Raw genomic sequence first — 55,481 nt, forward strand, 5'->3', positions numbered from 1 at the left:
TTTGGATGACCTGCCGTTCCTCTTCCGACAGGTGCGAATACACTTGACCCAAGGTGCAACATCCTTTCACTGGTTATCTAGACAATCTCCAATCTAAAGGGTGTTGCACTTTCATTTAGACAGCGGGGGATGATTCGGATACGACTATGCGTCCCCGCAATCCGGTCAGGGGAGCGTAAGCAGGCCGGTGAACGTGAGCAGCATGCCGATGCAGCCGAGAAGAAGACTGAACCCTATGAGGAGGATGGTCAGATAGTAGAGCAGATCCCAGATGAATGTTTCGACCCGTCCTCGCGTGCGTCGGCTGGCGGCCGCGTAGTCGGCGAACGGGACGGCCAGCCGCTGGCAGATCCACGCGCACAGGAAGCCCGCGACCATAAGCTGCAGATGTCCGGTCAACGGCGAAGCATCCCCCGGATGAGCAGTCCCAATCCCAGTACCGGCAGGCCGATCAGAAGAACCGGCCATAGGATCAAGAGCGTCTGATGATCGTGTGTTCGCATGATCCGGAAGACCTCCTTTCAGTAAGGCGTCCTCCGGCTATGCGACGGTCAGTTCGCCCAATACCATGTCCAGAGTGGTTTCCGCCTCCGGAATCCGCTCCTCCACGGACTCCGTTCGCCCGTCATCCAACAGCCGTCGCAGCCACTGATCCCATGCGCGACGCCGACGATGCTCCTCGAAGCTCACATGCTTGCCCATGTCAGATCGCATGCGTCAGGAGAACAGGCGACCCATCACCCGGTCGATCTCATCCTCCATGCCCTGGAACGGCGCATACTCCCAGCGGGTCGCGTAATCCTCCCTCGTCTTCAGCAGGCTGCTCCCGTCGCCCCCATGCCGGCTCATCCACGTTTCGGCGCAGCGGGCGAGGATTTCCGTGGGCGCCATCCAATGATCCGCGTTCCCGCTCATCTGGGACTGGTCGACCGTCGCCTGATACCGGTCGATGATCGGTTTGAACTCCGGGTCGAGGCTCAGATCCCGCTCGCCAAGCGTGTGATCCAGATGGTGGAAGTATTCGTGCGTGAAGCTGTCCGGATGACGCGGGTCGACCGCAATGTTCAACGCATGCGGATGATACGTGCCGTACGCGTGATGACGGCCCGTATACCGGAATCGGAGCGTCGCCTCCTCTTTCTGCGAGGGGAGCAGATTCCGGTACTTTCCCCACTCTTGGGACAGGTCGGCGAATCGGGCGAGATCCACGTCGTCGTCGACTTCGATCCGGGTGAAATCCTCGGCGAACGTGCTCCGCCGTCCCGCCTCCACATGCTTCGGATCGGGGTTCCTCTTGTCCTGCCAGACGGTCGCGGACTTGGAATGTTCAAGCCGATGCTTCCACATGCGGTTCGCCATCACATTGCGTTCCGTGCCGAAAATATCATCCGCCGCCGCCCGGAATTCGCCGGCTTCGGGGAGCACGTCCAGCCACCGCCTGTAATGGGTGATCTGCCGGGTGAGCATGACCTTCGAATAGTTCGCCCCATCCAATCCGTCAAGACGCCGGAGCGCGTCATTCGCCCACGTGATCGCATCCTCCCGACTGTCCGGACAGTCGGGAAGATCCAGATGGAGGTCGTCGCAGGCGGCGCGGAACATGTTCCATCCCAACGGTCGGAAGACCGCCGACAGCGTGGAGTCACCCTTGAGAATCCGCTCCCCAAGGGTCTTATGATCCTTCCCGTCGCCCATCCGGTCGAGGATCACGTTTGCGGCCATGAGATCGCCCAGCGTGGTGGTGTCGGCTCCCAGACCGGTGTCTCGGAACAGGTAGCCGACCCGGTTCAGGGAGGCTTTCGGCGCGCCAAGAGAGACGAAGATGACGCGTTTCCCGTCGTCGGCCGCCCATGCCCTGAACTCGCAGCCGTTCTTCTCCGTGAGATACCGCAAATGCCGGTCCGCCTCCGGTCTGCCGCCCACGTAGGGCGTCGCGTCCGGCCAGACGGCTTTCACGTTCCGGTCGGCGAGGGATTCCAGATCCGTTTGTCGGCTGAGACCCTTGTACAGGTAGCGGGCAAGCTTGCGGCGAATATCCTCCGCATCATCCGTCTCATCCAAGGTCGGGGCCTTCAGCGTGCGATCCGGGTCCAATGGGAGCCGATCCTCCAACAGGGTGCTCATTCGACGGGATTCGTCGAACAATGGCATGCGGATATCCGCGTCCGTCGTCGCGTCGGCCTTCCCGTCATAATTGCCGGCGACCCTGGCGGGCAGTCCCTTCGGTTTGTGGCTCATGCCGTTCACATCGATGACCATGATCCGTCTCCTTCATCGTGTTCGAATGGTGGCGACTACAGATTGTCGCCGTGAATCGGGGGGATTCCCGCGCCCCAACGCCAAATATCCGCGGGATCGGGACCCGTATCCAGACCCCTGATACTGGAACGGATACCGAACCCGTTCGCATGAGCCAACTGGATGGCCGTCTCCCGCAATCCGCGCGCGCGAACCGCATGACGGATGATGACGCTCCTGCCGACCGGGGGAGGAGTGGGGCGAAAATCCGGTACGCCGATCGGACGTACTGATTCGAACGCGTGGGATAATCCCCGCCTGTTCGCCTCCGGTTCGAACACGTCATCCGGAATATCGTTCATGAAGTCCACGTAGGATCGCATGTCATCGCAGAGGGCGTCACGGAGCATCATGTAACAGCGGGTCTTCGACCGGCCGCGGAGCAGCCGTCTCTCCAGATCCCGAAAACCCCTGGTACGTCGGAATGATTCGCCCCTGTCGGGATTCCAGCCGTTCCTCTGCTCCTCCGACAGCATGGAGGCGAACGCGATGGGCGGAACATCATGTTCGGGAATGCCGGAGAAGATCGGATCCGGGCATGATGCAAGCCTAGGATGAAGCATGCCGTCGATGGTGGGCTCCTCGACCCGGCCGAAACGTTCCACCGCCCCGTATGTCATGTCAAAAATGCCGCGAATTCCCGGATCAAGCCGCTCCTTCAGGGTTTCAAGCATCCACTCCTCATCCTCGAAGGATACGAATTGATTCGCGCGCACCTCCCTCTGATCATGGGAGGTGATCATGGGGGAGGCGATATCCGCATCCGTATGCGCGGGATTGAGACTCCCGTCATACCGTCCGGCTCCCGCCTGCCCCCTGCCCTTGTGGCTCATGCCGTTGATGTCGACGACCATGATCGATCTCCCTGCCATCCCATTGAAAATGCTTTCCGTGACCGCTATGCGTGTTCCACGAGTTCGCAGGGTCGATGGCCGGTCGCATGATAGACGCGATCCGACCATGCGGGATGCCTGTCATGCCGGATCGCATCCATGACCTGCATCGCGTAGGATTCCCCCGGATCCTCGGCCAGTGCTCGCCCCGCCTTACTGCGGGCCGCTTCCGGGTCGCCTTCCAGCCAGTGAAGCATGCCCTGCAATCCCAATGCGGTCGGGGAGGGGCATGCGGCGAGCATGAGCATCGCCGTATGGAAGCGTGGCCGGTCTGGCGTCCACGTCGGATCATTCCACGCGCGTCCGATCCGCGCCCACGCGCCGGCCGCATCCATGCCGCGCATCCATTCGGACTTGCGGAAGCGTCCCGCTTCGGGCGTGAGTATGGTGGCCAGCAGCCCATCCGTGAACGAGGATGAGAGGAGACGCTCATCCAGACGATCCGAGAGCCTTTCATCCATCGGAATGCCCGTGTCCAGTGCGGTCATCCAATTCTCGGACAGATGAGCCGTTGATCGTCCCATAAGGAAACCCCCATTCCTTTTTCCATGTCATGGCCTGTCGTCCGATGGCATGCGTCGCATGGGACATGCAAGAGGAATGGGGGGGCGGGTTCGCTTCCGATTCGGAAGGGGCTGAACGGTGGGTCAGGCGTGGCGGCGGATGATTCCGGCCGTAGCGCCGATCACGCCGAGCAGCGTGGTGAGTCCGGCGATGACGCCCACGGTCGCGCCCGTGGATGCGAGATCCTGCGTGTCGGTGGAATCCTTGGTGTTCGTATCGGTCTTCGCGTCGGTCTTGGACTCGCAGGCAATGCCGTCATCGTCGCCGTCCAGCTTCTCGGAGTAGCCGGCTTCGCCGCGCTTCATGTCCGTGTAGCCTGCGGCCTTGGCGGCGTCGCAGTCGACGAATTCGACGGTCTTGTCCGCATCCGGCTTCGAGACATCATCCTTGCCGGTGTTGTCATTGCCGGTCGTCGCACCGCCGTTATTGTTGTCGGTCGGGGCGGCGTATCTGTCGAACGTGACCGTGCCCGCGCCCTCGACGCGGATCACATCGGTGGTCTTGACGGTCATGTGATCGACGGTCTTCCCATCCTTTCCGACGAACGTGATCTTCCCATCCTTGGCAACGGTGGCGGTGTACAGCACGTCCGTGTCGGCGATCACGCCCTTCGCGTCCATCCTGGAGCCGATGACGACCTTGCCTTCCGGCTTCTTCGCATCCGCGGCCTTCCAGGAGGCGGTCCAGTCGCCGGCGGGCATGTTCAGATCCTTGACGGTCTTGGACGCGGCTCCGGTGACTGTGAGCGTGACCTGCGTGGTCTGCTCCGGCTTCGTGTTGTTGTCGCCCGGCTTGTTCGTATCCGTGACGGAATCCTTCACCTGCTCCAAGTGGAGGACGCCGAGATCAGTGTCGCCGACCATGGTGATGAACGCGCCGGCCGGCAGGGTGATGGTCTTCTCCGTAATCGGCTTGGAACCATCCGCCGGCTTCCACCAGTCGGTTTCGACCTGGAACGACTCATACTTGGCCGTGTTGGACGGTCCGAACACGCCCTGCTTGTCGACCGTGGAGCCGGTGTACCAGCCGCCGTTCGCGGCTCCCAGCTGCTTCTTCGACTGGTCGGCGGTGTACGTGATCTTATAGGTGCCGGGTTTGACGCCGACATACTGGGTCTGCACCGTGTACGGGTTGTTCTTGCGATCCGTCGGGTTCATGGCGGTCGGAACATCCTTGTCGCTGTTGACGGCGACGATGCCCAGTGAACCGCCGAGCTTGGCGCCGGCCTGCGGGGGGACCTTGGACAGGTCGAAATCATACTTGACCGTGGTCTGGTTGTCGTTCTTGTCCGGCGTGGTCGGAGTGGTGGCGTCCTTGACCGGGGTGAGGGTGAAGTCGCCGAGCGCGTCACCGTCGGCCTTCGGGACGACGAGCACGTCGCCCGCCGTGAAGGTGATGTCCTGGGTCTTGCCGTCATCCAGCGTGCCTTGGACGGTCTTCGTGGAATCGTAGGAGATGACGCCATCCTTGTCGGCGGTCGCATTCTTGAGAATCGAATAATTGCCCTGCCTGGCCTGGGTCTTCGCGTCCGACACCTTGTAGGACAGCGTGTACCTGCCGGCCGTGAATCCGGTGAGACCGCCCGGCACGGTGTTCTTGTCCGGCTTCGGAACCGTATGGGTGGCGTCGGTCGCATACCAGCCGGACGTGGCCTCCAGACCCTTCTGGCTGATGACGATCGGCTTCACGGCAGTGTCGGTCTTGTCGGCGGTCGCGGATGCGATGGTCTGCGGGGCGAGATCATCCGCCATGGCGATCGCGGGCATGGTGAGCATCATGGGGCAGCCGAGAGTGGCGGCCAGGGCGATGGCGATGATGCGACGGGACTTCGAGTGTTCGGTGTGCAAAACCGGGTTCCTTCCTTCCAATGGCTCCCCGAACATGACCTCACGGGGATCGACGCGCATCTATGCGGCGTGGAGACGCATGCGGAATCATATGGTATATCTCTGCTGCAATCGGGGACGCTTCCGCACGGCATCGAAACCCAGCCCCGCACAGGCCCGACTATTGGAGCTACTCCCATTGGAATCGAAGGACATCACCGGCGATGAGAACCGGAAGCTCCACATCCTCGCCCGCAAGGGTCTCGCCATGCGCGACGAACACGGCACATGGATCAGCCTGGCCGACCCGGACGCATAGCCGCCGGAACATACAGGCAACCGGGAGACAGGGAGACGATCATGGCATGGATCGAACAGGCAACCATCTGGTACAACACGCAAAGCGTGTTCATCCAAGGTGCGATCACGCTGATCATCGGCATACTCGCCGCCATCATCATCTTCAAAATCGCGCTCGCCGTATTGAAGACCGTCATCCGCGCCGTCATCGCCGCGATCCTCGCATTCCTGCTGACGACCATCCCCGGCAACATGCTCCTCGCCCACGCGTACGACACGATCGACCGGACGATCGACAGCAGTATCAACATGTAGCAGGAGGTGACGCATGCCGTTCGCATGGACAAGAAGACCATCATCCCGAAGGCATGCGAAGACTGCCCGTACCGTGACCTGCATGAGCCGACCGCCCGTTTCGGCCCCGCATCACTGATTCATGAATCCCCGTGCGCATCCTGTCCGATGGTCCCCGCCTCATGGCGGCGGCGAATGCTCGAAAAGGAATGAGACCGTCTCCTCCTTGCCGTCTTGTCGCGGACGCATGGGCGTGCCGCCCAAAGACGACAAGGAGACGAACAATGAGCGGCATCACCATCACACGAGAACACGTCACCCCGCAGATCGCGGCGGAAATGCTCACGCACAACACGAACAACAGGAACATCCGCCCCACACGAATCGACGTGTATGTGACGGACATGCTCAACGGCGACTGGCAGGACAACGGCGACCCGATCCGCTTCGACAGGAACGGCCGACTGCTTGACGGTCAGCATCGCCTCACCGCACTCGTCAAAGCCGGCGTCTCCCTTGACATGTGGGTCGCGCGCGGATTGGAACCGGATTCGCAGAGAACCATGGATATCGGAGCCAATCGATCCTTCGCGGATTATCTGAAATTCCGAGGGGAAAGCAACGTGAGGAATCTGGCCTGTCTGGCAACCGGTGATGCGAAATGGAACATTCTGCAGCCTTCGGCGGCATTTAGTTCCGGGTGGAAGACCGTATTGTCTCGCAATCAGATCATCGACTGGTTCGATCGGCATGCGGATGTGATCCGCGAAACCGCATTGAGAACGAAATCGTTTGTCTTCCGAACCGGATATCTCATGCCATACAGCGCCATCGGAACACTGTATCTGAACATGTCCCGCATCGATTCCGATGACACGGACGATTTCTTCGACCGTCTCATTACGGGTAGTGGCCTGGAGGAGGGACATCCGATCCTCACGCTGAAGAACACGCTGATCAAGGCGAAGGCGCAGAGCGGCAACGGTCTGAACACGACCAGCCGTTACAAGGCGGCGATCACGATCAAGGCGTGGAACAAGTACCGTCGCGGCGAATCCTGCCAGACCCTCTACTGGCATCCGAGCGGATCGAAGCCCGAAGCGTTCCCCACCCCGATCTGACCCGTAACAATCCGGTTCACACGGCGGCCCGTTCCCGTTCGATCATGCGCGCATACGAGTCGAACAGGAACGGCCGCCGCATCGGTCGGGTGAGGGTCGGCTAGACTGCGGGGGAGGCGGACTCCAATGCGAGCGTGGCCCGATACTCCTCGGCATCCGGTTCGACCTTGAATTCAACGACGGCGACATTACGCTCACGGAGCCTGTCCAGCACCTCCTGCGGGGTGACACGGAAGAACTCCTTGCGCGCATTGACCTTGTTGACGCGTCTCGCCTCGAAATCATGATGCAGGGCGGTCTCCAAACCCACGGCATCCTCGGAGAAGAACAGGGCATGAACGTCGAACTGGAAGGGAACGCTCGCACTGGACAGCTCCCTGATACGATCCAGCGGATCAAGACGGCGGGTCATGCCGATCTTGACGACGCCCTCCCCGAACGCGCCGATGTCGGAAATAACGTACACGTATCCGGCGCGCGTGTTCGCCGCACGATAATCCGCATCCTCGATGGATCTGTCGATCGTCTCCAGCTTCGTCTCCAGTTCCGCGGCCTTCACCTCGTCGCCGCTGGACTTCATCGTGGCGAGGACTGTCGCGTAATGCTCACGCTCCTTGCGCAGCTTCGCGGCCTGCGCCTCCAATTCCTTCTGGGCCTTCGCCTGTTCGCGCAGCTCGTCGCGGCGGGCCTTCTCTGCCTCCTTCTCCGCCTTCAGGGCCTGCATGTACTTGGCGGTCAGGGTCAGCTCCTCCTCGCGGAGCTTCCTGTAGTCCGCGTCAATGCTTAGGGAGATCATCCGGCCGAAGCGTTCGATCCTGTCGGCGCAGCGACGGAGCCGTTTGATGGAGGTCTCCAGATTCCCGGCCCTGACACCCTTGACGCAGTTCTCCGCCTCCGCGTTGTACAGTCCCAGAGCCATGTCCTTCATGTCCTTGATGAAGCGGCTTCCTTGGGCCGTGGAACCGTTGAACGTGAAGCCCGTGTTCACCGCCAGCACCGCCCTCTGATTGCGGATCATCCGCTTCTGGGATTCACGGTTCCTCGCCAGCTCATCACCCAGGGACACCGAATTCATGGCGGGATTGTCGTAATCATAGAAGCCCGCATCCTGCAATTCGTCGGAGCGATGCAGGTCGAGAATCCGCTTCCCGAGTTCCGCGATCTGGTTCTCCAAATCCAACCGCTCGTTCCGCAGCCGGTTCCTCTCCGTTTCGGCGGATTGCCGGTTACGGTCGATTTCCGAAGTCAGCCGCTCCAGTTCACGCCGTCTGGAATCGACATCCTTCAAGCCGGATTCGGCGACCAGTGCTTCCAGTCGATTGTTCTCGGAGAGCAGTTGACTGATCAGCTTCCTGCGGCCGAACAGGGGGATGCGGGTATTGGAGGTCGTTGATGTTGTGGCCGAGTGCCGTCCCATGTCAGCCCTCCTTCCCGATCAGACGCGCGTAGGATGCGAACAGCAATGCCAGACGCGCATCATCGTCATCCTTCAGCCACCTGTCCGCGCCGAACGCGACATCCGCAACCCTGTCCAACGTCTCATGCGCATGGCGCAGATCGGCGGGCATGAACCTCGGATCGTAAAGATCGGCCAGGGTCGAGTCCGGATACTTGGCGCGCACATCGAGAATGGTCCCGCCGGCGGCGATGAGCTTCGCCTTCACGTCGTCGTCCAGCTTCGGAAGCGGCAGGTTGTTCCAGACGACGGTGTTGCTGAACCGGCATCCGGCATCTCCCAGATAGCCGCCGACGGTTTTCTGCCATGTCATGAACATGCGGGACTCGATGACGGCGAACTGGAGGCCGTCGGGGTCGAGGACGCTGAAGCAGGCGTTGGTCACGATGTCGGTGGCTGGCCTCCAGTCGCAGGTCATATACTCGCGTCCCACGGTGAAGTGGCGGGGGATGGCGAGGTAGTCGGTAGTCGGCTGCTGGATGTATTCGAACAGCCAGGGGGTCTTCGCGGCCTCGCGGGTTTCCTTCTTGATACTGGCCTCACGGAATCGACGGCATCGATCCAGACGTTCGGAGATGAGCGGACTGCGTCGCATTTCACCCGGTTCGGCATCCGCGAGCCAGAGACACCAGCGCTTCCGTCCGCGGATAAGCTCCTTCGCACCTACGAGAGGACGCAGATACTTCGCCGCCGTCGAATCCTTCCTGAAGGTATCGATGTCCTTCTCGGTAATGATGAGAGCTCCATCGTCCTTGGCGTAGCTGCCCACCCTAGGTGTGGTCAGGGTGGGGGAGAGCGGTGCGAAGCGCGCCTTGACGAACACGTCCACCCCGTCGGCGAGGTATGCGTTGATGTGGTCGACTGGGCGCGCGTCGTTCCCGTCGTAAAGCAGATGGCTTCCGTTGCCGCGGGTCATTCCGGCGACGATGACGGCCACGGCGGCGCCGTGATTCGACTGACTCTCCCAGGGGAATTGATGGCGGGCGAAGCGGATGGACCAGCCCTTGTCGCGCAGCGGCTCGAATAGTGCGGGGACGGGACGCCCCTGACAGATGCTGCTGGTGGAGACGAAAGCGAACTCGCCGTCCGGATTCGTCAGGTAGTCGCCGGCCTTCATCCACCACGCCGCGCAGTAATCCATATATCCGTCGTAGGTGGGGCCGATTGCGGCCTTCAGTTCGGCGGTCTGCTCATGCGAGCGGCCGTCGTGCCCCAGGAACGGCGGGTTGCCGATCACGTAATCGCAATCCGATCCGGACAGTACGGTGTTCCAGTCGACGCGGAGCGCGTTTCCCTGCAGGATCGTCCCCTCATCCGACAGGGGGAGCCGGTCGACCGGCAGGCCGATGATCGACTCAGTTTCGGATGCCATCTGCTGTTCCGCGATCCACAGTGCGGTGCGGGCCACGCAGACCGCGAAGTCGTTGATCTCGATTCCGTGGAACTGCTTCAGGGAGACGAGGATCGGCTCGAGACCGGGCAACGCGATCTGCCCGCCGTACCGGGCCTTCAACGCGGTGTTCTCCAGGCGACGAAGGCTGAGATACGTTTCCGTGAGAAAATTCCCGCTCCCCGCAGCGGGGTCAAGGAAGTTCAGGCTGGCGAGCCGCTGCCGGTACGCGTCCAGCCGGTTCATGCGCGCACGATGCCCGAGCTTCCCATCCTTGAGAATCCCATCCAGCTCCTCCTGCAGCATGTCGAGGAACAGGGGGTCGATGACGCGGTGGATGTTCTCCACGCTCGTGTAATGCATGCCGCCGCGTCGGCGTTCGTCGTGACTGAGCGTCTCCTCCATGAGACTGCCGAACACGACCGGGCTGATATCCGACCAGTCGAAATCCAGACACTCCAACAGCAGCCGGTATGCGGCATCGTCGAACAGCGGGATCTCCACCCGGTTCGAGAACAGGCCCCCATCCACGTACGGGAACGCCTTCAGCTCGTCCGTGAGATACGGGTCCCGATCCGCGACCGGCGTCTCCAATACGTCCAGCAGGTCGAGGAGCGCGGCGCGGAGATGCTGCGCGTCACGGGCCTTCACGTAGTCGGTGAACGGATGATCCATGGCGCCGAGCACATGCGCATCCTGCGCGTACATGAGGAACACGAGCCGCACCGTCAGCACGGCGAGATCATGATGCGATTGTTCCCCATGATCCTTATATAAAGACCAGAGCGCATCGTGGAGTCGGGCGACGAGACGGCTCGCCTCCACGCTCAACGATCTGCGCGACCGGATTCCGCCCCCATGCAGCAGGGAGACAAGCCTGTCCGCATGGGCCGCATATTCCGCGAGCATGATCGTCTCCGGCCCGCCCTTGCACAGCGGATCCGAATCCGTGTCCCAGACGAGCAGCCGGTCGAACATGCACACGCCCAGCCAACGCGGCCTTGACAGGAGCGGAATCGCGTTCGCGTAGTCCAACGCCTGACGGATCGGCGTCTTCAGTACGCCCTGACGCGGCTCCGGCTTCAACGGGTCCACGCCCAAAGACTTCTGCTCGACCAATAGGCTCGCTTCGGGAATCCACACGTCCGCATACCCGTTCGACGCGACACGGGTCTCGAACCGGATCATGCCGGTCGGATCCGTCGCGCCGACCGCGGTCAACAGATCGATCCAGTAGCGTTGCGTGTCCTGCCGCTCATCCCCGTGCCCCGCCCATTTGCGGGCGAACGAGTCCAGTCGGAGGGCGATGTTCTTTAGCGAGGTCGAATCCGTCATGCGGATACGTATGCGCCGAACCGCAGGGCGCGGATGAACGCCGACCGGTCAGGAGGGGAACATCCCGAGGGAATCCGGATCCCCTCATCCCGACCTGTGTTCTCCGTCAGTTTCTTTGGATGAGAATCCGCGTGAACTGGATGCTCCCGTCGACGACCGCATGCCCGTAATCGTAACGGGACGCTCCATCCTTCAGCTTGCCCACCAGCCTCCACCCATGGGAGGGAAGATCATGGTCGAGGATCGTCATGGGCACGCCTATCAGCCCATCGTAATCATTCGGCAGCAGCGACAGGGACGGCACGTCGATCGCGTCAACCCCGTCATACCTGCGATACCCGTCCGGATCATACGGGACCCCTTTGGGGAACTTCACCAGTTCCGGCCGGTCGGGATGGAGCGTGGTGATCCAGCGGATGCCGGGCACGCGAATCCTTTTCACCCCATCCACGACCATGCACCCATCCGTCTCCAAACCGTAATCGTCCGGCACGTTGAACCATTCCGCACCGGAATGGATACGCGTGCCGATCCGAAGCCGATCCTCCACGACCAGGGGAAACACCTGCGAATAGGCGAGCATGTTCAAATGTCCAAGACAGAGCAGATCGCATCCGGCGCGCAGAACCGTCGTGAGATAGTTACGGAACAGGCTGAACGGCGGATTGCCGACCACCAGATCCGTCTCCTCCAACAGTCGGAACGCCTCCGGGGTGTCGAACGAACCGGACCCGGACAACACCGTCCGATCGAAGCATCGCGCGATCGGATTCCAATCCCAGCGTATCCCACGCTCATCCGGGTGGAACAGATCCGGCTCATGGTATTCAAGCCCGATCAGCGAGGCCAGACCATACTCCTCGTACCGGTCGGAAAGGAATCGCATGAAAGCGGACGAGGGCCCGTCGTTCGACACGCATGCCACATGCCTTCCGTGGAATGATCCCCGATAGTCGGGGAGGGTCCTTTCCACGGTTTCGGGCAGCGTGTAGAACTCGTCCGCACGCGCCCGATTCGCCTTCTTCAACCATCTGTTGTCACGGTGAGCCATGCGGGAGCGTATGCGTCAACGCGATGCATACGCTCCCGTATGGCATGGGCAAAGCCCTTCTCGGCCTCCGGACCCGTATCCTACTTGTTCGCGAACTCGTCCGGATGAATGCCGAACCGATGGCAGGCGCGCGAATGCGAAGCCGGGATGCGGCCGGTCATGGCGTCATGCATGAGCATGTCCTGCACGAAGAACCATCCCTTCACGCTCTTCAACCGGATGATGATGTCGTCCGGCGCGTTCGGATGGAGGAACGCGCGGCAGCAGACCAACGCCGAATCCGGACGGGCCTCCACCACGCGGATGATCAGATCCGATGACAGTCGCGGGTTCGCCATGAGCGCGGCGAGAATGCTCTTCGACCGGGACCGCTCCGGAAACGACTCCAGCAGTCGCATGTTTGTGCGCGGACTGGCGGCGAGGGCGCAGCGCAGCATGTCACGCTGATCCGCCGGCACCCGTTTCGTGTCGAACGCCAACGATTCGAGATCCGCGTACACGTCATCCGGGGTTCGCGGATTACGAATCAGTTCCGCGGCAAGACCGATGCCTTTCCTCTCGTACAGGCCGTGCAGCATGTCCGACGTCACATGCGGGTTGAGGGCGAGCTTGCGATCCAGGATCGCATGATCATACAGGTAGCCGATCAGTGTTCGATCGGCGGTCTCCTCGATCATGCGGATGCGCGCATGCATGGCGCACACGTATGCGGCATCGACAGGCGTGCCGGCCTTCCCCGCATCCATCCACGCCAGGTAGTCATCCGTGACCCGCATCAACGGCTCGCCCTCCGAATCCACAATCCAATGATCACGATCGAAGCGCAGCATGTTGCCGGCGAACATGACGGTCTTCCCATCCTCCGCATCATACAGGCGGATCAGACGCCCATCCTTCGTACGCCAATATCCGCTTCCGATCACATGCTCCATGACAGACTCCAATCCCTCGACGGACATTCCTCGACGGGAGTCTCATGCGTCCGCCGCAAAAGAGGGAGTACGACCTGTTTCAGACGAACAGGGGATGCGCCTCCACGCGACCATCCACGAACGTCAGCAGTATGTCCACGGGCATGCCATCCAAACGGATCATCTCCGCATGACCCGAATCCAGCACACGATCCACCATTTCGCAGACAAGAGGCAGACCCGGATGCGCGTCAACCAGCTCCCGCCAGTCCGCACGGCCGAAACGACGGGCGGCGCAATCCTCCCAATCACGCCGATCCTCCACGCCATGCCGTTCGTTCGCCAACGCGACATCGAACAGGAGATCACCCGCCCAGGAGACCATGTCGATCAGATCATCCGCGATCAAAGCCTGCAGCAGACCGGGATGAACCCCGCCGTCAACCGGCTCGCACACGCGACCGATCCTCTCCCATACGGTCGGAAGCAGCATGCGAGTGAGAAACGATTTCAGATCATCCACAGAAACAGGATCATCCCAGTCCGGCTCCCTCATCCGGGCCGGCATCAAACCCGGCTCCGACACGCGATCATGGAACTCGAACCCCGACTCCATTCTCACCGAGCATCACCCCTTCCGAACAGGCGGATCGCCCTCCCGCGGATCAGATCATCCGACGGAAGCGGATCATCGAAGCCGACCATCACCGCATCCACGCGCAGCCAGTCATCACCATCAAGCCGGTACAGGGTGAGCGTCCCATACCGTCGCGCATACTCACGACGCAGCGTATCCGCGACCAGACGAGCATCCCCGCCCACCGCGGAAACCAGACGGGGACGCGCGCCGATGACGATCGTCTGCCAGTCCATCCGATCCGTGCCGCCCACCAGAATCGCGGCCGCCGCATCATACCCGCGATCACGCAGCGTATCCATGATGCTCGAACCGGGATCACGTTCGAACCCATCCGCATTCCACGACAACGGTCTCGCATGCGAACCGCATCCGTCGTTCACGACGATCAGATCCTCCGATGTCGCGCCGTCAAGAAACGGCAGCGGGTCCGGATGCGACGCATTCCACTCCAGCACGACCCTCTCACGGTCGTTCAATCCGATGGTTCTCAACCCGACATGCTCCCTCCACGATAAAGGAATCAGACGAGGAGAACATGCGTCCGCGTATCATAGGAAGGTATGGGACAGGACCTGAAACCCGACGGCGACAAGACAAGCATCACCATCCGGCTCGACCCGGACACGCTCCGGCATGCGCTCGCCTACGCGCGCGAAACCGGTCTCACTTTGGACGGGATCATCGAACGCCGACTCCAGACACTCCGCATTCCGCGAACGGAGCAACAGGGCATACCCGATGGGCTCATCCAGGCCGGCACGCATACGATCATCCTCCCCGACCCGGATCGGCCGAAGCATATGATCCATCTCCGTCTCGACCCCCGTATGCTTCCCGTCAGGGAGTCGGAGGGCAACAGGATGATCGCCATCCTCATCGCCGGCTCCTGCCATTACATCGCGCACATGGATGAGATCCCCGTCAGCGACATCCGACGTTTCGCGGAACTCCTCCACCCGGTCGGCCGAAACCTCATCAAGCATCTCGGTTATGTCGAAGGATTCCGGATCATCGGCTACCCGAACAGCAAAAGCAAAACCATTCGCATCGAACCCGGATTCGACGACACATATCAGAGCACGCTAAGACGGGTATTGGAAGCGGGTCAGAATTCGGGGCCGTCATCCGTGAACGAGTGAACCCAGCCCAGCCGTTCCACATGATCCCACACCACATCCGGGATCACGACCACCCGGCCATCCGCTCCGACCACGCTGTCACGACGCCACATGCATGCGCGCGCGCAGTCCGCCAACGCCAGTCCGATGCCCGGCCCCGTCACCCCGTCGATCAGATCCGGCGTCGCCCACAAACCCGACCAGCCGAGAAGCGGATCAGCGGACGGCAGCCACTGCACGTCATGACGCCAATCCTTCGGAAACGACTGCAAGAGGGCGAGCGACCATGCGCGCGCATCCAGGCGCGCCACATGCGCCGCCGACGCCAATATCATTGCGGCCGCACCCGCATGCTTCTCATCCAATCGTCCGGTCAGACTCCGCGCATACATGACACCGCTCCCGTACGGCATCCCACTCATGTTCAGAAGACGGTATCCGCCGTCATGAAGCCACCGCCAGTCATCGCCGGACGGGGTCACATGGTCGATCGCATCGGGAAGGAATGAGCATGGCGGACGCCATGCGAGCCATGACAGTTCGTTCGCCCGAGCATACTCCCGGGCGGAAGCCTCGTGGATGCGCAATGCCATCGACGCGACGTGCAGCCACTTCGACTCGCCGGCCGTGACCGTCAGCCCATCCCATTCGACGTTCAGCATGAACACTCCCGTCTTCCTGAACATATCCGACTGTCATCCACGTATGCGTCCGGAAGCGGATCGTACGGCGGGAAACCGGGATTTTCGACGGAACACCCCCGGTTCCCCGTACTTCGCAAGGAAAAACGCCTCCCACCTTTGATATCGGATCGATGTTTTCTGATTGAATTGGATTATCGGCGTGTTCCTAGTGGATTCGTTCTTTGGATGTGATTGTTGGATCGGGTTGTGGATGTGAGTGCATTCGTGTTATGCGGGGATTCGATGTCTATATTTGTTTTTTCGCATTGGCTTATTGACCGGTTTTCCCTTCCTCTGTTCTTGTCTCGTATGGGTTCGTTTTTCTTCCCTTCCCCTCTCTTTCTCCTTTCCTGTTTTCGTCTTCCCGTTTTTTCGTTTTCCGTTTTTCCTGTCTGTCCGTTTTCGTGCGAAGGGTTTTGCGGGGGATGGTTTTTCGCGTCGCATGGTCCGGTTCTGATTGCGCCGGTGCGTGCATCCCCGTTGCCGTCGCCTTTCGCGCCGGCCGTTGTCGGGGTCAGAGGATTCGTCTGGTCGCGTCGCGGATGATCACGCCGGTGCCTTTGTAGAGTCCCACTGTGAGGTCGAGGAGTCCTTTGAGGAGCGTGCCCTTGCGAAGGGTCCGTCCCGTCAGTCCGGCCGTCGAGGCTTGTCGCATGGGCGTGGGCTGGTCAAGTGTCCTCCCCATCGGACTGGTGGGCTGTTCCTTTTGCTTCGGCTCGCTGTTCCTTCGACCGGTTCGGGTGATGTGCCATTGCCGGTCCTCGCCGAGATCGAGTCTCATGCCGTCGTCGATCATATGGGCGAGCCGCGGGTCGGTGATGGTGGCGGTGCGATGACGGTTTCTTTCATCCGTGTCGTTGAGGCCGACGTGGAGCCGGTCTCCGGAGCGTTCCAGGCGGGTGAGGGTGAACGTGTGGCCGATGTGGATGAGCGGTGTGGCCGTGTCAAGGATGCGTTGCGTGTCGATGGGCTGGTCCCAGATTGGTTTCGTGTCGATGCGCGGATCCGTTTCCCGGACTTTTCCGTGTGCGGGCGTGGGGTGGAAGGGGAGTGTCGGGTTCGCGGACCATGGATCGTCGTCTTGTCTCGTGTTCGTGGTCGTATCGTCGGTGTGGGGCCGGTATGGTTTCGCGTGCGTGTGGATCCATTTCGGGTCGTCGGCATGCCGTTCGAGCTGTCGGATGGTATTGTCGTCCGCGTTGAGTCTGATGAGGAGCCGGTCGAGTGAGTCGGGGTCGTCCTTGTAGGCCTGGCTGATGACCGTCCGGGGGATATGCTGGTCTCCGAGTCTTACGGTGGGCGTGTCGGATGTGATGGTCTGCCGGTCTGCGAGTCGCCGGAGGATGGGTAGCGCCTGTTCGGGATCGGGATCATCGTGGAGGATGAGCTGATCATACCGGTCGCGCAGCCACGTGTCGTCGTCCGTATGCCGGTTGAGGTCGTCCTGTTCCCAGGGTTCGAGGCTGGCGTGGAGGATGGCGAGCATCGTCTCATGGTCGGGGTGTCCGCCCGTGTCGGGTGGGGTGAGGTCCGTGTCGGTCCTGTTGTCGTGTTCGTGGTCGTATTGTCCGCCGTCTGGGCGTCCGGCGGGCCTGTGGCTTCGATTGTTCGCATCCCTCATGCGGTGCGTCTATGCGTTTTGGGGGAGGGGGATGTTCGCGTCGGGGATGCGGGTGGCGACCTGTCGCCAGGGATCATAGTCGTGGATGATGCTGGCGGGGATCAGTCGGAGTCGGCGGAGTCCGTGCCGGTCGTGCAGGTGGATGATGTTCGTCCGGTTTTCGTCGCGGTAGAGTCCGTTCGCCATGTTCGCGGGCGTGGCCTCGGGGAGGGCTTCGTGGATGAGCCAGGTGCGTGGCCCGTCGATCAGATACGTGTGTCCATCCTTGTTGCGGAGCATGATCATGTCGGGTGCGGGGATGAGCGTGATCTGATCGTTGATGCGTCGACGCCGGTATTGGCGGATCATCGTCCCGCCTCCATAAGCGTCCGGACGGTCGTGTCGATGATCCGCTGTCGGAGTATCCGGTCGCCGGCGGTGTCCTGTCGGATTTCGAGCATGATGGCGTCGAAGCGTGGGTCGGGTGGCAGGTTGGGTGTGATGCTCCCCTTGTACGCGGTGTTGACGCCGACGGTGAGACTCGCATCGTGGAGTCGCTTGTGGAGGAGGATGGCGAGTCGGCGGCTTGGTTCGTCGTTGTTGACGCCGAGGATGATCTGGGGGCGCGGCTCATCCCTGTGTCGTTCGAATGGGAGCGGGGTCTTGGGGTAGGTGTGCAGGTCGATGATGGTGGCCCGATCGTGGATGTCGAGCATCATGCGAATCGTATTGGTGAAGGTCGCATGCCATGGCCGGTAGAGCCGGTTGAGGCGTTGCCCGCGTTCGCGCCCGTCCGGTTCGCGTCCGGGCTGGTAGAGGGGCCGGCCGTTCATGTCGTGCGTGTAGATGACGCCCATGCCGACCCGGTTCATTTCCTCACGGTCGTCGGGGTAGCGTTCCACGTCCACCCAGATACGGCTCATATGGTTGAGCATCATGCTCGCATCCAGTCGGTCCGCAAGCTCGCTTCCGATCGTGTCCGCATGCATGTCCCGGATGTTCCGGTACAAATGGTCGACGGCGGTCGGATCAGCGAACCTGTCCGGGGTGATCGTGTCGGGGAGCTGCTGGCCGGCGTGGGGGACGTGGATGAGGATCGGCTGTCCGCCGATCGTGAGGTCGAACATGTGCATGGTTGTCTGTATGCGTCCGTCTTCTAGTCTGCGTGGATGGGAACCGGCCAATACCGATTGCCGTCGGCGAGCAGCATCATCCGGTCACCGATCGGGGTTCCGTTCGAATCTGTGCTCATCGTGTCGCAGAAGAACAGCCCGCGATCATGGGTGACGGTGGGGACCGGAGTGTGTCCAACGGCCTGGATCAGGATCGAATCATGATCCGCCGTGAGTTCGCTTCGATCCGTCCACAGGGGTGAGGGTGTGGGGCTGTCGCCTCCGCGGGCCGCGCCGACCTGCCGGTAGAGCGTGGCGAGACCCGGGACGGTCATCCATTCGTTCAATCGCATTGCGATCATCATCGGATCGGTGACGTCGGGCATGTTCGTCTCCAGCCATGTGCGGGTGAGTCCCGCATGCGTGGCGATCATGCGCCCATCCGTCCAGGCGATGCGGAACGGGATCGCGGAGAGCAGTTCGTGGACGCGTCGCTTCGCGCCCGGCCTGTAACCGGGGAAGCCGATACTCTCCTTCAACAGCCGGAACGTGTCGTTCATGCCGAGCAGGTAGGGGATGTCATGATTGCCGATCAAAGGGATGATCTCCCGCGGCTCACGCCGGTACCAGTCGATGAAGCATTCGACCCAACGGATCTGCTCCCGGTTGGTGAGCGTCCAGTCGTCGCACAGGTCGCCGAGGAGGATGATCCGATCCGCGTGGCATCGGCCGGCGGCCGTGCCGATCAGGGGGAGGAGGTCGGGTTTGGCGTGCAGGTCGCCGACGATCAGGCTTCGGCTCAATGTCGGCTCCCATGGTCTAGCGGATGGTCGGGGTAGGCTCGCGCGTTCGCCGGGTCGAGCAGGGGGAGGAGTTCGTCGAGGCTGACGGGCCTGTGCCATGCGTCCCAGCCGATGTGGAGCTGGTCGTAGCCGCCGGCCCGGTCCGCGAAGTCGAAGATGGTCTTCGCGTGCGTGTGCCCGTGGAGGAGCCGTTCGTTCCTGTGCCCGTACCATTCGGGTGCGTGCGTGGAGAGGATCGGATTGGTCGCGTTCGTGCTCCGTTCGTCGGAATGTTCGCCGTCCATGAGATGACGGTACGGGTAGTGGCTGAGGATCAGCCGCCACGCATGCCCGTCATTGTCCTCCGCGTCGAGTTCGCCCATGTTGGCGATTTCGCAGAACAGGGGCCAGAGTTCCGTGTAGACTGCGGTGCAGCTTCTGGTTTCATGGTTGCCGAGGATGAGATGGCGTCGTTTCGCGGGAACGTTCAATCCGCGCAGGGCGTGTGCGGCCATGGTGACGGAGCGGTGCGATCCGGAGGACACGTCGCCGAGAATGTAGAGCGTGTCGTCGCATCCGGCGTGCGCGTTGATCATGTTGACGATCTTCGTGTCGTGCCGGGCGACGAGCTCCTCTTCGGGCAGATCGGGATCATCGTAGCCGCGGAGGCGTGCGACGAGCGGGTGTCCGAAATGCAGATCGGATGTGAACCAGATGGTCATGAGGCTTGCTCCTTCACTGGGGGTTCGCTGATCCATTGGAATCGTGTATGCGAGAATCGGCCGGCCCGCGTGACCGGCTCCAGCCATGGCCGATCCGCCGGCATGCAGCGGATGATGGCCGTCCGGGGATGGGTTTCCTCCAGTCGGACGGCGAGCAGCCATTGCAGTCGGTGCAGGCGGAGCAGCTTCGGATTGTCGGCCGGCTCATGCAGGTTCACGGTCTCCTTGAGATCCGTGGCGGCAAGCCGGAACACGCGCCGATCCGGCGTGGCGACCGTGGGCGTCGGATCGGTCAGGTCGATGATCGGCGTGCCGGTCATGCGGGAGTCTCCGTGATGGGGATTGCGATGAGCCGGCCGTGGAGCATGGCGAACATTTCGGGCTGCCAGTATTCCTTCAGCCACCGGTTCGCCTCCCCGGCCCCGAACGACCGGTATACGCCCTTATCGGTGTCTTTGGAGACGATGAGAAACGTGCCGTAAACGACTTCCGCTATCTCCCCGTCCACGATGAGGCCCCGGTTCGGGATGCTCCCGTTGATTTTCCCCTCCTCGTTGCAGATGATGTCGATGCCGGGGGCGATGCGGATCATTTCGATGTATCCGCCGACCTCATGCTGCAGGGAGGCGAGCGTGTTCTCGATGTGCCTGATTTCCGGATGGCGTCCCGGGCGGACGACGATCACGCGGATGCGATCCTCCGTCGATCCGATGGTCGTGGCCTTAGTCATTGTCGGCCTCCTTGAGCGGATTGTCGCGATTGTCCCTGATTTCCATGATCGTGCTTTTCACGTCGAGGATTTCGTCGGACTGGCCGTCGCCGTTCAGCCTGACCCATTCCCTCGCCTCGGTGAGGTTCATGCCTTGGGGTGCGCGGATGATGCGCCGTTCGGTCACGATGGTTTGTTCGATGAGCGTGTAATAGGCCATTCCTTCGGCGGACGGTTCGACGATGTGGTCGTCGATATGCGTGTCGAGCCATGTCTCGAAGTCCACGCGTTCGGGCAGATCATGCGCGTTCTCCTCGTCCGCCCACATTCGGGCGAGATCGCGGAGCGTGACCTCCGCATCCGGGTTTTCCGTGAGTCGCCATCCGGTGATGGGGTAGACGCGGATGGCGGCAAGCCGGGCGGTCTCGCGGATGATGTCCTTCATGGTGATGTCGCGATAGTAGGAATGATTGCCGGCGGTCATGCCTGTCCTCCTGATGATTGTGGTCGTATCGTCGCGGCCGTCCCATGCGTCCGCGACGATACGCGGGCTTCGATGTTCGTCCGGCTACTTCGTCTGTTCGAATTCGGCGAGCACGATGCGGGCGATCTCACGCCAATGGGCACGGGTCGTGTCGTCGGCCATACGCCAGTCGGACATGTTGACGGTCTGATAGATGATTTCGGCGAGACGCTCCGTCCGATCATCCGTTTCGCCGGTGCGGGGGATCGCGGTGTACGTCTGATCGGGGTCGAGCGGCTGGTCGTCCGGACCGGTGATCGTGAGGATCGTGTTCTCCTCATTGTCGATGTCGATAAGGTCGCCGTCGCCGTTCCGTTCGACCCATTCGAGGGCTTCGCGCATGGTCATGCCGGCGGGCGCATGGATGAGGCGCGTCTCGTACATGACCGTATGCACGCCGAGCTTGTAGTCGACCATATCCCCGCTCGGAGCCGTCACCCGCCCATTGCGAAGCCGATCGTCAAGCCAGGCTTCGAGGCTCTGTCCGTCCGGATTTTCGGCCCACCTGTCGGCGAGGTCGCGGAGCATGACGGGTCTGCCGTCATACGTCCATCCGCCGATCGGGTATTGGCGGCTGGACGCCAAATGGCTGAGTTCGCGCGTGAGATCCGGTTCCTTGATCATGATCCGATTCCTTTCGAATGATATTGCGGGGACGGTCGACTGCCGCCCCGTTGTTCGCGGTCGGATCATGCGTCCGCATATCCCTTCGTCAACTGTCTTTCCGCGGTGCGGCGCGGAAGGTTTCGGGATTCTCCGCGGCCCTGTCAATTTCCGCGGACAGTCGGGAGACGGCCTCATTCGGGTCGTCGAATCGTTCGACCCTCCAACCGTAGGAAGGGTCCGGATACTCCAATCGGAAGATCGGGTCATGCTCGTCATAAATGACCGACATGCTGATGATGGCATGCGGATCATCCGCCGGACGAATGTTCAGGCTGGCTCCATCCATCGGCCTGACGGGCGGGGCGACGGGATAATCCACGTCAAAGGCGAGTCCTCTCTTTCGAAGCAGGACCAGTTCGGAGCAAAGTTCCGTCACCGTATCCTCGGGGATGATTCTCAGCAGCTCCGGCAGCAGCAGCTCCTTTCCTCCCCTATGGGGCGCGCCATGCGAATCACGTATCTCGAACATCCCTTTTGTTATCTGACGGACAGGCAGCTCATCCCCGATGTCATCAGGGGATGGGGTGTCATCGAGGATTCCCGTCAGCCATCGTATGAATCCTCCGCCCTTGCTAGGTCGGGATTGTTTTCGCGCGTTCCGTGGCATAGCTTCGCTTCCTGTCCGTTCGACGATCATGTCATCCACGGTATCAGGGGGGAGGATGTCGTCATCCCCTTCGACGGCCAACGCGCCGTCGAAGGTTCCCGCGAGTCCTTGGGGCAGTCCCTTCGCCCGATGGCTTCTATGGTTCGCATCCAGCACCATGATCATGCTCCCTGCCCGTCCGCTGTCCGATCGGTCGGATGCTATTCGCCTAATCGAAGGTGATCATGGTCAGCCAGCTATCGGGGTCGAACGAGTCCACGCCACGGCTACGGCGCAGGCCGGATGCGGCGAGCGTTTCGTCGGCCCCGTCCATGACGGGAAGGTATTCGTGATCGTTAGCCCATGCGACGATCCCGTTCATCCTCTGCGTTTCCCGCGGCAGGTCGAACAGGAGTCGCATCGCGTTCACATGCCGGCCCGTCTGAATCGGCTTGCCGTCCGGGTCGAACTTGATCTCGTAGAGGAACCCGTCGTCCTCATCCTCGTTGCCATGCCAGTGGAGGCCGTCGCGGGTTTCGTCGAAGTGGCTTTTCGCCGCTGTCAGCAGACGATCCATTTGGAGCATGAGAAGACGCCTGTTCGGATCGGGATCATCGTCGGCGATCCGAATGGGACGGATCCTGTCGTCTTCGACGCGGATGATCATCCTCGGGTTGACGAGCATGCAATGCGGTTCGTCGCAACGGTCGTCCGCGCCGGTGAGAACCAGCAGGGGCGGGTTCCTTTCAGCCTTCACGAGAATGTCGTCGATCCCGTCTCTGGCGTACAGGCGGCGAATCGTGCCGGATGGGGATGGTTCGTTGAGGATGATGCACGTCCGGAATCCTATGAGCATGACGAGCCTCCTTCTTCGTCGTTCCTGTCGTGTCGGATCGGCATGCGTCCGTATCGTTCATTTCTCGTCGGACAGGATGAAAGGCACGATGATTCCCGACAGGAGGCTGATCGCGAACATGATGACGGCGGACACCGAGAGTATCCAGTGGACGTCCCCGCCCAGCTCGAACAGGTGCGCCGCATATGCGAGTCCCATGAGAATCATGCCCGCAAGATTCGTCGTCTCCTTGAACTGTTCCTTAAGCTCGTCCATTTTCCGCTCCTTGTCTTCGTTTTTCCTTTTGACTTCCTCCCCGTCCTAAAGGACGGGGATTCCTACGACCGGAGCCGTGTCATAGGCTCCGGTTTCGGTGGGTTCCCGTCCAGCCCATAATGCGGCTTTTCGGGCGTTTATCGACTCCGCGAGTCCCGCGGCGTCGAACAGGTTGACACAGGCGTTCCAATCCCGGTCAAGAATGCTGTGGCATTGGGCACACTCCCATACGGTCACGGAGAGTGGAACTTTGGCAAGATGCCCGCATTGGGAGCATCGCCCAGTGCTCGGATACTCCTTGGGGACTTTGATCACTTTACGACCGTGCTTCTCCGCCTGGATCATGATGCAGTCCTGCATCATGCGCATCGCGGAATCCGACAATGCCTTCTGCGCGGGTCCCTTGTGGATCATGTCTTTGATGTCAAGCGTTTCGAGGATGATCGTTTGGTTGTCGCGAACGATCCTCACGGCGCTCTGCATGAGATGATCCAGCCGAATGTGGCGGATGCGCGCATGAAGACGGTTTATCCGAATCTGCAGCTTCTCATAATTATGCGATCCTTTCTCATGTTTCGACTGCTCGCTTTGAAGCCTCGCGAGCTTACGCTCCAGCATCCTGTAGGGTCGGGGATTGTCGATGCGGGAACGCTTCCCGAGATTATTCACCAAGGATGCGGTGTATCGGCATCCCGCGTCCACGGTCACCGTACGCCCGTTGGGTCTGTATGACTCCATCGTGGTCTTGACGACGAAGCTCACATAGTAGCGCCCATCCGGCTCCCGAATGATTGTCGCGGAGGATGGTATCGAGGGGAGCATCCGGCTCGACCGGAACCTCAATCGTCCCACTTTGGCGATGGTGACGAACCCCCAGCGCGCATTCTCCATCTGCTCCACCCGACGGAATCCTCGTGTGGAGAATTCAGCCGACTGGGTTCCATGCTTGGATGCATATCCCGGCTTTCCGTAGAACAATTCGGGATCGTGGAGCGCCTTGAAGTAATTGACGTACGCCTTCTCCACGTGGCGCACCTCCTGCTGGAGGGTCACGCTGGACACCTCGTTCAGAAACGCATAATCAGGATCCCGTTTCAACCCCGTCAGAATCCGATCCAATTCACGATACTTCCTGAACGGCAGATTCTGCTGGAAGTCACTCTCACGGATCTCCACCATCGTGTTATGCACGAGTCTGACACAGCCGAATACGCGACGCAGCAGTCTCTCCTGCCCCCTCGTGGGATACAGGCGAAAACGATAACGCCGCGTCAACGTGTTCATGACCTATGCATGCGTCCGCGAGATCTGATCGGAATCCCACCGCCCTGAAGGGCGGAGCCTCTCTAAAACAAGGTGAACGTGGACTGCTCATGCGTCCGCGACGGCATAGGTTCTGCTCATGAGCATTCTTGATCTTGGGACGAACGGGTGGCGCGCGTTCTGGTCGAATACGACCGCGCCGGGCGCGTTCGGCATTTATTTCCTTGTCCTTATAGTGAGCCTGCTGATCGGCGTCGCGTTCCACAGTGAACGGTCGATGCTTATGCTCGGCATTCGCGCCGTGTGCGCGGTGATGGCCGCGGTCATGATCGTCGGCGTGATCGGCGTATTGGGTTTGAATCTGAACGGTCTGACCCCGGTGATCAACTGGTTCCTCACCCAGATTCAGGCCCCGTTCTACATTCCCGTCAAATAGGAAAGGGGTCTTATGGGAGGCAAGGGCGGTGGCCCGTTGAAGATGCTCGTGGGCATGATCGTCACCCTGTTCCTATTGGGCACGCTCATGGTCGCACTGGTGTCATCGGGAGGGTGGAGCGTGCTCAGCGACACGCTCGGCATCGGGAACCCGGATGCGACCACCGGGGAGCTGACGGGTGACAAGGGGGAGACGCCGGGGAATCCGAATGCGAGACCATTGGATGAACTGGTGATGGAATGGTTCGGCGGCGGCACGGGTTCCGGCGGAGCATCCGCCGGGACGGCTGGAAGACCGACGGAAGGGTCGAAGTCCTCCGCCGGGAGCGAGGCTACGCGCGGCGGGTCGAAGACCGATGGGAAAACCGACAGGCCGTCGAAGACCGGAAGCGTGGAATCGTGGAAGGCGGCGTTGAACGCGACGAATGGGATCGCGGTAGCGAAAGCCCGTCCGGGCGGCTATGATCGCGAAACCCAGTTCGGAGGCTGGGCCGATGCCAATTGCGGAAGGGCCACGACCCGCGACACGATTCTCGCCCGCGACATGACGGATGTCGTCAAAGACAAGGCATGCCGTGTCACATCCGGCACGTTGGATGACCCGTATACGGGGAAGACGATCACGTTCAAGCGCGGGGAGAAGACCAGCATGGCCGTGCAGATCGATCATGTCGTCAGCCTGCAGGACGCGTACGCGTCCGGCGCGCGCGACTGGCCGCAGTCGAAGCGCGTCGCATACGCGAACGATCCGGACGTGCTGCTGGCCTCGGATGGGCCGGCGAACATGGCGAAGGGCAACGGACTGGATTTCCATGGGACGAGCCGCTGGCTGATCCAGCATACGGGCGCTCCCGACATCTGGATGCCGGACAACAAGGATTACCGGTGCGACTACATGGCGAAACGCGCGTCGATCAAATCGAAATACGGTCTGTCGATGACCGCGCGCGAGAAGCAGGAGACGGTCACGTTCCTCGCCCAATGCGTCAGCGGAAGACAGTAGATCAAGGAAAGGAAACGGGAAGTGCCGTATCTGATCAACGGGAACAACAGGGTGAAGACGACGGGCGTCAATCCGTCGGACATGCTCACGGAGGCGATGAGGCTCGCCCAGAAGACGGGATTGAAGACAAGTCTCGCGGATGATCGCGGCCGGAAGGTGATGACGATCCTTCCGAACCCCATGTTCGAGGAAACCCATTGACGGCCATGACATAGGGGGATGCGGTTCGGTTCACAATGAACCGAACCTTCTTCTGTTTCCGTCATCATTGCGCATGATGCGGCGATGCTCATCCTGCTCATCCTCATGGTCGCCGATCCTTCCGCAGGCGAGCATGAGGATGAGCAGGATGAGCATCGGCAGCATGAGGCAGAGGATCGCATCCCAGTCCACACGCTTCTCCCTTCTAATAGTGGATGTATTCAAGCGTCTTCGCCGCGGCCGCATCCAGGTCGCGTTGGAATGGGCCCACCTGCCCGTTGACGTTCGCTTCGCTGATCGTGATCGAACCATCCTTGTGGACCTGTTCGACGATGGCGACATGCCCGTACGCGGGATCGGCTCCTTCCTGTCCGGGCTGGAACACGACGGCCGCATACCGGCGCGGCGTGGAGTCGGTCCAGTAGCCGAGGCTTCGCGCGTTGGCGGGCCAGTCGCGCGCGTTGCCGAACCGGCTGCCGGTCGGCAGTCCGAGTTCATGACGGCGTTTGTACGCCCACCATGTGCACTGTCCGTACGGGTATGCGTTCCCCGTGTCGCCGGTCGCATGATCCGGATCGTATCCATCGGGAATGCTCGCGTCGTCCCGCCCGTTGATGAGGATGCGGATCATCGGATTGTCCGCATGCCGGCGGGTGAGCGTGTCCGTGTCAAGGGTTTCGGTCTCCCCCCATGTCCCGTCATTGGAGTCGGTCGCCGACGAGATCGGCTCCCTTGTCTCGCTTCGGCTGGCCGCTCCCGTCGCTTCGACGAATCTGGTCGTGCCGCCGACCGTACGGCTCATGCGGATCGTCGTGTCTGACATGCCCGTTCCGGAGGTGAGCATGGGAGTGAGGATGAACATGCCCGCGAACAGGAGAGAGGCGACCGATCCCAGGGTGAGGATGATTCGTTGGTGGCGTCTGCGCAGCCGGGTGGCCTGACGGCGTGACGTGACCGGCATGGGGCCGGTGTTCCTGTGTTTCGCTCGCATGCGGCCGGTATGCGTCATCGGCTTCCATCCTTCGACGTTCCGTCCGCAGCCGTGTCGTCGTCCGTTCCGGTCGTGTCCGAGGCGATGGCATTCGCCGGCAGTCTGTTCATGTAATCCTTGAGGTCCGGGCCGGCGCCGGGCGCCCCCCATGCGAGGATGCGCGGCGTTCCGTCGGGGTTCGACGTGAGCAGATCATACGTGAACTGGGTTTGCACGGCCTGTTCGCCGCGCCCCTTCAACGTGATCGTGACGCGGATGAGCGCCCTGTCGCTGGTCGCGTTGTTCCGATCCACCCTGCCAGCATCCAGGTAGGCGGCCTTTTCGATGCTCGTGTTCTCCACATGCCCCAATCCCAGGGACCGGTATGAGGCGTTCGGATCCGGGTCGGTCATGAGCACGGTGAGCGCCGCGGAATCGTCTCCCATGAGAGCCGTCGCCCACTGGCCCGTGAGCGTGGTCAGGGCCTGTGAGGGCTGGAGGGATCCGAGCATGCCGGTCCAGTCGTCGCCGCCGTTCGGACTGACGGTATCGGGGATGCCGATCCGTTCGACGGCGGGCCATCCGGCCAGCTGTCCGTCCGTGTCGCGGACGGTGGCCGTCACCTTCCACCAGCCGAGGTCACTGTCGACGATGAGAGTGTTCGCGGTGGCCTTCACGCCGTCGGATCCGTTCTTCAGGCGGATGGTCTTCGACCCGTTCCATGAGATGATCCGCGCGTTCGCGCCCAAAGGCTCGTCCTTGAGCCATTGTTCGGTCAAAGCCCATGCGATCGTCCGGCCGGACGGGTCCAGGTCCGTGGATGGCGCGATCACGGTCTGCGCCGTCGGGTTCATGAGCATGTAGAGGATGCTTAGCAGGAGGATCGTGTTGACGGTCCTTTGCCATATGGCGACGTTGATGCCCAGCCGTCGTTTCGCCCAGTGTCCGAACTGCTCCAACGGGCTTGGGAGATCCTTTTTCGGATCCGGCTTCTCCCATTTCGCCCTCGCGTCCATTCCGCCCGTTCGTCTGACCATGAGGGGCGTCTATGCGGCATAGCGGTCATGCCGGAAGCCCGAATCATCGACAATGTGAAAGGGGATGGGTTTCAATGAAGGAGATCACCATTGCGGCCGCGCCGCGCATCGTCCAGCCCACCAAGGATGGGATTTCGAAGCTCACCGGCTATCTGACCGCGAATTCCGCTTTGGCGACGCTGCTGGTCATCATCGGAGCGTTCGCGATCTGCGTGTGCGCGTTCCTGCTGATCCTCCGCAAGTTCTGGCCGAACAGTCCGATCGGCCAGCAGCTGCAGGGCAACGGGACGATGGTGTGGTGCGCGGCCGGCATGCTGGTCGGTCTGATGCTGATCCTCCCGTCACAGATCCTCCCGTTCGTGGGCGCGATCCTCGCGACGCTTCTCCAGCTGCTATTGGACATCTTAGCCGCGGTGTTTCACCTGTAGGCGGGGGCGGATCATGCTGTTCGATCTGACCGCGATCAGCGGTCAGAGGGTGAATCAGGTCGATGAGCTGCATCTGGGCGGCCGCCAGTGGGTGTCCAGCACGGATGTGTTCATCGGCGCGGGCGGCATGCTGGTCGGCGGCCTGCTGGGCGAGCTGATACGGCTCACCCCGTTGGCGGCCGGCCAGTGGTGGCCGTTCCTGCTGATCCCGGTCGGACTGGTCGTCGCGCTTGTCCTGTTCGCGCGGAAAAGAAGCGTGGAGGGTGAGACGCATGCGCGCCGGTTCGACCGGATACTCGACTCTTATCAGAACATGGACGGCCGGTTCGTTCTTCCCGGCTCGCTTGAACCGTTCGACCCGGCCGGCTACGAGCTGATCGAACTCCACGATCACGTGATCGACCGGATGATCATCTGACCGGGATCATCGTTTCCGCATTTTCACGTCCTTGAAAGGGGATTCGCAGATGAACGGGTTGACTCTTGCCTTGACGACTCCGGGTGGCGGAGGATCCTCCCCCACGGTCAGCCCGACCGTCTGCGAATCATTGGACTGTCTGCCCGTGATCCGCTGGGCCTCCTCTGCGGGTTCGATCACAAGCCGCAACGACGGGATTCTCGGCAACTACAATCCGTTCAGCTGGGTGAACAACATTCAGGCGAACCTGACCGGCATGCTCACGAACATGGGCAACGGCCTCTGGTCGGCCGCCGCATTCCTGTCGAACGGCGCGGACCCGCAGAAGGTGCTGAAGACCGCGGGGCCGATGGCGAACGATTTCGCGGGACGCATCTACAACATCCTGTTCGACACGCGCACCGCGATACCGTTCATCGCGATACCGATCCTTATAACGGTCGTGATCGGGCTGGTCGCCGCCTACGGCCGTCAGGGCTGGGCCGTCATGATGAAAAGGATCGGGGCGCTCTGCCTCGGACTGGGCATGGTATTCGCCATGGGCGCCACGTCGGCCGCTCATCCGAAGGACGCGTATCCGATGACCCCGTACTGGATGGTGTCCACCGTGCAGGACATCGTCTCCAAGGCGGGAAGCGGCATAGCCTCCTCGTTCACGCAGCAATTGGAGAACACGGGCACGATGGTCGCGAACGGGGATGATCCGAACCACATTTCCTGCCGCCGATACGTGAGCGTGCTGAACGCGACGGCCGCCGCCAACGGGAAGGATGCGCTCGCGGGTAGCGTGAACGTCATGTGGGAGGAGACCGGGCTGCGAATCTGGATGCGCAGCACGTACGGTCCCGGCTCGAATGCGAACAACGTGTTCTGCCGCGTCCTCGAATACCGGGCCGGAGCCTCCGCCCTAGACATGCGCGACATCACCTCGGCCGGAGCGGAGGGAGCGGGCTCATTCGCCGAGCAGGGCATCGCGTTCTGGCCGAGCCTGATGAGTCTGAAGACCACTCTGACCGGAGGCTCCACGAAGGACAATCCCGCCGACACGAACGATCAGATGCTTGACCGTTACGTCATGCTCTACAATGCGTGCGGTCTGGACGGGAAGGGAAACTGGTATGCGCGTCCGGGCTTCAAATTCCTGGGGGCGATCGAGGGGGGAGATCGAAAAAAGGCCGGATATGTGGATAGGCCGGATGGGAATGCGGCGAATCTGATCCCGGATTCCTGTCGTGCCGCATTCACGGGGAGTGACGGGCATGAGCATCCCGACGGGCCGGGCGACGTCGTGGACTATTATGCGGTGACCGGTTCCGGGGACAAGGCGGTTGTCGTGTCGGGCAATGGGAAGCCGAAATACGATTCGGATGGCAATCCCGATCCGACGACCGGTTCGAGGATCAACGGAAGCCGGTATGCGCAGCGTCAGGATGTCGCGAATCTGATCAAACTGTTCGACGTGGATACCGCGACCAGCGACTGGCAGCAGCTTGTCCAGAAGTACGGTGGCGGCACCTACCGGCAGCGCATGGATGCGATGCAGACGATCCTCCAGCAGCATGGGGAGGCCGGCAAGGGCGACATTCTTGCGGGCATCCTGTTCGTGCTTTCCGGTCTGGTCGCGCTCGTCGTATGGGGCCTGTGCTGTGGTCTGCTGAAGATTCTCGCCATGGCGGTCGCGAGCTTCCTTGCGGGCGGCGGCGTGTATCTGGGGTTCCTGATCCTCGCGTTCGCCCCAGACAAGGGGAAGAAGGCGGTCATGAACGCCTTCTGGCAGTGCTGCGCGTGGATCGCCGGACCGACCCTGGTCGCATTGTTCTCGAGCACGGGAGCCATGTTCGTCAACATGGGCATGAGCATGATGAACGTGATCGGCATGAACGGTGAGACAACCGGGGGGACCGTCACCCTGAGCCTTGCCACGCTCATTCTTCCCATCGCCTATCTGAAGCTCGTCCAGTACCTGTGCGTGAAGGTGTGGCGTATCGGCGATCCGCTGAGCCTGCCCGGTCTCGCCCAGCTGGCCGGTTTCGGCGGGGCGATGAAGACAGGTCTGAAAATGGCGGCCGGCGGCATCGCGGGCGGAGCGGCCGCCATGCTCGCCGGCGGCGGGATCGGCGCCGCGTTAAGCTCCGCCGGGCGCGCGATCGGCTCCGGCGGGCACATGGGCGTCATGCAGGCCGCATCCTCCGGCTGGAACGCGGGACAATGGGACTCCCACTACAACGGCGGCCGGAAGGGAGTCGGACGGGGCGGCGCTCCCCGGACCGGGGATCATCGGGAAAGCGACGCGGATCGCGCCGCGGGCCAGCCCGACCTGAAACCCGCCGTGAACGGCACGACAGGAGAACCCGCCGCGACCGGCGGAACGAGGAACGACGGGGGAACCGTGGAGACGGATCGGATCCCGAAAGCCCCCGTCATAACCGCATCCGCAGCGGCCGCGGCGGCCCGCGACGGGGATACGGCCGTCATGCCCGAAAACGCCGGCAACGCCCCCGCATCGGACACGCCGGAAAACGGGGGGAAGCCGTATCTGGACGGCGAAGGCAAACCGGTCGTCGACCAGGCGACCGGCCGGCCGTTCACGTTCACGCAGGGCGAGCTCAACCATGCGACCCGACGGAAACGCGGGCAACTGCGCAGGGAACTGTATGCGGGCGGGCTGCGCGGCCTGCGGCTGCAGAAGGAGCTGGACGGGCGCATGGATCCCGCCCACAACATCGGCATCTGGGATGACATCCGCCACGACGCGCAGAACCTCCACGACGCGAGCATCAAGGACTCCTACCGACGGGGCGAAACGGAAGGCTCCGGCGGATTCGGCCTCAACCCGGACCGGAACGACGCCCGGCCGGAACATCATCCGATCCGCCGGCCGGAATGGATGGACAGGACCATCACGCTCGCCAAGGACACGAGGGATGAGATCGCCGGGTCGCGAGTCGGCCAATTCGCCGGCCGCAACATGGACCGGGCCGGACAATGGGCGGCCGCGCATCCCAAGGCGGCGACCCTGATCGCCGGCGCGACGGCGCTCGCCGTCCCCGGCGCCGCCCCACTGGCGGTGGCCGCGGCGATCGGCGGCACGCGCACGGCAAGCGCGCTCCTCAACCCCGATTCGAAACTGTCCGCCGCCCTGAAGTCGGGCAGGGAGAAAGGCGGAAGACTGCGGGTCCGCGCATCGGATGCGGCCGGCACGACGGCGGCGGGCGTGAAGGACGGTCTTCTGCCCGTCGCGCATCGGATCGGGGAAATCCGCGGGGCCCGTGAGCGCGCGGGCGAACAGAAGCGTCTTGTCAATCGCGTGTCCACTGGGCATATGGCCGCCACCGGCCTGCCCTCATTCACGCCCGCGGCCAGACCCGCCCGATCCAGCGAAACGCCGGTCCGGACGAATGAAAGGATCAGAATCCGCACGGTGAAGCCGAAAAGCGTGGACACGCCGCTCACCCGGCTCCCCCTGAACCCGAAGCCGTACGATGCGGAGCACGGCATCTACCGGCCCGTCGCGGGACCGGCGGACGGCCCGCAGATCGAGACTTCCATGGCGATCCGCAGGGCCGGCAGCCGCGACTGGAAACCGGAGGACATGGGGGAGAACGCCTCCACGCTCCCGGACGAGAAGACGATGAGCGGAATGGATGCCGCCTACGGGAACATCACACCGCCTAGCCGGGAGCCGAAGGGAGCGGGATCCGATACGCATAGGGGTGCGGCATGATGATCATTCCCGACACGAGCCCGTACATGCTTTCCGATCCGACGGTCATGCGCGCGAACCGGAGCACGATCGCCCACGCCCTCGACTGTCCGGAGGATGCGCCGTGGCTGCACGCGCTCCCCATGCTCCCCCTGCCCGTCATCGAACCGATGGGCGCCTACGCGGAGACGGATCGGACGCTCGCCCTGTTCCTCCTCCCGTACCCGTACCTGCCCGACGACATCTGGATGCGCCGCCCCCATGAACCGTACGGCGCGTACATGCTCCGCATCACCATAGCCATGGACGCGCTCGGACTGTTGGACGCGACCGACGGCGGCGTCTGGTTCAGACCGGTCGACGACGCTCCCGCGACCGCGGATGAGGCGAACGCGTATGCGGCCGCCCACGACGGGATCGCGGACGACAGCCGGTACCGGGGGATCCGTGACCGGCTGGAGGCGCGCATGGACGGGATCTGGCCGGCCGGCTATCCGATCGACGAGCAGATGGGGTTCTCGCGCACGCTCATCGGCCCCCTCATGGCAGGGTGCGCGGTGCTCGCCGCCCAGCGGGCGCTCGCGCTGCTCGCATCCGACGATCCGGATTTGAAGACGCGCAGCCTGCCCGTGCTGAAGGCCGCGCAGGAGGAGTACGGGCCCCTGTTCTCCGACGCGCATGATCCGAACGGGGTCCGCCAATGGATGCTCGCCAATCGGGACAAGGCGATCCTCATGGGCCGCATGCTCGCCGACGCGGGACTGGAAGCCGATGATCTGGCCGACGTGATCGGATCGGTGATCGCATGAGCCGGGAGAATGACGACAGGAACCGTGAACGATTCGCGGAGGATACCGGCAAATGGTCCGTCTGGGCGGCTTTGGCCGCGATCGGCTGCTTCCTGCTCATCCCCCTCTGGGATCTGATCGGATGGCTCCTGTCATGAAACGCGTGTGGGGGATGATCCGCCATGCGTACGACACGTACCGGATGCTCCGGTGGACGCTCTGGATCGCGGGCGTGCTCGCGGGAATCGCGGGAGTGACGGGGGCGGCGCTCATGGGATACGCGAACCGGATCCGTGCCGGACTGTACCGTGACGCGCCCGAATACGCGGCCGACACGCGCATCGACCCCCTTCACATGACCTCCATCCTGTCCGGAATCAATCCGGCCGCATGGTGGGGGAGCATCATCGGAGACGGCCGGCTTCCGCTCGTCATCGGCATTCCTCTTCTGCTGATCCTGCTCCGCCTGCTCACGCTCATCCCCCTGGGACGGCCGGACAATCCGTATGATCGGGATCCTCGACGCCTCTTCTCGGATGCGGATGAGACGTGGATCCGCGACTGCGCGCGGGGGCGCTGCGAGCATCGGAGTCTGCTGGGCCTGTGGCGCTGCCGCGCATCCTACGCGCATGGGGATGAGATGCATCATGATCATCATTACCCGTGGTCGAAGGGCGGGGCGACCGGACGGCATAATCTCGTGCTCCTGTGCAAAAAACACAATCTCAAAAAGAGCGACCGGCTGCCACGCTTCTGTGAGACATGGCTCCTCTACCGTGCGAGACTCCGTTACTTCCCGGCCCGCTGGCGCGCCTACGCGTGGCCCGACGGCAAGGCCGTGGAAGGGGATGCGCATAGCGGGAATCCCGTCGGACCGGATCCGGACATTCCCATGGATGACGGGTTCGACGACGACTATTACGACGACGAGCTGATCATGGAGGCGGACGAATGAGCGTGGACAGGCTGAACCGATCCCATCGGGCGAAGGGGCTGCCGCAGGGCGTGGCGGGCACCTACGAGACCACCGCGAAAGGGTTCACGGCGGACGCGGATCTCACGCCCCCCGCCTACGCGCGGCCGAAACGCCGGACGCGCACATTGGAGGATGACGCGCGAGCCTACGACTACAAGGATGAGATGGAGCGGCTCGCCGCCGCCGGCGACGTGAAGGATGCGGAGCGGATGGCGCGCGCCGCGGGCGCGTTCGTCAAAGGCGACAGTCTCCCGTATCTGGACGGCGTGAGCGCCGCCTACTGGGACGGGCGCACATTGAACACGATCGACTTCCACGGGTACGAGGTCGACATGCGCGAAGGCTTCGACCCGGCAAGCATCACCATCCCCGACTGACATTCCGGCGTGCCGCGGACGCATACATGATCATGCGCGGGTTGGCGTTAGACGACGGGGAGTGGCCCCATCGCACGCCTCCGCCTAAGTGGAAGGAAGCCTATCATGGCCGACTACATCATGACCGCATCGGGAACCCTCGATTTCGCGAACAGCCTCTTCCAGTCCAAGGATCGGATCAACGCGAACGGGGAGAAGGTCGAGAACTTCTCCTGCTACGTGCTGATCGACAAGGACACGCCGGAAGGCCAGGAGGAGGCGAAGAGCATCGCCAAGGCCATCCAGGATGCGATCGTCGCCGGAACCCAGCCGTCCGGGAACTACGCCGCCCCGCTCGCCGGACTGAACCCGGAGGACAAGACGCAGGTGTCCCGTCTCCGTCTCCCGCTCAAGGACGGTGACACGGACGTGTTCAAGATGGGCGATCACGAGGGTGAGAAGCGCTGCGACGTGTACCCGGAGTTCAAGGGCAAATGGTTCATCAACCTTGGGGCCGGCTCGCATCACATGCTCGCCGAGGGGCTGATCCGCAAGATCGTCGACGGGAAGATGGTGCCCGCCGTGCAGAACGACGTGTACTCGGGCAACAAGGTGCGTGCCAACATCTGGTTCACCGCATACAACGCGCAGGGCAACAAGGGAGTGAAGGCGCGTCTCAACGCGCTCCTGATCACCGAACCGGGCGAACCGCTCTATGAGCGTCGCGACAATGATCCGTTCGCCGGCTTCGGCCTGCCCGAATCCGGCACGGAGTCGAATGACCCGTTCTCCGGCATGGGCATCTAAGCCGGAGGGCGCAGGACCATTACCTGGGCGGTGGAACCGGGGGATCAAACCCGATTCCACCGCCCCGTGACGCATCCCGCGGATGCATAATTAGGAAGCGAGAGAGAGGATCGGAACGAATCAAGGAGAAACGGATTACCACATGACTTTGACCCCGTATGAGGATTACGATGACGCGCTGCACGTCCACGTATTGTGGGACAGCGCGAAGCATATGCCCGACATGCCGCGCGGAGAGTACGAACGCCGCTGCGCCCGATTGGCGGCGCTCATGCCCGCGGGCATCCGACCCATGGTCGAGCATCGGCTGATCGCGGACGCGGATCATGCGGGCGACATGGCCAGCCCCTATGATGCGGGGCAGCTGCACATGTGGGAGCTGTACCGCATCGAAGCCCGAGGCTCGAACGCGATGATCGCCGGTATGGACGCGTGGGTCGGCGACGACGGGATCCCCGCGATCATCGCGGCCCCGGATGAGGATCTCGCGATGCCTGCCGGGGAGGCCGCGAAGACCGGCTGGCCGGCATTGCGCGTGTGGGTGCGCGGGGATGAGGATCCGCTCCCGTACCGGATGCTGCTCATCCGCCCCTGACCCGTCCCATGGGGCGCGGAGGATTCGAAGATGATCCCCGCGCCCCTTCCCTTGCCGGAAAGGTGGACTTTTCGTTGATCCGCCCGGGGGCTCCCGCATAGCCGACGGGATATGAAACGTCTGCTCTCCATGTCGGGGATCTCGCTCATGATCCTCCCCATGCTCATGATCCTCCTCCTGTTCACCGCCGTCCCCGCCCAGCAGACCGGCAACGTCACCCCGGTCGCATCCGGATCATCATCCTCGGCCGCCTGCGACACCGACACGGATGATGATCCGGATACGACCGGCGGCGCGCCGATGAACACGGTCGAGGCGTGGACGAAGCGATTCGGCGACATCGCGTTCAAGACCGGTAGGGAATACGGGATACCCTATGAGGCGATCCTGGGACAGAGCGCATGGGAGAGCGCATGGGGGGCCGCCGCCCCCTACCACAATTACTTCGGGATCAAAGGCTCCGACGGGGCGACGACCGGCACCACCGAATGCGATGCATCCGGATGCCATGCGACGGTCGCGACCTGGAAGAGGTTCGACAGCGACGAGGACGGATTCGACGGGTACGGGAGGCTCATCACCACATCCGGCTACTACGACAAGGCGCTGGCCTACCCGGGGAACCCGTACGAATACCTGAAGGCGATCAGGGCGGCCGGCTATGCGACGGCCCCCGACTACGTGGACAAGGTGTGGTCCATCACCCGTTCGTTCATCACCTACATCCGGGACAACGACCTGTATCCGCCGAGCAGCAGCGTCACGCCCGACCGAAAGCCGTCGGACACGGCCGCGGGGGACGCGGATTCCGGATCGTCGACAACCACCGTATCCTGCAATGCATCCTCCTCCTCATCGTCGGTGGTGGCCGGCAAGGTGGGCGGCGCGCCGGAAGGCGGCGAGAAGGGGCGTCGGGACTTCGGATGGCTCTGCTCCACGGACGCGAAGGTGTGCAAGGATGGGGACTTCGGCCCGTTTCCCTCATTTGCCTCCGGCGGCCGCTACCAGTGCTACTGGTATGCGCTCGTCCGCCTCTGGGTCATCCACGATCACGACGTGAGCAACTGGGGGACCGCCGTCGCAGGCCAGATACCCGGCAGGCTCGCCTCCGACCCGGAATACACGGTCGACTCCACCCCGCATCCGGGCGACGGCGTAGCCCAGTACGAGGGCGCTCTGGGCGGCGACGACAAGAGCGGGCACGTCGCCGTCGTCGAGGAGGTGAAGAAGGATGCGGACGGGTGGAGGATCCGCATCAGCGAAGGCAATTACGGTACCGACGGATCCGGCCCGTGGAACGGGTACAACACGCGCTGGCTCGCCCAGGCCCAGTTCAAGGGGGCGGGAAGCGTGTTCTTCCGCAAGAACAGCTGGAAGAACTAATCGCAGTAGCCGGGGTTCTGACAGCCGCCGCCGACCGACGCCATGGGGATGTCCGACCAGAGGCTCCAGTCGACCTTCCCGTCCAGATCGGCCTGCGTGGCCGGCCCCTTCAGTATCCGTCCCATGCCGTCGTGATGCAGGTTCATGTCGTACGCGCCCTTGACGGGGATCGCCATCCGTTCGCCCGAACCGACGCCTTCGGGCATGCTTCGATCCCACTCGCGGAGCCACGGATCGATCCACCACGGGTCCGCGTTCCCGTGTTCGATGCGTATCGCCTTCCCGTTTTTCATGGTGATCAGGTCGCGGATCTCGTAGTCCTTCCAGGCGGGGGTGATCGCATGCCAGTCGCCGGCCGCGAACGTGTCGTCGTCCTGCAGGAGAACGGCGCGCACCGTGCCGGTGACGAGGATCCGATCCCCCTGCCTGACGGCGGCGGGGCCGTCCGTCCATTTCGCCCCGTACGACCACGCCTCATGGGCGAGCCATTGGCGCGCGGAGGGAATGCCGGAGCAGGTCATGGAGTCGGGATTGTCGCGGCAGATCGGACTGGGAGCGTCCGGCCCGTGGTCCTCACTGAGAAGCGCGGGGGAGGCGAGATTCTTTATCGGGTTCGTCTCCGGTATTGTGCCTTTGATTTTCTGGAGCATGTCCGCGGCGTTGAGTCCCTTGAGGGTGGCGGGTCGGATGGTCGGGTCCGTTCCCCAGTCGCGCATCGCATGCTCCAACGTCTCGGCCCGGCGCAGATCCGCGGCCGTGACCGTCGTTTCGGGAGCGGTGGCGGGCTTTCGCATGCTCTGCGATGATCTGCCCGCGTTCGTCGAATCGGGGCTTGTGGGCGCTGTCTTCGGCGTGCAGGCGGTGAGCGCGAGAACAAGGGCGAGTGCGAGCGCGGCGGCCGGAAGGAGACGTTTCATGCGGGCCGTCTATGCGCCCGAATGGTGGGCGTCGGCATGCCCGTATAGGGCCTCCACTTTACTCCAGCCGTGGTTCGCCGGGTACGTCGGGAGGCGTCGGAGGACGATTCGGAAGCCCTGCCGACTTGCCGTCGTCCGATCGGGATCGTCCGCGTCCGGTGGGGCGCGATGGATGCGGATTCCGTCTCCGGTATGCATTCACGCGTGTCGTAGGAACGAGCCTAATGCATACCTTCGGAAGCCGAAAAACGTTGGAATCAAGCCGTTTTTCGATACCCCCTAAAGGTGTAGGAACCGTAGGAACCTACTTTCCGCTTTTACTCTCTCTTACCGATCCGGCTCTTACCCTTTAAAGTACGTTCCTACGGTTCCTACGCGATTTTCGATGCCTGGGAACGTTGCAATTCCGCCAATCTGAGAGTCGAAAGGTATGCATTGGGAATGTTCCTACGAATGCATACCGGCGGCGGTCGCCCGGCAGGGGGGATGGTCGCCGTCGACGATCGGCGATGACGTCTTCGACATGGAGCCGCGATTTCGGCCGAAAACGCCCCTGTGCGCGCCTTTCGGCCGGGACGCGATAAACATATGCCGGTTGCGCGGCTTCGCCCGCGACAGGGGCGGCTGCGCGGCGGAGTGGGCATGGATGCCTTCGGCGGCTCCCATGCGCCTCGAGAAGAGACGGGCGATGCGCGATATGTTCCGACGGGGCGACCTTCCGAGGCGATCGGGGAGGCGTTTCGGGGGCGGGCAATCGGTCTTCGGTATGCATTTACGCGTGTCGTAGGAACGAGCCTAATGCATACCTTCAGGAGCCGAGAATCGTTGGAATCAAGCCATTCTTCGATACCCCCGAAAACCGTAGGAACCGTAGGAACCTACTTTTGGCTTTTACTCTCTCTTATGGATTCCCTCTTACCCTTTAAAGCACGTTCCTACGGTTCCTACGCGATTTTCATGGCTTGAGAACGTTGGAATTCCGCCACTTTTGAGAGCAAAAGGTATGCATTGGGAATGTTCCTACACATGCATACCGGCGTATACGGGGCGCTCCGGCACGAAGGGGCAGGCCTTGCTCAGACGGTCATCCGAAAAACCGATGGGCGGGATTGCGCGACGGGACGAAGGGCTCGATCCGATCCCGTTGCGGACGGGAGGGGATGGCGGCGCTGTCGATCGCCATCCATGATGAAGGTCAGGATCTCATCCAGTTTCAGGCTTCGGTATGCATTTACGCGTGTCGTAGGAACGGGCCTAATGCATACCTTCCGGAGCCGAAAAACGTTGGAATCAAGCCGTTTTAAGACACCCCTAAAAACCGTAGGAACCGTAGGAACCTACTTTTGGCTTTTACTCTCTTTTATCTATCTCCCTCTTACCCTTTAAAGTACGTTCCTACGGTTCCTACGCGATTTTCGGGTCGTCAGAACGTTGGAATTCCGCCAGTCTCAGAGTCGAAAGGTATGCATTAGGCATGTTCCTACACATGCATACCGGCGCATACGGGGCCGGACGTCCGAGACGGCCGCGATCGACGGCGATGACACACTTCGACGCGACGCCGCGATCCCGTCCGAAAACGCCCCTGTACGCGCCTTTCGACCGAAACGTGATAAACGGTGCCGGCTGCGCGGCTTCGCCCGCGACAGGGGCGTTTGCACGGCGGGATGGGACGTGGATGCCTTTCGGCGGCCCGCTTGCACCGCGCGAGGCGGCGGATGATGCCTGATGCGCTCCGACGGGGCGGCTTTCCCGGTGCGGTTCATCGGAGCGGGAAAGCCGCGCTCCGGTATGCATTCACGCGTGTCGTAGGAACGGGCCTAATGCATACCATCGGGAGCCTAAGATCGTTGGAATCAAGCCGTTCTTCGATACCCCCGAAACCCGTAGGAACCGTAGGAACCTACTTTCCGCTTTTCTCTCTTTCTTATGGATTCCCCTTACCTTTAAGAAGTACGTTCCTACGGTTCCTACGGCATTTTCGGGTCGCAGGATCGTTGCGATTCCGCCATTCCCGAAGCCGAAAGGTATGCATTAGGCCCGTTCCTACGGATGCATGCCGGCGCATATCGGGCGGTCATGGAGGGGATCTCATGGCACGCACGGTCGGAGTCCGCGGATGTCTTCGACGACCCATATTCCTTCGGGGAATGACCTGCCGGACGGATTGCGATCGGAATCCGACGAACGCTCCCATTCATGGTCGGGGCCGTGACGGGATGGCATCGCGAGCGTAATCCGTGGGGGAGCCGCCCCCGATCCGTCTCCGGTATGCATTCACGCGTGCCGTAGGAACGAGCCCAATGCATACCAATGAGAACCTAAGAACGTTGGAATCAAGCCGTTTTCAGACACCCCTTAAAGGCGTAGGAACCGTAGGAACCTACTTTCCGCTTTTACTCTCTCTTACCGATCCGGCTCTTACCCTTTAAAGTACGTTCCTACGGTTCCTACGCGATTTTCGATGCCTGAGAACGTTGATATTCCGCCGGTCTTGGAGTCGAAAGGTATGCATTAGGCCCGTTCCTACGAATGCATACGCGCGCATGCCGGCCGGAGGGGGGAGGGGATCCCGATGCCCTCCCCGCGGGCACGTCGGCGCGAAGGAGTCCGATCCCCGCGCCGGCGTGCGTCCGCGCATGCCGCATGCACGCCGGCGCGCATGCCTTCCGGAGTCGGGAATCGTTGGAATCAGGCCATTCCCGAACATCTTCCAAAGGCGTGGGAGCCTGCCTTCGGCCTTCGATCCCATCCATCCGATTCCCCCGTACCCCCTAAAGCACGTCCCTACGGCTCCCGACGCGGTTTCGGCCGTCCGAAAACGTTGGAGTTCCGCCGGTCTCCGGTCTGCGCGGCATGCATTGGGCATGTTCCCGCGAATGCATGCCGCGCGGACCGGAGACCGGCGCCGGCGGCCGCCCCGACGCATGCCGCAGCGCATGAATCCTCTCATCGACACGGACGACATCCGCCTCTACAACACGGACGCGCGCCGCCTCCCCGACATCATCCCGCCCGCAACCGCGGACGCGATCGTCACCGACCCGCCATACGAGCTCGCCCTGGGAACCAGCGGCAGGGTCAGCCGATGGGACTCCACCGGCATCGCCTTCGACCCCGAATTCTGGCACGCCATGCTCACCCCCATGAAGCCCGGCGCGCACGCGCTCGTATTCGGCAGCCCCCGCACCTGGCATCGTCTCGCATGCGCCATGGAGGACGCCGGCTGGCATATCCAAGGGCAGATCTGCTGGCTGTACGCATCCGGCATGCCCAAGGGCGAATGGGGAGACCACGCCGTCGACAAGGCATTGGGCCATACGGACGACAGGACGCCGATCCCACGCGACAACCCCACGCTCCGGCGCGCCGCCATGCACGACCGGCCCTACACGGCGAAAACCCGCGAAGCCCGCGAATGGGCCGGATGGAACCCCACACTGAAGCCCGCATGGGAGCCGATCCTCATCTGCCGGAAGCCCCGCGAGAACACGCTCGGCCGGACGCTCCTCGACCACGGGACCGGAGCATTCCACGTCGCCGCCTGCACGCTCGACGCGGACATGACCCAACTGCGCGACCGTTACCGGCTCAACGCCAACCCGAACCGGGGACCCCGCGACGGCTCCACCTACCGGGGCGGAGGCACGGGCCGGCCATTGGAGCCGCGACTGGACGGACGCTACCCGTCCGACGTGATCCTCGACCCCCGGCTCACGGATATTCTCCCCGCCGGCACGCCGCCCTTCTACTACAGTCCGAAGGCCACCGGCGACGAACGGCCCATCATCCGCGACATGCCCCTCATGCGCCCCATCCGACGAGACGACGAATGGGAGAAGACGTGCGAGCGCCTCGGACTCGACCCGGACGCCGACCCGATCCCCCTCACGCTCCTCGACCCGGATGCGCGCGCACTGTGCGAGCCGGCGGGGAGCATGACCGTAGCCCATCCGACCGTCAAGCCATTGGATCTGATCCGCCGGCTCGTCCGGCTCGCCGTCCATACCGGGGGACTCGTACTGGAGCCGTTCGCCGGATCCGGCACCACCCTGGACGCGTGCCGGATCGAAGGCATGCGATGCGCCGCGACGGAGCTTGACCCCCTGTACGCGCCGCTCATCCGCCTCCGGCTCGACCATCCCGTCCAACGCACCCTGTTCTGACGCATGCGAGCCGACGCGCCCCCGCACGAGGGCGGGGACAGGCTCATCGAAAGGAAGACGAATATGGGAGAATACACCGACTGGTTCAAGCAGGATTACGGGACGATCACCACAAGCCGCACGCTGACGGACCCGGATGACAGGATCGTCATCCGCGAATGGCTGTCGCGTCTGCGCGACACCGGCGACCCGGTCGAGGGCATGAACGAGCTCACCGCGGCGCGTCTCGCCGGCGCGTTGAAGACCACGCACGGCCGGGACATGATCGTCGCCAGCCTGTTGGACAGCACGCTCGACGCGGATGCGCTCGCCCGCGTCATGAACGATGACGAGCCGATCCCCGAAGGCTACGGATTCTACGACGGGCTGCGCGGCAGCGACATGATGCGCCTCACCTCCGCGCGCAACACCGACCGGCATCGTCTCGAGAACGCGGACAGGGTATGCTCCGCGCTCGCCGGCATCGACCCATCCTGCCGGGCGGAGGCGTTGGGCGTCATGCTGCTCATCGCATGGCTCGCCGGAGCCACAGACCGTGCGCGCGCGATCCTCGGCAAGGCTCCCGCGAGCGTGTTCACCGCCGTCATCGGCGGCGCGCTCATGATGGAGTCCCGCGAAGCGGCCGCGGTCTGACAGCCGGGACGGGGGTAGGGAAAACGGGGGTGGATGATTCCTTGGAATCGTCCACCCCCGTTCCCGTCATTCCGGACGCGTTCGGACGGTCAGCCGCGTCCGGGGAAAATGAGGCCCCAGACCAGTCCGACAAGGAACGCGAGCATGCGGACGGCCAGCATGCCCAGTCGGACGATCGCGAACACGAGCACGAAGCCCAACAGGAACCAGCCCATCGGAACCACCTCCATCCCGGAATCGAAAGGATGTTACGCCCCGCTCATGCGTCCGCATCCTCCCGCCATGTCCTCTCCCAACGGGCGACCGAATCCGCGTTGATCCCGTATCTTTCTTCGAACACGCGCATGTCGTAGCCGCGCGAACGGCCCAATAGCCACGCCCGGTAGAGCGCATCATCCGGCACCTGCCGGACGGACGGATCCACGGAGGCGAGCTGTTCGACCGACGGTCCGGTCGCACGCAGATGCGCCGACGACTCCACGTCGCGCCGATGCCCGTCGTCATTGTCGCGGATCAGATCATCGAACCCGATCCCGTCGCCGGTGAGGATGCTCATGCCGCGCGACAGCATCCGTTCGAAGTCCTCACGCCCGTTGACCGGATTCCCGTTCCCGTCCAGGCGGGGCGGTCGCCCCTCGTGTTCGGGGCGGGCGCTGCGCCCATCCGAGTAGAGGAGCCCGTACCCGTAGGATTTGCCTGCACGGGTCTTCTCCAGGATGAAATCCGACATCGTGTCATCCCACAGCCGGTCGCGGACCGTCCGGGACGGGAGCCGCCCCTGATGGTCGCGGGACCATTCCCTGCAGCGATCCCTGTACCGGGCGCCCACGCGCATCCGATGCGCGCTGATCCGCCACGGCTCCTTCGCGAGGATCCTTTCCACTCGCACCGGCTGGCCGGCCGCATACTGGACGAGCTTCGGGGAGTATGATTTGGTCGCATTGTCCATGCATGAGCGTCTCAGGCTGAGGAGACGCTCATGCACCAGCATTTCGGCGACTTCAAGGCATTTCGCCTCGCTGGGGAACCAGGATCTCAACCCCCGGTAGACCGGCCCGTAATGGCGGCGCCCGTCCTCCTCCCAGCAGACTGCATGCGCGCGGATCCGCATCTCCTCCTCCGGGGTGCATACCGGCTCATTCCGGTAGTCGTATTCGTTGCCGTTCTCGTCCCTGCCGGGTTTGGAGGCGCGGAGGAAGAACTCGTCCCACATCGCATCCGGATGTTCGCGTCGCCACTGTTCGAGGGCGCGCACATCCTTCTTGTGTCCGAGCTTCGCGTCGATGCTTCCCGGCTCCGCGATGACGGTCCCGTCCGGCATGATGCGCGCCTCCGGGAAGGCGCTCTTCAGTCTCCGGATGGCCGTCGCGTCCGTCCGGTCGATGAATGCGGGAGGCGTGATGTCCGCATCCGTGTTCGCGTTCGCATCAGGCTCGTACTGTCCGCCGTCCGGTCTGCCTTTCGACACGTGGCTCCGATTGTTCCTATCCATGACCATGAGACATGGCTATGCGAAAAATCGAAGCGGACGCATACCATGAAATCGGCAAATGATGAAAGGCGGATGACCATGACCGGACTCGAATACACGCCGCGCACGCTTGAAACCGGGAAGACCCGCGAACTATGGGAGCGGGCACTGCCGCCAAAGGAGAACATTCTCTACCCGAAGGATCTCGATGATCTGCTCCGCCGCTGGAAGACGATCGCCCGGAATCGGGGACTGACCGAAGCCGAACTGTCGGACATGACCGGATTGGATGAAAGCATAATCCGCACGGCCATGACGACCGGGAAGGCGACCGTGACAGAGGCCATGCGCATCACGGAGGCATTGGGATATTCGCTGAAGAGAATCCCGTATGGGCTGAAAGGAAACTGATCCCCCGAACGGAACCGATTGGAACCCCCTGCCGACGCATGCCCGATCGTATGGATCTCATCCCATACGTACTGACATTCGTCGGCATCCCCATCATGCTCATTCACCTGCACCGGACGGAGACGAGAAGATGGAGGCGCTTCCGTGACATGCTGCGTCGGATCATGGAACGGGAGGGTCTTCCAATGATGGGGTCGGATACCATGGGCCGTCATGACGGAAAGGATCCTGACCCTGATCTCATTCGCATCGCAGCGGATGCTGGCGCGACGCGAACTATCGAAGGTGACCGTGGAAAGCCACGAATGGCAGGGGATTCTTCTCATCGAGGTGACCGGACTCGCGCAATACGCGGTCGACGCCCCCATGCTCGGCGAGGAGCACGTCACGGTCGACATTCCCACGGGAGAGGATGACGACCGGTATCTGAAACAGGCGGCATTGGAGGATACGCTGGATCGTCTGGCCGATCTTCTCATCGTCTTCTGCGGTGAAATGCTGGAATCCCCGGACGAGCATCGGGAGCTGCGTCCGGCCATTCGTCTGCTGCTGTCCACATTCGAATACGTGGATGCGCTGTCCGAAGACGAGGGGAGTCTCGAACATGCGGGGGAGCGTAGACGTCGGGTGCATGGAGCGTTCGACGCGATGGAGGATCGGTATAAGGCGTTCCGGACGGCCTTCGAGACGCTGGCGGGGGATGCCGCCCAAATGTTCACCGTATTCGCCGTGGTCATCGTCATGATCCCGGACCGGTGGATGGTCGCGATCCCGCTGATGCTATTGGATCTTGGGATCATCGCGGAAAAGAACGGAAGCCACTGGCGCATCCATCGATGGCTTGGAAAACGGTTCGGCCGCATCCATCCCCGGCATCGCCGATAGGCGAGGGGAAGCGTTTTCTTCGGAGCATATGATCCGGCATGATCGTGCAATCGCATGCGGCCTCCCGCCGCGTGGCATCGACCCACAGTGCGGAACGGGAGCGTTTCGTTTGGACGGAAATGCTGCTCCTGCTCCGCTTCCCGATGCGCGACGGCACATGGATGCATCTCCGACAGGTCGCATGGGATCAATGGATCGCCGTACGCGAAGCGGATCGGCATGTGAGCGGACACGTTCGCCGAAATAATGGGATGTTCCGTTGGGAGACCGTCGACGATCGGGGGTCAGCGTACAGTCTGACCGAAGCCGGACAGGCCATCACCGATCCGTCCTAAGCCGATGCAGACGATCGGAAAGATCCGACAGGCCTTCGAACGGCCGCCGCGAACCGTACAATCGGATCGTCTCGTCAAAGGATGAAACGGCATCCCGTATCGTCATCCTGTTCCCATCCGTCATCGGATACCGTCCGGCCGTGCGCGCCACCCGTCGCAGCATGCCGCCCAGCCGCCGATACCGGAGCAGCGCCAGCCGGGGATGCGCGGAACAGTGAATGCGTTCGACGATCAGTGCGAGCAGATCCCCGGCATACCGGATCATGCATGCGCGGACGAACAGACTAGACGATCCCGTCGCGGGATCGTATTCGAAAACCGGGGCGGATGCGGGGGCGTGTTTCGACCGCATCAAGTCGATGATCCGATCCTCCTCCGGCGATCCCTCGATGATGCGCGCGGACAGTCCCGTCCAATGGCAGACGACATACGTCACGGAACCATCCCCGGAAGCCCTTCTGCGCGCCGTCACCGGCTCCGCGAACAGGCCGGAAGCATCCACCCGCTTCCATGATCGGTCGAAATAGCGTGCCGGAATGCCGATCAGCGGTCCCGTGTCCTTGAGAAACGGCATCACCCTTAACGTCGAACCATCATGCATGAACCATGACGATAATCCATCCGGCGGGCGGACGGGCGGATGGCAATCGGATGACGGACGATCAACCGCCGCTGACAGGCGGTCGGCCAGCATGCCGAACAATAACCATGCGAAACGCCACGCCCAGACATGATTCCCCGTCAGCAGCTCATATGACAGCATGCACGCCACGATGATCACGCCCCGTCGGGACGGGAACAGCAGACCCAGGAAAAACCAGACCAGGACGACGATCAAACCCATGACGGACGGCATGCGTCGAAAAGCGAAAATCGATCCCCGCCCATTCCCGCCCCGTCCTCCACCGGAGACACCCGGGAACGTTCGACCGCATACAACCACGTCATGAACATGTTCGGCAGTCTCATGCGGAAAATGCTGGGAAGACGACGCGGCGGCGGAGACGATCATTCCGAATTCCGGGAGTACGTCTACGCAATGGACGGCGATCCGTCGCATATCCGGGATTTCTACGATCTTCTTGCCCGAAACCCGAACCGGGGATTCTCCCTCAGATGCGGCAGACGGACGCCCTGCGAGGTCAGGGTCAGAACACCCCGGAAACGAGAGGACGTTGATGTCCTGCTCCAATCGGCCGCCCAGGAGACCGGATTGACGATCCGTCCCGTCTGACGCATGCGCTCGCACATGAGCGAACAACAGCAGGATAATGGTCTCATCGGCAGCCTGTTCACCGGCTACGGCGGCCTCGACATGGGCGTTAACATGGCATTGGGCGGCGGCATGCGCGTCGCCTACACGTCGGACATCGAACCCGGCCCCACCGCCATAGAACGGTATCACGCGCACGGCGACGACTGCCCCAATCTCGGCGACATCACCAGGCTCGACAAGGACAATCTGCCCTACACGGACGTGATCTGCGGCGGATCACCCTGCTTCCCCGCGGGAAGCCTCGTGCTCACCGACCATGGGTTCATGCCCATCGAACACGTCAAAGTAGGTGACAGGGTGCTCACCCATAAGGGCAACTGGAAGCCAGTCACTGACATTGGCTCCCACATTGGGGACACGATCATCCTCCGCGGGCAGGGCACGCCCGGCATCGAATGCACGCCGAATACCTTGTTTCTGACCTGTGGGGCGTCAAGACAATGGAGTCCTCGCAAAAACGGATATGAACGAATCCAGACGGATTTCAAATGGGTTCCGGTTAATGATTTGATCGGTCGATGGATTTGCAACGTAGCCTCAGTTCCACCATTAAGCATCCCCGAGTTCCAATACCCCAATGCGGTCGTCAGGCGAATACGGATGGATACGGCGTTCTTCTATTTCGTCGGTCGTTTCCTCGGTGACGGATGGTTGAGCATCGTGCACATGAAGAACGGGAAGGGCGATAGCTGTCGAGTCCATATCTGCGATTCCTTTGACAAGGAGCGGGAGATGATCGACCATTTCAACGAAACCGATCTCCATTTTTACAAGAGCTATACGGCGACGACCGTCAAATTCACCTGCTACTCCATGGCTTTATACCGATGGCTGTACGAGAATTTCGGAAAAGGCGCCAAGGGGAAGCGCATCCCCTCCTGGGTTTTCGGAATGCGAAAGGAATGGCGGGATGCCCTAATCCGAGGATATCGGGATTCCGACGGATCAAAAACGAAAAACGGCTGGACTGCCTTATCCGTCAGCGAGAATCTCATATTGGGAATGAAAACACTGATGCTAATGGAAGGCAAAGGCGTATCCCTTAGTTCGTATCAGGCGCATCGCGCCCATTATCTTCGAGGCGGATTGGTCAAGGATTCCAGAACCTATAATCTTGCCATCTTCGATCATTCGAAACTGGGATTCATCCGACCGGATTCCTTCTGGGGAAGAGTCAGACGAGCCGAAGAAGGACGAAAAGGCGAAAGGCTGTACGGTCTTCGCGTCGAAGATGATTGTTCCTATACCGTGGATGGGATTGCCGTCTCTGGTCTCTGACGCATGCGTTGAAGCATGCAGGAACGATATAAGACGGCATCATTGTTCTCCGGATACCTCGGATTGGATTTGGGACTGGTCGGGGCGATAGGCGAGGGCGAACTGGTCGGCTGGTCCGACATCGAACCGGGGCCGATCGCCCTTTGTGCAACGCATGCGCCGAACGCCATTCCGATGGGCGATATCACGAAAATCGATTGGACGAAATACCGGGATGTGGAGGTGCTTTCCGGGGGGTTTTGTTGTCAATCCCTTAGCGTGGCCGGGTTCAGGGCCGGCTTGAAGAAAGGCACCCGAAGCGGATTGTGGCTGGAATATGCGAAAGGCATTGGCATCATCCGCCCATCCCTGATCGTCGCCGAAAACGTCAGCGGTTTGTTGAGCGGCATCAGCGTATCCAAGGAAGACGAAAAGCGGGATAAGGAAAGATCTCGTCTTTTATCATCGAATGGATTCTGCGCCTGCAAGGAACCGGACATGAAACTGGACGGAGCCTTTCACAGACCGGATCCTGACAAGGAAAGCTCACTGCCACTCGCCTCCGCCTATCGTGACTGGGTGAAATCCCGTCATATCGATGTGTCGAATATTCGCTGCCGGTCGTGCGGAATGCTCGTATATGAGATGAAAGCCGGCGGAGCGCTCGCGGATGATGAAAGGCTTGACGCTCGCTTCACGGAGCCGACGATTCGCGCGCTTGGCAGGGTGTTGGGCGATCTCGCGAATCTTGGCTATGATGCGGTCTGGCGTGGTCTTGAAGCATCCTCCGTGGGGGCGCCTCATCGGCGGCTGCGTCTGTTCGTGACCGCCTGGCCGCATGACCCGGGCACGGCCCGCATGCCGGCGAACGCGCGTCTGAAGCGGCTCGCGTCCCTGCCGCCGATCCGCCCGCATGGCCGTGCGTGGGCCGTGTGGGATGAGGCGCGGGATGTGTGGATGCTCCCGGACATGGATCTGTTCGGGGAGGGCAGCGTGTTCATGGATTCGTGGCCGAAGAACGGGATCATGGCGGCCGGGAGGGTTTATCATGTGCCGGCATCATGGCTGGGGGAGGCCGGTGCGCCGTCGGGCATGCCGGCGACGCCGACGGCCAGTGATCCGGATCATGAGGGGCCGAACCAGCGGTATGGGGCCGGCAATCCGAGCCTCGCGGGGTGCATCGCGGATACGGATCTGCTGTACACGCCGAAGGCCACGGATGGCGTGTTCGATTCTCCGATGTGTTCCGGCCGGCCGGTGAGCCGTTCCACGTATCTGAGCACGCAGACGCTTCTGTTGGATGCGCCGGGGCGTATGAGCGTGGAGGATGAGGAGCGGCGCGACCGGCATCAGAGCGAGAAGAGAACGCGCATGCTGCCCACGCCCGGCAGTCAGATGAGCGAACACGGCGGAAGCGTCGACCCCGACGTGAGACGCGCCAACAAGCACATGGTCAACCTCACCGACGAAATCGACAAGGGACATGAGATCAGCCTCATGGCGACCCCCAGCGCCCTCTACGATTCCACGAAGGCCTGCAACAACGGGATTGCCCGACGGGAGAAGGGACGACAACTGGGACTGTCCGACCAGATGCTCATGCTCGGCGAAGACGATCGCACGGATCGGTGAATGCCGTCATCCCGCTTATGCTTCGGAAAGGAATCTGCCTACCTGTTTCAGTCTGATTCCTTTCCGATGCCGGATCAGTCCGAATGGTGCGGAACGCCAGGACAGGATGAGTCTTTTCGGCAGACGATCATCCAACGGCTCCAGTCGCGGGGGCGCATCCTTGATCCAGAAGTCATCCGAATCCTCACCGACATGAAGCATGGTCTCCCAACGGCCTCCGGAGTCGATGCGCGGCGTGAACGTCGAATCAAGGCAGGAATCGGGTTTCAGACGCACATCCAGCATCGCGCCCAGTCCCGCATTCTCCAGTCGGAGGATGTATTTTCGTTCGGTCGTCACATCGGAGACATCTTCCGAAACCCGTATTCGAGGCAATGCTTTGTTTCCGCCGATCGACACGAGAAGGGCGATGATCGAAACGGCAAGGGAGACGAGACTGATCCACTCGCTGAAGGTCATGGGACGCATATCCTCCGACATGATCGCAATGGTTTGCTCCGTACTCGCACTGATCGTATCCGTCGCGAGCCTCACGCTTTCCATCCGTCTCGAAATACGGGGAGGAGGAAAGGATGATCCCTCTGTCGAATCATCCCAGGGAGAGTGCTCGATCGTATCGTTCATGATCGAGGGGGATGCGGATCGTCTGATCCGGGTTCTTCGGACCCGACGATCCAGATACGTCGTCTACCGGGTGGTCTGCGAGAAACCCTGTCTGATCGTCGCCGGGAGTCGTCTTTCCGGAGCGGAGGTGAAACTCGGGCTGGAACGGCTGGCAACCCAATACGAATGCGGCCCCGTCCATTATCTCAACGAATGGTCGGAAGGGGAGTGGGATGCGTGTTGACGACGAATGGGGTGACCGGGCGAGACGAATGCTCGCCATCCGTCCGGCCGGCGGACCAGCCTTCGACGGGAACGGGAATCTGACCGCCGACGATCCGGGGAATCCATTGGCGATGTCGTATGGGCGTCGTTTTACGACGAGCATGATATTCCGTTCGCCCGTCGCCCGTTGGTCGGTCTGCTTGCCGATGATGCGCGGCTGCGCGGAATCGGATTAGACATCGGGGATCGTTTCATCGGCACGCCCGGTCCGATATCGGATGCGCTCCGGGAATGGGTGTCCGAACATGCGGGTCGGAACGGGTAGCGGCCGGTCTTACGCCGTCATGCGCGGATTCATCATCCTTTCCATATCCTCGCCGAGCCGCAGGAACTCATCCATGTCCCGATGCCGTCTTTCGCATTGCCTGATATACGAGTCGATATCCGATCGGCTGAAACGAAGCGGGTGCAAGGATGACGGGCGAAGCAATCCGGATTCGGCCAGTCCGATCACGCTTGACGGGCGGATTCCGAGCAGATCAGCCGTCTCATCTACCACTACAACATCGATGGGATGATCATTCGGATTCATTCGTCATCCCTATGGTCGTTGCGTTGCAGGGCTCGTCGCATCATCTCATTCAAGTCCATGTTTCCGTCGACGAAGCATCGCATGTCCTCGGCGAATTCGGCGGACACGCAGGCTCCGTCCATTTCGGCGTTGTGCACGGCCTCTTCGATTGCGCGTCTGCGATCCATCGGATACTCCTTCCGTTCAGCTTATGCGTCCGTATCTTCGATCATGCTCCGTCTTCCCCGATATGAATATCGGACTCCATCCGGAAGACGAAGATCGGCATGCGGAAAGGAAGTCTCGCATAGAAAACGGCATGATGTTTCGTTTCCCGTTCATGCGATACCACCGGAACATTCGACGTGCGATCGTATCCGATGCCCCGTCCGCGAATCTTGGCGATGAGGTCGTGTTCCGCATGCTCCACTACTCGCACGGGGACAAATGGGAGGGGGCGAGGATTCTGCTCACCCAGCTGTACCACTCCCTGGAGAACATGGATTTCGCCGACGAGAGGGATCGTCGCATGCTCCATGAATGGGAGAAAGGCATCAGCCTGATGCTGGACAAGTCGGAGCGGACGGGGATCATGAACCCGCAAAGGCTTCTTCGCATGGTCAAAGACGACACGGAACCGCGTATTCGTTCCTGAACAGAAGCCAGTTCCCGCCGTACCGTGCCGCGAGCATGTCGATCGCATACAGAAGCCGCGCGGTCAGAATCTCCCGCCTCTGACGCTTGTCCGCATCCCCGCCGATCATCGCCGCCCCCCAGATCGTAGGACAGTCGCCTCACATGCCCGGCCATGGCGTGATCCGTCCCATCCAGTTCGATCATGAGAGGCGACGCGTCCAATCGTCGGATCAGTTCGGAGACCGCCATGGCATTCCGCTTCATGTCATCCGTCAGACGGCCCGTGGAGATGAAATGCTCCAGTCGAAGCAGTCTCGCCCCGGAAAGCCGGGGATCATCACATGCCGTGGGACGGACGGCCTCATGACATGCGAGAAGGGGCGCAATATGCTCCCACAGAATCCGTACGGTTTCCTCCGCCTCCGTCTTGTCGGCCTGACGGCGTGCATCATCCACGTCATCCCCGAATGTCACGGATACGGCGTTTTCGACACGGGACAATGCCCCGGCGAGCTCATATCGCGAATACAGGGAGAATCTCGTTTCCGTCGCATCCGGATGCAGGAAGCCGATCAGGTATTCGATGTCGTTCATTCGGCTCATGGTATTCCGATGCCGCGAGATCGGTTCGACCGCCGAAAGACGGGAGAAAACATGGAGTTTCGTCAACCGAAGTAAGCCCCATCCATTCCTTCATGCGGGAATGACCATACCCCGGCATCCTCGGATAGGAGGATGCGACGCATGCGTGTTCGTATGAGTGATCTGTTGAGTACGCCGAACACGATGGATGGGCTGCCCCCGCATCGGGATCTTGACCGCCTCCGCTCATCCGGGGGCGGCGGGTATCGGAATCTGAGGGATGACGTGGACACGCTGCCCACGCCCACGTCGAACGACTGGAACGGCGGCACCATGAACCCCGACCGGCGCCGCGATCTGGGGCATGCGGTCACGGTCGCCGACTGGATGGAGAAATCCGAGGACATACACGTCCATCCGACCCTGTTGAAGACCCCGAGGGCCGCGGAGGACATGGCTCACCTGGACAAGCCGGGATCATACCGGCATGCGCTCGCGGGCAACGGGAGCCTCACCGAGGATCTCGGGCTCGAATTGAAGGAGGGGCGGATGCGCGTATTGCCGACGCCGACCTCGTTCGACGAGAGCGCGGAACGCCGGCGGAAACGGGATCACGTGCCGGGGTCGGCGCATTCCACGAATCTCAGCTGGACGGTCGAGGAGATCATGCACCCGGAGGAACTGGAGAAACATATGGACACACGGTATTGCCTACCCCTAGGGCGGGGGATGATCACGGATTGAACCAAAGGCGTGACCAGCAGAACGTTCCCGGCGCCGTCACATTCGGGGTGACTGTGCTTCCGACGCCGACGAGCCGGGACGGGAAGGGCGCGAACCAAAGGCATGATCCGTCGTGCATGCCGGTCGCCGTCGAGAATCTTCGACTCTTCTCCACGCCGAACTGCATGGACACGCTCCCGGCCCGGCACGGGGCCGCCTACGAGAAGGCTCTCCACCGGGGCGGCGAGGAGAGCCGCCGCGCCACATCAGGCAACCTGCGCGAGGAGACCGACCACATGACGGACACGCGCATGATCACCGGCAGCCCGGACACGCTCTGGGGTCTTGACGACGGGATCGGCGTGGACTTCGGCCGATTCACCCAGGCGGTCCGCCGCTGGGAGCGGGTCTTCCGTCGTCCCGCGCCCTGCCCCACGCAGGTCACCGGCGGTTTGAGAAAATGGGTCGCCCGGCATGCGGATGATCCGACCCTCTTCGACCCATATTGGCTCGCCCGTCACGCCTCCCACGAGGACGGAGGAACCCGACTGGACGATCCGGAACGCAAGCGCGTCTGGCAACGTTTCATCGCCGCGGATCGGGGGAGGAGTCTCATCGACCCCGTGTTCTGGCCCGGAAGCATGGCATGGGATGAGGATCTGCCGATCCCCGCGACCCGGCTTCCCGCGAAATGCGTCACCGACTACTGGAAGGCCCGCACCCGGCACGAGGGCCGATTCCCGTCGCTCACCCACCTGTCGCCGCGATTCGTCGAATGGATGATGGGACTCCCCGACAAGTGGGTCACCGACCCGAACATCTGGCGGAACGTATCCGGCTCCCACCGCAACCTCCAGCTTCGCGCGCTCGGCAACGGGGTCGTACCACAGCAGGCCGCCACAGCCATCGACTGGAGCCTCACAGTCAGGGAGCGACTGAGCGCATGAGACGGGAACACGGTTTCGACACACCCGTCATGCCGCCCATCCCGCATCTTCTCCCATTCGGACCGGCCGCCCCCATAGTCTCCGATACCGGATCAGCCGGATGCTCATACGGGGCTTGACCATCGGTTTCCGCATGACGGGATGGTTCGGCCTGTCG

Annotated in this window: 63 protein-coding genes; 27 read left to right on the forward strand and 36 right to left on the reverse strand. The window is 62.1% G+C overall.

The features are described from left to right. Positions 1-165: 165 nt before the first annotated feature. The 6 genes from JS541_RS07785 to JS541_RS07810 all read right to left on the reverse strand — a co-directional run bounded on the left by JS541_RS07785 (position 166) and on the right by JS541_RS07810 (position 5,602). Positions 166-399 (reverse strand): hypothetical protein, encoded by a 234-nt coding sequence (locus JS541_RS07785; RefSeq protein ID WP_214373898.1) that lies wholly within the window; start codon positions 397-399, stop codon positions 166-168. Positions 400-540: 141 nt separating this feature from the next. Beyond that, positions 541-702 (reverse strand): hypothetical protein, encoded by a 162-nt coding sequence (locus JS541_RS07790; RefSeq protein WP_214373899.1) that lies wholly within the window; start codon positions 700-702, stop codon positions 541-543. Between the two features lie 15 nt (positions 703-717). After that, entirely contained in the window at positions 718-2,259 is a 1,542-nt protein-coding gene (locus tag JS541_RS07795) for a hypothetical protein (RefSeq protein WP_214373900.1), read from the reverse strand. 35 nt (positions 2,260-2,294) lie between these two features. After that, on the reverse strand, positions 2,295-3,152 hold the full coding sequence (locus tag JS541_RS07800; RefSeq protein ID WP_214373901.1) for a hypothetical protein: 858 nt from the start codon (positions 3,150-3,152) through the stop codon (positions 2,295-2,297). A 44-nt stretch (positions 3,153-3,196) separates the two neighbouring features. Beyond that, positions 3,197-3,715 carry a hypothetical protein gene (locus JS541_RS07805; protein ID WP_214373902.1) on the reverse strand — a complete coding sequence of 173 codons (519 nt, stop codon included), beginning with the start codon at positions 3,713-3,715 and terminating at the stop codon, positions 3,197-3,199. Positions 3,716-3,838: 123 nt separating this feature from the next. Further along, on the reverse strand, positions 3,839-5,602 hold the full coding sequence (locus JS541_RS07810) for an excalibur calcium-binding domain-containing protein (RefSeq protein WP_214373903.1): 1,764 nt from the start codon (positions 5,600-5,602) through the stop codon (positions 3,839-3,841). Positions 5,603-5,941: 339 nt separating this feature from the next. Here JS541_RS07810 and JS541_RS07815 point away from each other — a divergent pair, with 339 nt between their 5' ends. Both JS541_RS07815 and JS541_RS07820 read left to right on the forward strand, forming a co-directional pair. Further along, positions 5,942-6,196 carry a hypothetical protein gene (locus JS541_RS07815; protein WP_214373904.1) on the forward strand — a complete coding sequence of 85 codons (255 nt, stop codon included), beginning with the start codon at positions 5,942-5,944 and terminating at the stop codon, positions 6,194-6,196. A 263-nt stretch (positions 6,197-6,459) separates the two neighbouring features. Continuing rightward, positions 6,460-7,296: a hypothetical protein gene (locus JS541_RS07820; protein ID WP_214373905.1), complete on the forward strand. Its 837-nt coding sequence runs from the start codon at positions 6,460-6,462 to the stop codon at positions 7,294-7,296. A 100-nt stretch (positions 7,297-7,396) separates the two neighbouring features. Here JS541_RS07820 and JS541_RS07825 read toward each other — a convergent pair whose 3' ends face one another. From JS541_RS07825 to JS541_RS07850, 6 genes are all read right to left on the reverse strand, one after another. Further along, entirely contained in the window at positions 7,397-8,713 is a 1,317-nt protein-coding gene (locus JS541_RS07825) for a DUF4041 domain-containing protein (protein WP_214373906.1), read from the reverse strand. 1 nt (position 8,714) lies between these two features. Beyond that, positions 8,715-11,477: a DNA methyltransferase gene (locus JS541_RS14790; RefSeq protein WP_240539284.1), complete on the reverse strand. Its 2,763-nt coding sequence runs from the start codon at positions 11,475-11,477 to the stop codon at positions 8,715-8,717. Positions 11,478-11,583: 106 nt separating this feature from the next. Continuing rightward, positions 11,584-12,528: an adenine-specific methyltransferase EcoRI family protein gene (locus JS541_RS07835; RefSeq protein ID WP_214373907.1), complete on the reverse strand. Its 945-nt coding sequence runs from the start codon at positions 12,526-12,528 to the stop codon at positions 11,584-11,586. Between the two features lie 80 nt (positions 12,529-12,608). After that, complete coding sequence (locus JS541_RS07840) at positions 12,609-13,460, reverse strand: hypothetical protein (RefSeq protein ID WP_214373908.1); 852 nt, start codon at positions 13,458-13,460, stop codon at positions 12,609-12,611. 79 nt (positions 13,461-13,539) lie between these two features. Then, on the reverse strand, positions 13,540-14,061 hold the full coding sequence (locus tag JS541_RS07845; protein ID WP_214373909.1) for a hypothetical protein: 522 nt from the start codon (positions 14,059-14,061) through the stop codon (positions 13,540-13,542). Then, positions 14,058-14,570 (reverse strand): hypothetical protein, encoded by a 513-nt coding sequence (locus JS541_RS07850; RefSeq protein ID WP_214373910.1) that lies wholly within the window; start codon positions 14,568-14,570, stop codon positions 14,058-14,060. The genes JS541_RS07845 and JS541_RS07850 overlap by 4 nt, the downstream gene beginning before the upstream one ends. A gap of 69 nt (positions 14,571-14,639) precedes the next feature. Between JS541_RS07850 and JS541_RS07855 the strand changes: the two genes are divergently transcribed. After that, complete coding sequence (locus JS541_RS07855; protein WP_214373911.1) at positions 14,640-15,218, forward strand: hypothetical protein; 579 nt, start codon at positions 14,640-14,642, stop codon at positions 15,216-15,218. On the opposite strand, the gene JS541_RS07860 is transcribed toward JS541_RS07855, so the two are convergent. From JS541_RS07860 to JS541_RS07925, 14 genes are all read right to left on the reverse strand, one after another. Further along, positions 15,185-15,859: a hypothetical protein gene (locus JS541_RS07860; protein WP_214373912.1), complete on the reverse strand. Its 675-nt coding sequence runs from the start codon at positions 15,857-15,859 to the stop codon at positions 15,185-15,187. The two genes, JS541_RS07855 and JS541_RS07860, sit on opposite strands and share 34 nt — an antisense overlap. Positions 15,860-16,394: 535 nt before the next feature. Next, positions 16,395-17,501, reverse strand: coding sequence for a hypothetical protein (locus JS541_RS07865; protein WP_214373913.1), 1,107 nt, complete (start codon positions 17,499-17,501; stop codon positions 16,395-16,397). A 9-nt stretch (positions 17,502-17,510) separates the two neighbouring features. After that, positions 17,511-17,849 (reverse strand): hypothetical protein, encoded by a 339-nt coding sequence (locus JS541_RS07870; RefSeq protein WP_214373914.1) that lies wholly within the window; start codon positions 17,847-17,849, stop codon positions 17,511-17,513. Next, positions 17,846-18,613 carry an N-formylglutamate amidohydrolase gene (locus JS541_RS07875; RefSeq protein ID WP_240539285.1) on the reverse strand — a complete coding sequence of 256 codons (768 nt, stop codon included), beginning with the start codon at positions 18,611-18,613 and terminating at the stop codon, positions 17,846-17,848. The genes JS541_RS07870 and JS541_RS07875 overlap by 4 nt, the downstream gene beginning before the upstream one ends. A 23-nt stretch (positions 18,614-18,636) precedes the next feature. Further along, positions 18,637-19,395: a metallophosphoesterase family protein gene (locus JS541_RS07880; protein ID WP_214373915.1), complete on the reverse strand. Its 759-nt coding sequence runs from the start codon at positions 19,393-19,395 to the stop codon at positions 18,637-18,639. Next, positions 19,392-20,096, reverse strand: coding sequence for a metallophosphoesterase (locus tag JS541_RS07885; RefSeq protein WP_214373916.1), 705 nt, complete (start codon positions 20,094-20,096; stop codon positions 19,392-19,394). Before JS541_RS07885 ends, JS541_RS07880 begins: the two co-directional genes overlap by 4 nt. Further along, positions 20,093-20,416, reverse strand: a complete 324-nt coding sequence (locus JS541_RS07890) for a hypothetical protein (protein ID WP_214373917.1) — start codon at positions 20,414-20,416, stop codon at positions 20,093-20,095. The genes JS541_RS07885 and JS541_RS07890 overlap by 4 nt, the downstream gene beginning before the upstream one ends. Continuing rightward, entirely contained in the window at positions 20,413-20,826 is a 414-nt protein-coding gene (locus JS541_RS07895) for a DUF3846 domain-containing protein (RefSeq protein WP_214373918.1), read from the reverse strand. The genes JS541_RS07890 and JS541_RS07895 overlap by 4 nt, the downstream gene beginning before the upstream one ends. Beyond that, positions 20,819-21,289, reverse strand: a complete 471-nt coding sequence (locus tag JS541_RS07900; protein WP_214373919.1) for a hypothetical protein — start codon at positions 21,287-21,289, stop codon at positions 20,819-20,821. The genes JS541_RS07895 and JS541_RS07900 overlap by 8 nt, the downstream gene beginning before the upstream one ends. Positions 21,290-21,373: 84 nt before the next feature. Continuing rightward, complete coding sequence (locus JS541_RS07905) at positions 21,374-21,952, reverse strand: hypothetical protein (protein WP_214373920.1); 579 nt, start codon at positions 21,950-21,952, stop codon at positions 21,374-21,376. Between the two features lie 88 nt (positions 21,953-22,040). Continuing rightward, on the reverse strand, positions 22,041-22,760 hold the full coding sequence (locus JS541_RS07910) for a hypothetical protein (protein WP_214373921.1): 720 nt from the start codon (positions 22,758-22,760) through the stop codon (positions 22,041-22,043). Between the two features lie 49 nt (positions 22,761-22,809). After that, the gene (locus JS541_RS07915; protein WP_214373922.1) at positions 22,810-23,436 is read right to left on the reverse strand and encodes a hypothetical protein; all 627 of its coding nucleotides are present in this window, start codon (positions 23,434-23,436) and stop codon (positions 22,810-22,812) included. Between the two features lie 57 nt (positions 23,437-23,493). Then, complete coding sequence (locus JS541_RS07920) at positions 23,494-23,691, reverse strand: hypothetical protein (RefSeq protein ID WP_214373923.1); 198 nt, start codon at positions 23,689-23,691, stop codon at positions 23,494-23,496. 45 nt (positions 23,692-23,736) lie between these two features. Then, a complete protein-coding gene (locus JS541_RS07925; protein WP_214373924.1) occupies positions 23,737-24,975 on the reverse strand; it encodes an RNA-guided endonuclease TnpB family protein in 1,239 nt (412 codons plus the stop codon). 118 nt (positions 24,976-25,093) lie between these two features. On the opposite strand from JS541_RS07925, the gene JS541_RS07930 reads away from it, so the two are divergent. The 3 genes from JS541_RS07930 to JS541_RS07940 are packed head-to-tail and all read left to right on the forward strand — an operon-like array spanning position 25,094 to position 26,593. Next, the gene (locus tag JS541_RS07930; protein WP_214373925.1) at positions 25,094-25,390 is read left to right on the forward strand and encodes a hypothetical protein; all 297 of its coding nucleotides are present in this window, start codon (positions 25,094-25,096) and stop codon (positions 25,388-25,390) included. 12 nt (positions 25,391-25,402) lie between these two features. Beyond that, entirely contained in the window at positions 25,403-26,392 is a 990-nt protein-coding gene (locus tag JS541_RS07935; protein WP_214373926.1) for an HNH endonuclease family protein, read from the forward strand. 21 nt (positions 26,393-26,413) lie between these two features. After that, positions 26,414-26,593 carry a hypothetical protein gene (locus JS541_RS07940; protein ID WP_214373927.1) on the forward strand — a complete coding sequence of 60 codons (180 nt, stop codon included), beginning with the start codon at positions 26,414-26,416 and terminating at the stop codon, positions 26,591-26,593. Between the two features lie 30 nt (positions 26,594-26,623). Here JS541_RS07940 and JS541_RS07945 read toward each other — a convergent pair whose 3' ends face one another. The 3 genes from JS541_RS07945 to JS541_RS07955 are packed head-to-tail and all read right to left on the reverse strand — an operon-like array spanning position 26,624 to position 28,600. Beyond that, positions 26,624-26,785: a hypothetical protein gene (locus JS541_RS07945; protein WP_214373928.1), complete on the reverse strand. Its 162-nt coding sequence runs from the start codon at positions 26,783-26,785 to the stop codon at positions 26,624-26,626. A gap of 13 nt (positions 26,786-26,798) precedes the next feature. Continuing rightward, on the reverse strand, positions 26,799-27,602 hold the full coding sequence (locus tag JS541_RS07950; RefSeq protein ID WP_240539286.1) for a CHAP domain-containing protein: 804 nt from the start codon (positions 27,600-27,602) through the stop codon (positions 26,799-26,801). Further along, complete coding sequence (locus JS541_RS07955) at positions 27,599-28,600, reverse strand: hypothetical protein (RefSeq protein WP_214373929.1); 1,002 nt, start codon at positions 28,598-28,600, stop codon at positions 27,599-27,601. Before JS541_RS07955 ends, JS541_RS07950 begins: the two co-directional genes overlap by 4 nt. A gap of 74 nt (positions 28,601-28,674) precedes the next feature. Between JS541_RS07955 and JS541_RS07960 the strand changes: the two genes are divergently transcribed. The 10 genes from JS541_RS07960 to JS541_RS14795 all read left to right on the forward strand — a co-directional run bounded on the left by JS541_RS07960 (position 28,675) and on the right by JS541_RS14795 (position 38,054). Then, on the forward strand, positions 28,675-29,028 hold the full coding sequence (locus tag JS541_RS07960) for a hypothetical protein (protein WP_214373930.1): 354 nt from the start codon (positions 28,675-28,677) through the stop codon (positions 29,026-29,028). A 13-nt stretch (positions 29,029-29,041) separates the two neighbouring features. Continuing rightward, positions 29,042-29,446: a hypothetical protein gene (locus JS541_RS07965; protein ID WP_214373931.1), complete on the forward strand. Its 405-nt coding sequence runs from the start codon at positions 29,042-29,044 to the stop codon at positions 29,444-29,446. Between the two features lie 49 nt (positions 29,447-29,495). Beyond that, positions 29,496-33,170, forward strand: coding sequence for a hypothetical protein (locus JS541_RS07970; RefSeq protein ID WP_214373932.1), 3,675 nt, complete (start codon positions 29,496-29,498; stop codon positions 33,168-33,170). Next, the gene (locus JS541_RS07975; RefSeq protein ID WP_214373933.1) at positions 33,167-33,958 is read left to right on the forward strand and encodes a hypothetical protein; all 792 of its coding nucleotides are present in this window, start codon (positions 33,167-33,169) and stop codon (positions 33,956-33,958) included. Before JS541_RS07970 ends, JS541_RS07975 begins: the two co-directional genes overlap by 4 nt. Then, positions 33,955-34,095 carry a hypothetical protein gene (locus JS541_RS07980; protein WP_214373934.1) on the forward strand — a complete coding sequence of 47 codons (141 nt, stop codon included), beginning with the start codon at positions 33,955-33,957 and terminating at the stop codon, positions 34,093-34,095. Before JS541_RS07975 ends, JS541_RS07980 begins: the two co-directional genes overlap by 4 nt. After that, the gene (locus JS541_RS07985) at positions 34,080-34,892 is read left to right on the forward strand and encodes an HNH endonuclease signature motif containing protein (protein ID WP_240539287.1); all 813 of its coding nucleotides are present in this window, start codon (positions 34,080-34,082) and stop codon (positions 34,890-34,892) included. The genes JS541_RS07980 and JS541_RS07985 overlap by 16 nt, the downstream gene beginning before the upstream one ends. Next, on the forward strand, positions 34,889-35,290 hold the full coding sequence (locus JS541_RS07990; RefSeq protein ID WP_214374016.1) for a hypothetical protein: 402 nt from the start codon (positions 34,889-34,891) through the stop codon (positions 35,288-35,290). The genes JS541_RS07985 and JS541_RS07990 overlap by 4 nt, the downstream gene beginning before the upstream one ends. Before the next feature lie 105 nt (positions 35,291-35,395). Next, positions 35,396-36,076, forward strand: coding sequence for an ssDNA-binding protein (locus JS541_RS07995; RefSeq protein ID WP_214373935.1), 681 nt, complete (start codon positions 35,396-35,398; stop codon positions 36,074-36,076). Positions 36,077-36,218: 142 nt separating this feature from the next. Continuing rightward, positions 36,219-36,671 (forward strand): hypothetical protein, encoded by a 453-nt coding sequence (locus tag JS541_RS08000; protein WP_214373936.1) that lies wholly within the window; start codon positions 36,219-36,221, stop codon positions 36,669-36,671. Positions 36,672-36,782: 111 nt separating this feature from the next. Further along, positions 36,783-38,054, forward strand: a complete 1,272-nt coding sequence (locus JS541_RS14795) for a glucosaminidase domain-containing protein (RefSeq protein WP_240539288.1) — start codon at positions 36,783-36,785, stop codon at positions 38,052-38,054. Here JS541_RS14795 and JS541_RS08010 read toward each other — a convergent pair. Further along, positions 38,051-38,971, reverse strand: a complete 921-nt coding sequence (locus JS541_RS08010) for a hypothetical protein (protein WP_214373937.1) — start codon at positions 38,969-38,971, stop codon at positions 38,051-38,053. The genes JS541_RS14795 and JS541_RS08010 overlap by 4 nt on opposite strands. A gap of 2,939 nt (positions 38,972-41,910) precedes the next feature. On the opposite strand from JS541_RS08010, the gene JS541_RS08015 reads away from it, so the two are divergent. Together JS541_RS08015 and JS541_RS08020 are read left to right on the forward strand one after the other, a co-directional pair. Next, the gene (locus JS541_RS08015) at positions 41,911-43,137 is read left to right on the forward strand and encodes a DNA methyltransferase (RefSeq protein ID WP_214373938.1); all 1,227 of its coding nucleotides are present in this window, start codon (positions 41,911-41,913) and stop codon (positions 43,135-43,137) included. Positions 43,138-43,200: 63 nt separating this feature from the next. Then, positions 43,201-43,770 carry a hypothetical protein gene (locus JS541_RS08020; protein ID WP_214373939.1) on the forward strand — a complete coding sequence of 190 codons (570 nt, stop codon included), beginning with the start codon at positions 43,201-43,203 and terminating at the stop codon, positions 43,768-43,770. An 89-nt stretch (positions 43,771-43,859) separates the two neighbouring features. Here the strand turns inward: JS541_RS08020 and JS541_RS15005 are convergent, their stop codons facing one another. Together JS541_RS15005 and JS541_RS08025 are read right to left on the reverse strand one after the other, a co-directional pair. Further along, positions 43,860-43,985: a hypothetical protein gene (locus tag JS541_RS15005; RefSeq protein ID WP_276310684.1), complete on the reverse strand. Its 126-nt coding sequence runs from the start codon at positions 43,983-43,985 to the stop codon at positions 43,860-43,862. A 44-nt stretch (positions 43,986-44,029) separates the two neighbouring features. Next, a complete protein-coding gene (locus JS541_RS08025; RefSeq protein ID WP_214373940.1) occupies positions 44,030-45,238 on the reverse strand; it encodes a hypothetical protein in 1,209 nt (402 codons plus the stop codon). 102 nt (positions 45,239-45,340) lie between these two features. Between JS541_RS08025 and JS541_RS08030 the strand changes: the two genes are divergently transcribed. The 3 genes from JS541_RS08030 to JS541_RS08040 all read left to right on the forward strand — a co-directional run bounded on the left by JS541_RS08030 (position 45,341) and on the right by JS541_RS08040 (position 46,872). After that, the gene (locus JS541_RS08030) at positions 45,341-45,652 is read left to right on the forward strand and encodes a hypothetical protein (RefSeq protein WP_214373941.1); all 312 of its coding nucleotides are present in this window, start codon (positions 45,341-45,343) and stop codon (positions 45,650-45,652) included. A gap of 213 nt (positions 45,653-45,865) precedes the next feature. Then, on the forward strand, positions 45,866-46,537 hold the full coding sequence (locus tag JS541_RS08035; protein ID WP_214373942.1) for a hypothetical protein: 672 nt from the start codon (positions 45,866-45,868) through the stop codon (positions 46,535-46,537). A 38-nt stretch (positions 46,538-46,575) separates the two neighbouring features. Continuing rightward, the gene (locus JS541_RS08040) at positions 46,576-46,872 is read left to right on the forward strand and encodes a hypothetical protein (protein ID WP_214373943.1); all 297 of its coding nucleotides are present in this window, start codon (positions 46,576-46,578) and stop codon (positions 46,870-46,872) included. Here JS541_RS08040 and JS541_RS08045 read toward each other — a convergent pair. Next, positions 46,856-47,716 (reverse strand): hypothetical protein, encoded by an 861-nt coding sequence (locus tag JS541_RS08045; RefSeq protein ID WP_214373944.1) that lies wholly within the window; start codon positions 47,714-47,716, stop codon positions 46,856-46,858. The genes JS541_RS08040 and JS541_RS08045 overlap by 17 nt on opposite strands. 405 nt (positions 47,717-48,121) lie before the next feature. Here JS541_RS08045 and JS541_RS08050 point away from each other — a divergent pair, with 405 nt between their 5' ends. Next, a complete protein-coding gene (locus JS541_RS08050) occupies positions 48,122-49,426 on the forward strand; it encodes a Hint domain-containing protein (RefSeq protein ID WP_214373945.1) in 1,305 nt (434 codons plus the stop codon). A gap of 245 nt (positions 49,427-49,671) precedes the next feature. On the opposite strand, the gene JS541_RS14800 is transcribed toward JS541_RS08050, so the two are convergent. Beyond that, positions 49,672-49,905 carry a hypothetical protein gene (locus tag JS541_RS14800; protein WP_240539289.1) on the reverse strand — a complete coding sequence of 78 codons (234 nt, stop codon included), beginning with the start codon at positions 49,903-49,905 and terminating at the stop codon, positions 49,672-49,674. Here JS541_RS14800 and JS541_RS08055 point away from each other — a divergent pair. After that, positions 49,904-51,037, forward strand: coding sequence for a hypothetical protein (locus JS541_RS08055; protein ID WP_240539290.1), 1,134 nt, complete (start codon positions 49,904-49,906; stop codon positions 51,035-51,037). The two genes, JS541_RS14800 and JS541_RS08055, sit on opposite strands and share 2 nt — an antisense overlap. A gap of 15 nt (positions 51,038-51,052) precedes the next feature. On the opposite strand, the gene JS541_RS08060 is transcribed toward JS541_RS08055, so the two are convergent. Next, positions 51,053-51,661: a hypothetical protein gene (locus tag JS541_RS08060; RefSeq protein ID WP_214373947.1), complete on the reverse strand. Its 609-nt coding sequence runs from the start codon at positions 51,659-51,661 to the stop codon at positions 51,053-51,055. Positions 51,662-51,873: 212 nt separating this feature from the next. Here JS541_RS08060 and JS541_RS08065 point away from each other — a divergent pair, with 212 nt between their 5' ends. After that, complete coding sequence (locus JS541_RS08065) at positions 51,874-52,101, forward strand: hypothetical protein (RefSeq protein ID WP_214373948.1); 228 nt, start codon at positions 51,874-51,876, stop codon at positions 52,099-52,101. A 352-nt stretch (positions 52,102-52,453) separates the two neighbouring features. On the opposite strand, the gene JS541_RS08075 is transcribed toward JS541_RS08065, so the two are convergent. Next, positions 52,454-52,624, reverse strand: a complete 171-nt coding sequence (locus JS541_RS08075; protein ID WP_214373950.1) for an antitoxin VbhA family protein — start codon at positions 52,622-52,624, stop codon at positions 52,454-52,456. A 131-nt stretch (positions 52,625-52,755) separates the two neighbouring features. Between JS541_RS08075 and JS541_RS08080 the strand changes: the two genes are divergently transcribed. From JS541_RS08080 to JS541_RS08090, 3 genes are all read left to right on the forward strand, one after another. Beyond that, on the forward strand, positions 52,756-53,091 hold the full coding sequence (locus JS541_RS08080) for a hypothetical protein (RefSeq protein WP_214373951.1): 336 nt from the start codon (positions 52,756-52,758) through the stop codon (positions 53,089-53,091). 725 nt (positions 53,092-53,816) lie between these two features. Next, positions 53,817-54,398, forward strand: coding sequence for a hypothetical protein (locus JS541_RS08085; RefSeq protein WP_214373952.1), 582 nt, complete (start codon positions 53,817-53,819; stop codon positions 54,396-54,398). Then, on the forward strand, positions 54,395-55,324 hold the full coding sequence (locus tag JS541_RS08090; protein WP_214373953.1) for a hypothetical protein: 930 nt from the start codon (positions 54,395-54,397) through the stop codon (positions 55,322-55,324). The genes JS541_RS08085 and JS541_RS08090 overlap by 4 nt, the downstream gene beginning before the upstream one ends. Positions 55,325-55,481: the final 157 nt, after the last annotated feature.

The sequence above is a fragment of the Bifidobacterium sp. SO1 genome (genome assembly GCF_018555335.1).
Classification (GTDB): Bacteria; Actinomycetota; Actinomycetes; order Actinomycetales; family Bifidobacteriaceae; genus Bifidobacterium; species Bifidobacterium simiiventris.

Coding starts and splice junctions, on each gene's coding strand:
- JS541_RS07790 (WP_214373899.1), bottom strand. CDS start 702: ATGGGCAAGCATGTGAGCTTCGAGGAGCATCGTCGGCGTCGCGCATGG.
- JS541_RS07795 (WP_214373900.1), bottom strand. CDS start 2,259: ATGGTCATCGATGTGAACGGCATGAGCCACAAACCGAAGGGACTGCCC.
- JS541_RS07800 (WP_214373901.1), bottom strand. CDS start 3,152: ATGGTCGTCGACATCAACGGCATGAGCCACAAGGGCAGGGGGCAGGCG.
- JS541_RS07805 (WP_214373902.1), bottom strand. CDS start 3,715: ATGGGACGATCAACGGCTCATCTGTCCGAGAATTGGATGACCGCACTG.
- JS541_RS07815 (WP_214373904.1), top strand. CDS start 5,942: ATGGCATGGATCGAACAGGCAACCATCTGGTACAACACGCAAAGCGTG.
- JS541_RS07820 (WP_214373905.1), top strand. CDS start 6,460: ATGAGCGGCATCACCATCACACGAGAACACGTCACCCCGCAGATCGCG.
- JS541_RS07825 (WP_214373906.1), bottom strand. CDS start 8,713: ATGGGACGGCACTCGGCCACAACATCAACGACCTCCAATACCCGCATC.
- JS541_RS14790 (WP_240539284.1), bottom strand. CDS start 11,477: ATGACGGATTCGACCTCGCTAAAGAACATCGCCCTCCGACTGGACTCG.
- JS541_RS07835 (WP_214373907.1), bottom strand. CDS start 12,528: ATGGCTCACCGTGACAACAGATGGTTGAAGAAGGCGAATCGGGCGCGT.
- JS541_RS07840 (WP_214373908.1), bottom strand. CDS start 13,460: ATGGAGCATGTGATCGGAAGCGGATATTGGCGTACGAAGGATGGGCGT.
- JS541_RS07855 (WP_214373911.1), top strand. CDS start 14,640: ATGGGACAGGACCTGAAACCCGACGGCGACAAGACAAGCATCACCATC.
- JS541_RS07860 (WP_214373912.1), bottom strand. CDS start 15,859: ATGCTGAACGTCGAATGGGATGGGCTGACGGTCACGGCCGGCGAGTCG.
- JS541_RS07865 (WP_214373913.1), bottom strand. CDS start 17,501: ATGAGGGATGCGAACAATCGAAGCCACAGGCCCGCCGGACGCCCAGAC.
- JS541_RS07870 (WP_214373914.1), bottom strand. CDS start 17,849: ATGATCCGCCAATACCGGCGTCGACGCATCAACGATCAGATCACGCTC.
- JS541_RS07875 (WP_240539285.1), bottom strand. CDS start 18,613: ATGCACATGTTCGACCTCACGATCGGCGGACAGCCGATCCTCATCCAC.
- JS541_RS07885 (WP_214373916.1), bottom strand. CDS start 20,096: ATGACCATCTGGTTCACATCCGATCTGCATTTCGGACACCCGCTCGTC.
- JS541_RS07890 (WP_214373917.1), bottom strand. CDS start 20,416: ATGACCGGCACGCCGATCATCGACCTGACCGATCCGACGCCCACGGTC.
- JS541_RS07895 (WP_214373918.1), bottom strand. CDS start 20,826: ATGACTAAGGCCACGACCATCGGATCGACGGAGGATCGCATCCGCGTG.
- JS541_RS07900 (WP_214373919.1), bottom strand. CDS start 21,289: ATGACCGCCGGCAATCATTCCTACTATCGCGACATCACCATGAAGGAC.
- JS541_RS07905 (WP_214373920.1), bottom strand. CDS start 21,952: ATGATCAAGGAACCGGATCTCACGCGCGAACTCAGCCATTTGGCGTCC.
- JS541_RS07910 (WP_214373921.1), bottom strand. CDS start 22,760: ATGGTGCTGGATGCGAACCATAGAAGCCATCGGGCGAAGGGACTGCCC.
- JS541_RS07915 (WP_214373922.1), bottom strand. CDS start 23,436: ATGCTCATAGGATTCCGGACGTGCATCATCCTCAACGAACCATCCCCA.
- JS541_RS07920 (WP_214373923.1), bottom strand. CDS start 23,691: ATGGACGAGCTTAAGGAACAGTTCAAGGAGACGACGAATCTTGCGGGC.
- JS541_RS07925 (WP_214373924.1), bottom strand. CDS start 24,975: ATGAACACGTTGACGCGGCGTTATCGTTTTCGCCTGTATCCCACGAGG.
- JS541_RS07930 (WP_214373925.1), top strand. CDS start 25,094: ATGAGCATTCTTGATCTTGGGACGAACGGGTGGCGCGCGTTCTGGTCG.
- JS541_RS07935 (WP_214373926.1), top strand. CDS start 25,403: ATGGGAGGCAAGGGCGGTGGCCCGTTGAAGATGCTCGTGGGCATGATC.
- JS541_RS07950 (WP_240539286.1), bottom strand. CDS start 27,602: ATGACGCATACCGGCCGCATGCGAGCGAAACACAGGAACACCGGCCCC.
- JS541_RS07955 (WP_214373929.1), bottom strand. CDS start 28,600: ATGGTCAGACGAACGGGCGGAATGGACGCGAGGGCGAAATGGGAGAAG.
- JS541_RS07960 (WP_214373930.1), top strand. CDS start 28,675: ATGAAGGAGATCACCATTGCGGCCGCGCCGCGCATCGTCCAGCCCACC.
- JS541_RS07965 (WP_214373931.1), top strand. CDS start 29,042: ATGCTGTTCGATCTGACCGCGATCAGCGGTCAGAGGGTGAATCAGGTC.
- JS541_RS07970 (WP_214373932.1), top strand. CDS start 29,496: ATGAACGGGTTGACTCTTGCCTTGACGACTCCGGGTGGCGGAGGATCC.
- JS541_RS07975 (WP_214373933.1), top strand. CDS start 33,167: ATGATGATCATTCCCGACACGAGCCCGTACATGCTTTCCGATCCGACG.
- JS541_RS07980 (WP_214373934.1), top strand. CDS start 33,955: ATGAGCCGGGAGAATGACGACAGGAACCGTGAACGATTCGCGGAGGAT.
- JS541_RS07985 (WP_240539287.1), top strand. CDS start 34,080: ATGGCTCCTGTCATGAAACGCGTGTGGGGGATGATCCGCCATGCGTAC.
- JS541_RS07990 (WP_214374016.1), top strand. CDS start 34,889: ATGAGCGTGGACAGGCTGAACCGATCCCATCGGGCGAAGGGGCTGCCG.
- JS541_RS07995 (WP_214373935.1), top strand. CDS start 35,396: ATGGCCGACTACATCATGACCGCATCGGGAACCCTCGATTTCGCGAAC.
- JS541_RS08000 (WP_214373936.1), top strand. CDS start 36,219: ATGACTTTGACCCCGTATGAGGATTACGATGACGCGCTGCACGTCCAC.
- JS541_RS14795 (WP_240539288.1), top strand. CDS start 36,783: ATGAAACGTCTGCTCTCCATGTCGGGGATCTCGCTCATGATCCTCCCC.
- JS541_RS08010 (WP_214373937.1), bottom strand. CDS start 38,971: ATGAAACGTCTCCTTCCGGCCGCCGCGCTCGCACTCGCCCTTGTTCTC.
- JS541_RS08015 (WP_214373938.1), top strand. CDS start 41,911: ATGAATCCTCTCATCGACACGGACGACATCCGCCTCTACAACACGGAC.
- JS541_RS08020 (WP_214373939.1), top strand. CDS start 43,201: ATGGGAGAATACACCGACTGGTTCAAGCAGGATTACGGGACGATCACC.
- JS541_RS15005 (WP_276310684.1), bottom strand. CDS start 43,985: ATGGGCTGGTTCCTGTTGGGCTTCGTGCTCGTGTTCGCGATCGTCCGA.
- JS541_RS08030 (WP_214373941.1), top strand. CDS start 45,341: ATGACCGGACTCGAATACACGCCGCGCACGCTTGAAACCGGGAAGACC.
- JS541_RS08035 (WP_214373942.1), top strand. CDS start 45,866: ATGACGGAAAGGATCCTGACCCTGATCTCATTCGCATCGCAGCGGATG.
- JS541_RS08040 (WP_214373943.1), top strand. CDS start 46,576: ATGATCGTGCAATCGCATGCGGCCTCCCGCCGCGTGGCATCGACCCAC.
- JS541_RS08045 (WP_214373944.1), bottom strand. CDS start 47,716: ATGGGTTTGATCGTCGTCCTGGTCTGGTTTTTCCTGGGTCTGCTGTTC.
- JS541_RS08050 (WP_214373945.1), top strand. CDS start 48,122: ATGAGCGAACAACAGCAGGATAATGGTCTCATCGGCAGCCTGTTCACC.
- JS541_RS08055 (WP_240539290.1), top strand. CDS start 49,904: ATGAAACTGGACGGAGCCTTTCACAGACCGGATCCTGACAAGGAAAGC.
- JS541_RS14800 (WP_240539289.1), bottom strand. CDS start 49,905: ATGTCCGGTTCCTTGCAGGCGCAGAATCCATTCGATGATAAAAGACGA.
- JS541_RS08060 (WP_214373947.1), bottom strand. CDS start 51,661: ATGAACGATACGATCGAGCACTCTCCCTGGGATGATTCGACAGAGGGA.
- JS541_RS08065 (WP_214373948.1), top strand. CDS start 51,874: ATGCGTGTTGACGACGAATGGGGTGACCGGGCGAGACGAATGCTCGCC.
- JS541_RS08075 (WP_214373950.1), bottom strand. CDS start 52,624: ATGGATCGCAGACGCGCAATCGAAGAGGCCGTGCACAACGCCGAAATG.
- JS541_RS08080 (WP_214373951.1), top strand. CDS start 52,756: ATGATGTTTCGTTTCCCGTTCATGCGATACCACCGGAACATTCGACGT.
- JS541_RS08085 (WP_214373952.1), top strand. CDS start 53,817: ATGCGTGTTCGTATGAGTGATCTGTTGAGTACGCCGAACACGATGGAT.